This window comes from Shewanella sp. YLB-07 (genome assembly GCF_009377275.1).
In genome coordinates this window covers 1-57,671 of record NZ_VOQB01000004.1, presented here as the reverse complement: position 1 = coordinate 57,671, position 57,671 = coordinate 1, and the positions used below count along the sequence as shown (strand labels likewise).

Genomic DNA, 57,671 nt, shown 5'->3' with positions numbered 1-57,671 from the left:
TTCGTGGTATTCCACAGCGTAATGCCATGGCGCACAGAGGCGGATGGCTTAAGAGTGCCGTAGGCAGTTTCGAAGCCCGCGGTAAGACCTTAGGTGTTATCGGCTATGGTCATATTGGTACTCAACTCGGTATCTTGGCCGAGACGCTCGGCATGCGCGTAATCTTCTTCGATATTGAAGATAAGTTGCCACTGGGTAATGCCCAGCAAATTCATTCGATGCAAGAATTAATGTCTCTCGCTGATGTTGTCAGCCTGCACGTACCTGAGACACCGCAGACCAAAGAGATGATCGGTGAAGCCGAGATTGCCAACATGAAGCAAGGCAGCATCTTAATCAACGCCTCTCGCGGCACTGTTGTCGACATAGACGCTCTCGCTTCGGCCATCCGCAGTGAAAAACTCGCTGGCGCCGCTATCGATGTGTTTCCGGTTGAACCTAAGTCTAACAATGACGAGTTCTTCAGCCCGCTACGCGGTCTGGATAACGTCATCCTGACACCTCATGTGGGGGGCAGCACTCAGGAAGCCCAGGAAAATATCGGTATAGAAGTGGCTGGCAAGCTGGCGAAGTACTCAGATAATGGCTCGACCATGACTGCAGTCAATTTCCCGGAAGTTTCTTTGGCTCAGCATAAAGACGCGTCTCGATTACTGCATATTCACCACAACCGTCCCGGTATACTGATCAAGATTAACCAAGCATTTGCAGAGAAAGGCATCAACATCGCTGCCCAGTATCTTCAAACTACTGCGGAGATTGGTTATGTAGTAATGGAGGTCGATTCGGATCAAGCCGAAGAAGCTTTGGAACAAATGAAAACCATCGAAGGCACTATCAGAACTCGCTTACTGCACTAAATACCAGTCTGTGACTAAAAATTAATAACCCGCATAATTTTACTAATTATGCGGGTTATTTCATTTCAAGCATTTGCAGATTCGAGTTACAATCAGCTCTTTCCAGCCCGTTTATTTCCTAGGATCATGATATGACGCTTTCCGTTTCTCAGCCCAGTTGGAACTTGAATGACCCAATTCCATCGCTATTCTTCTCTAATTTATCCCACTTGGGTCTAATGAGCGTGACGGGTGAACAAGGCCGCAGCTTTATCCACGGACAAGTCACCACTGACATCAGCTCTTTAGAAAACGACCAATGGCGCTGGGGAGCCCACTGCGATCCCAAGGGAAAGATGCTGGCAAGCTTCAGAACCTTCGTCCTCGAAGATGCACTGTTCATGATGATGCCGTCTGATACCTTGGCCCTGGATCTAACTCAACTTGCTAAATATGCAGTATTCAGCAAGGCTGATCTCGTCGATGTTACCGAAAAATTCTTACTATTAGGCGTCGCCGGTGAACAGGCGCAAGCTTGGGTCAACGAGCGTTTCGGCCCAGCAGACAATACTAGCATCGACAAAGAAGTCACCGAGATTTCTGGTGGCCTGCTGCTTAAAGACAATGACCGTTTCATCATAGTGATGGACAAAGAAGCTGCTGCACCTTTGCTCACTTCTATCAGTCAAGAGATAGTCGATGCCACCGCCTGGCAAGCTCTGGAGATCCAATCGGGTTACCCTAACCTGGCAGCCCCACATCAGAGCCAGTTTGTACCTCAGATGTGTAACTTACAGGGTATTAATGGTATCAGCTTCCAGAAAGGTTGTTACATGGGCCAGGAAACCATAGCCCGCATGAAGTATCGCGGTGGCAATAAGCGCGCCCTGTATATCCTAAGCGGCACCAGTAGCGAAACTGTCAGTCTGGAAACCAGACTAGAGCTAGCCTTAGACGATGGCTTCAAGAAAACTGGTACCATCATCGAACTGGTTCAATCAGGCGAGCAGATCTTACTAACAGCCGTGCTACCTAATGACACCCAAGACAGTGCCAAGCTTAGAATCGCAGGAGATGAAAGCTCGTCGCTGACGATCAAGCCACTGCCATATTCGCTTGAAGATGAAGATTAAACTATAAGCGACGAGTTGCGAGTTGCGAGTTGCGAGTTGCGAGTTGCGAGTTGCGAAAAAACATAGATAAAGGTGCACTGTCAAAGCCCTATTCATGAGCTGAGTGCGCCTTTTTTATATCCTTTGTTTTACCCTTGCTATGCCCACTTGTTTTACGAGAAGAAGTCAGATAATTTAGTTGCTTCTATCCCCAATCATCCCAAATCGGAGACTGACTCTTGAAACAAGCAGATCTCACGTCAACCGAGAAACAAGAACTGCTCACTAAGCTCAGACATGAGCTAATCGACTTAGAGCAGCAAATAGAATCAATCCACGAACGCAGCGCCCCAGTTCAACTAGACCAGCAAGCGGTTGGACGAGTATCACGCATCGACGCGATTCAACAGCAACAGATGGCACAAGCGGGTGAAGTACTGATGCAGCAGCACCTCCTGCGTATTAAGCAGATCTTGCTCGAACCCGAGGAGTATGGTGTTTGTCTTGAATGCGGTGAGAGTATTGGTATCGGTCGGCTCACGATACATGCTATCGCAAAATTGTGTATTCAATGCCAAAGTGAGGCCGAGAACTCATAGATGGTTCTCTTTTATCTCTGTCTATAATTCTACATTTTCTAATATCGGATAATTGATTTGTAACTTTGAACGTTATTTCAATCTATCGCCTGTGGCGCACTTAATGTCCTAATACTTCTGCGAGACGCCGTTAATATGTCCCTATAGGCTCTGCGGCAACATCCATGTTGCCGAAGCTCGCAGCCGCATCAGGACTTGGATGAAGAGCAAATATAGCTTCCACCTACACCGGCTAATTAAAGGCTACTTATCTAGATTTTCTACTCTTATATTGCTTTTTTGCCTTATCAAGCCAATCAGGTTGATTGATTTTTAAGTTAGAACATCAAACTATTGATAGAAAGATACAAGCTAATAACCTTTAAATCTTATTAGCTTGTATCTACAACCAAACGCGGCCTAAAGATACAACTGGTCCCCGTTGGAAGTTGCCGAAGGGCGTTGAAGTTAATCCTGTGAAACTGACAGGACGTCAGTTTAGCTTTCGGGGGGCTTGGACGCCCCATCGGAAGCGTTAAGTATTTTCAAAAACAAACGTAGGGTAACAACTTCGCTAGGGCGTCTGGTACTTTGGTTTACAGAGAATCAAGGAGGCTTTGGACGAGCAGTCCTCCTTGCCCTACCTCTTACCAAGAGTGGGGGAATGGAATTCCACGACCTTAATCCAAACTGAGTTTGGAATCCCTTCTCTGCCGCTAGGCCCCACACTTCAAACAAGCTAACCGTGATAGTCTTATCGCCATATAAAGAAACAAAACTCTATTGGCGCTACGTTCAAACTAGGTTTAGATAATAATTATGAAATCAAAAAATGGTGAGTTTGGGGTTGGCGACAACTCCTACCAAATGGCGGGTGGCTTAGCAGGTCTGACTCGCTTGGTTGATGAGTTTTACCAGAATATGGATGAATTCTCCTCGTCAAAGAAGATCCGGGATATGCATCCTGGTGACCTTACTGATTCTCGTCAGAAACTCGCATACTTCCTTTCCGGCTGGCTTGGCGGCCCTAAACTGTATTCTGAGCATTACGGATCCATCAATATCCCGGCCGCTCATAAACATCTGTCGGTGGGCCATAAAGAAAGTGAAGCTTGGTTGTACTGCATGCAACAAGCCGTAGAAAATCAGCCTTACGAAGCCGATTTCAAAATTTATCTGATGCAGCAGTTACGCGTCCCGGCAGAGAGAATTAGACAGGTATCCGGCAGCTGATAGTTATACCAACCGGTATAAGAAAGTGGCCAACTCAGAGTTATTTTTGGCTGCATAATTCAAGGCGGGTGAGTGAGTGAGGGAATGGTGATCCCTTTCGAACTCATTCAACACAGAAGTAGGCTGCCAAAAACACTCCTGAAAGGCGAGTTTTAGCACTTCCGATACGGCGTTAACGAGCTTAAACGTAGAATAACTATGTTCCTCACTCGTTGCCTTGCCTCTGAAGCGCTAAACTCTCGCTGAGTGACCACACTTTTATACCGATTGGTATTAAGCACATCTGGAAGTTAAAAGTTCTTCGCCAAGGCTTCAGGGTACTGACGCCGCCTCGCCAAGAGTTCGGCTCTAGCCGTCACTTCTTCTTGTGTACATTGACCAGTTACCGGGAAGTAATGCTTAGTGGCGTATTGCTCGATGAGTGCAGAGCTCACCAGTTGATCAGCAATCAAATCTTGCAAGATTGCATCGGCAGCCGCTAATGCCGAAGAGGCCTTAACTATCTCTGCACGAGCATAATGCTTACCATGAAACGACACATCTGCCGTGCGTAAATCCGCATCATCTCCGGGGATTTGTTGCGCGCCAAATAAGGGCTTAGCCGCGACGCTAGCCTGACTAAAGCTTGGAATATATTGGGCTATATGCTCAATAGAGCCTAAGGTTCGCTTTTCGATGAGCTGCGCTGGCCATTGATGTTCAATCTTATTCATAAAACGTTCGGCAAGTTTCGGCTGGGCACTGTTTTCACAGCTCGCCACTAAGCCGTTCTTAAACAAGGTGATATCTTGAGTCATGCCATGTAATTGAAAATAACCATCTGGGTAAGGCGTCAATTGTGCCATGCCCTGAGGTGTGCCACGCTCCCCATAAAAAATAACCTCAGGCCACAAGCCTTGGCACTTTGGCCAGTGGGCAACATAGGCTGCTTTAAACTCGACCATACGCCGACGCTTAGCACTGAGCATGTCATCGATTTCGCCGCTCTTAAAGCCACAGGCATTAATCACATAATCAAAATCGGCATCGATGATCTCGATTTCATCATGCTTTTTCATCGATACACGCCAGCCTGACGCGCCTGCAAGCTGCTCCAATGCCACGACTTGCGTGTTGGTATGTAGATGACAAGCGGGTAAATTCTCTATCGCCATGCTAGCGATAGCAGCAAAACGAAAGGCTGACAGGCCATATTCCTGCACTAAGACTATCGGGAATTTTAAATTATCCAACTCGACATGCTGAGCAAAAGCCACCAACCAATCACTCGGACATTGAGCTTTCTCTGGTAAGGGAAGCTCTTTTAGGGCTTCTATTTCGGCTCGCTCAAACAAACGAAAATACTGCTCGGGCTCGCCTAACACTTTATTGCCAACATCTTGCCGAACTAAAGAGGTGTACTTAGTGCGTAACTTTTCTAAACGCGGCAGTAAATCACTGGATTCACCGGGATCGTTTTTCGGCAGTGCGATAACGGTTGGCCGCTTATTCACGCTTTGCGGGTATACCTTTACCGTATCGATAGATTGCTCTAGCAGGGTTAAACACTGCTCATCTGATATTTCCCGGTAAAGATTACCGCCAGCATGTAGATGACAAAAGGGAGGGCCATTGACTAAGCTGTCACCTTTTTCGATCAAGCTAGTATCTATGCCCAATTCGGCAAAGCGCAGGGCTATTGTTGAGCCTGCAACACCGCCACCTATGATGGCAATTTGAGGACTAGCTATCGATGCTGTATCAGATTTTTTTGCAGCTTGATTCATTGTGCTTTATTAGAGTGACATACAAAATTCGCGGCTATTTTACGTCGCAAGCAGTCAAGTTTATAGCCATGAATCACAAAAAGTTCATATTTACCGAATTCACGCTCTAAAGACCCTGAAATTAACTACCGACGATAATCAAACGCACCAGAAGGTTATAACAGATCCCCGTTGGAAGTTGCTGAGAGGCGTTGAAGAAACTAGTGTGAAGCTCACATAGCCATTCTCATCCATCCTTGGACTACAAGGCATTCAGGCATCCTACCTTTCAGATGTGAGGCTAGCTTTCGGGTGGATTGGCCGTTCTTTGGCATCCATGCCACCACGGCATTTGTGAATCTGACCTATAGGGCCTGCGATACTCCAGATATCACTCAGGCATTCCCCACGTTCTTGTGGGTCAGATAGGAAATGTCTTATGTATGTCTGGAACATACAAGACCATTCACTTCGGCTAGCAGTCCTCCTTGCCCTACTCTTTACCAAGGAATGGGGGAATGGAGACCCACGACTTACCTTGGCCGTAAGGCCGTATGTTCCAAAACTAACTTTAAAAAAATAAAGAGCTGGATTCCGGCTAAAAGCATTGCCAGAAAGACAGAAAATGAATGTGTAACAAGTCAAAAAAGAACAAAAAGTTAGCGTTCATTGCTAACTAAAATAAGCTGCTATACAACCCACCAGCGTCATAATAAACAGGAACCACTTCATAGCCTCAGGCCTAGCCTTGATGGCCATTTTAACGGCTAAATGAGCCCCAAACATGGTGCCGAAGGCGAGTATCACTCCGGGGAGCCATTGGATCAGGCCCTCAATCATAAACAGCACTAAAGCCACAGAGGTAAAAACGAGAGTGCAGAGCATTTTGAGCGCGTTGGCACGAACCAGATCATATCTCAGCGACCCCGCCAATGCCGCCAGCAGCACAAAGCCAACTCCGGCCTGAACGAAGCCACCATAGAAACCTGCGACACCCAGCCACCACCAGGAGCTCGGTGTCTGAGACACCTTATTCACCGATGCGCCGTATTCCGGCGCTATCATGGAAGGTTTGACTAGAATCACCAGTGCCATCAGCAGCATGGTGCCCAACAGCAGAGGCTTTATCCACTCAGTAGGCGCGTAGGCCGCTCCCGCAGCCCCTAATAAGCCACCGATAACGGTGGGAATAAGGATGGGCACTTTATCGTCTGTGTCTAGCTTGCCATGTTTCTTAAAGCCAAATACGGCGACTATCGACTGCATCAAGACGCCGACTCGGTTGGTCGCGTTGGCGACTTCCGCAGGCATGCCCATCATCATCAAGGCTGGCAACGTCAAGTTTGAGCCTCCACCGGCGAGGGTATTGATGATACCCGCGAAAAAACCTGTCACGAGTAACAAGATTGCATGGGTGATAGTGATATCCATCAAGACAAGGGCCCCCTTTAACACTGGCTAAAACAATGACGAGTAAACGACTCAAAATTTGTGCAGTGGACAGCTTACCGATTAATATCAGTAATTCAAATTATACTTTGTACCCAGCCTGTTACCTCTAAGGTAGACTAATGATTAGTGCAGCCATCTTGGCCCTGTAAAGGTCTGCAGACCTTAGCTAAGAATGATGTATGATTCGGTATGCTAAGTGGCTCACTGACTATTGACCCATAGTTTTGACCCACAATGGACTAGCCTTGGCGAATGGAGCCTTATGACAGAACAGATAGTTCAACTGCAAGGGATCAGCAAAGAGTTTATCGATGGTGGAGTCGGTCATAAGGTCCTCGACCGACTCGACTTGCTGCTCACCCAAGGTGACACCATTGCGCTCACTGGTGCCAGCGGGAGTGGCAAGAGCACCTTGCTTAATCTGATCGCCGGATTTGAACGCCCCGATGCAGGCACCCTTAGCCTGCTGGCCGAGAACACCACAAGATGGAACGACAATCACTGGAGTCATTTCAGGCAGGTTTATTTAGGTGTGGTCTTTCAACAATTTAATTTGCTGACCCCGCTGAATGTCGAAGATAACATTGCATTCCCACTCAGACTCAATGGATTAGATTGGAATAATTGGTGCGATCACCTGATCGATAGCTTAGGTCTGAGGCCATTACTCAAGCGCCATGTCGAAACCTTATCCGGAGGTCAACAGCAGCGAGTCGCCATCGCCCGGGCATTGGCCCATAAACCCAAACTCCTGTTAGCCGATGAACCCACCGGCAACTTAGATCAAGTCGCCAGTTTAGAAGTGATGAAGCTCTTATGTGAACTGGCAGCAGAGCAAGACACCGGCATAATTATGGTCACCCACAGCATGGAATGCGCCGAATTTATGCAGCGGCGCTGGCATCTGGATAATGGCCAGATCCATGAGTAATACCAAACTCATCCGCATGACCCGGCTTTGCCTTGAGGTCTTCTTCGCCCATTATCGCCAAGCCCCCCTGCAGGCTGCTGCCATCAGTATCGGTATTATTCTGGCTGTCACCTTGTTGATCGGGGTTCGCACCACCAATGAAAACGCCATTCAGAGCTACAGCTCTGCCACCGAGCTACTGAGTCAGCAAGCCAAATGGTCTGTCACCCCGCCACTTGGCAGTAAACGTCTGGATGAGAACCTATACTTCGACATGCGCGCCGACGGTTTCAACAATAGCCTGCCAGTCTTGCAAGGCGTCGCCAGCGACTCAAATGGTAAACGTTGGCGCATTCAGGGTAGCGACCTTATGGCCGCCCTCACCTCTTTCTCAGGCTCCGCTTCTCAAGTAAATAATGGAGCTAAAGCTGGCGGCGGGCTTTTCTCTTTAAATATTCCCATGGGAGATATCTTATCCGGCGATCCCATAGTACTGACCAGCAAATCATTGGCAGAGCAGATCTCCCAAGACGGTAACTTGGTACTCGGGGGCGTAAAAATAAGTGTTATAGCCTTAGATGATGCCAGTAATTTGGGCTCGGATATCTTAATGGATATCTCTCTGGCCCAGCGCATACTCAAACGACCCAATGAACTCAGCTATATCGCTCTCTTCTCTGACGTCAGCAGTTACAAGAGTCATTTAGAGCGGCTTATTGGAAATCGAGGCATGTTAATTGAGAGTGATCATGGTGATGGCCTCACCGCCCTCACCGAGAGCTTTCACCTTAACCTGACCGCCATGAGCCTATTGGCCTTCGTGGTCGGCCTATTTATCGCCTATAACGGGGTTCGCTATAGCTTACTCAAGAGGCAAAGGTTACTAACACAGCTTCAGCAGCAAGGCATAGCCAAGGCCCCCTTGATGTTGGCTCTGTGCATCGAACTTCTGCTCTTGGTCATAGTCGGTTCTATCATAGGTTTTATGCTGGGATTGCAGCTCAGTCATTGGCTACAACCTATGGTGTCGGTCACGCTGGAGCAGCTTTATGGCGCTAAGATATTTCCGGGTCACTGGCAATGGAGCTGGTTGTTTCAGGCCATAGGGCTGACTTTCCTAGCCGCCCTGGCAGCCTCAGCGTCATTATTTATTCAGCTCATCCGTCAGCCTCTGGCCGGGAATTCGGGTCACTTCACTCAGCAAAAAAGTGCCGATAAAATCTATCGATATCAATTATTAATAGCCATCACACTCGGATTAGTGGCAGCGATATTACTGCCTTTTAGCCAAGACTATCGCTACACCATGCTCCTGCTTGGTCTAGTGGTTATCGCCATCCCCTTAACCCTGCCTTGGTCTCTGGCATTTATGGTAAGTCAGCTATTAAAGGTGACACCTAAAGGTTTATTACATTATCAGATCGCCGAGACCAAGGAGCTAATAGCCCCCCTGTCGCTGGCCATGATGGCCATGTTATTAGCGCTGACAGCCAATATATCCATGAACACCTTAGTGGACAGCTTCGAGAGCACCTTGAAAAACTGGCTCGATGCCAGACTCCACGCCGAGATCTATATCAGGCCTGCATCGAATCAGATGGCCGAGGTAGAAGCGTTTCTGAAGCAACACCAGGATGTGGATGCCCTCTATAAACAGTGGTACCTAAGCAGTAAACAAGACAAGCTGCCGATCAATATCGTCACTCGAGATAAGCAGTCCTTAGCCCAGACCACAGTATTTAAAGAGACGCTCGAGAATATGTGGCCAGCTTTTTTTGCTAATAAACTCGTGCTGATCAGCGAGCCCCTCGCCATCAAGTTAAATCTCAAATTAGGTGACAGCATAGACTTACAGGCTCTGCCAGATAATCGCTTTACCGTGGGCGGCGTGTTCTACGATTACGGTAATCCCTATGGCGAGGTCATCATCTCCCCCGAGACTTGGCGAGCCAATGGATTTCCAGAGGCTCCGCTGAGCCTGGCCATTAACGTCAAGGGAGACACTGACAAATTAAAACAGGAGCTTCAGCAAAAACTGCGACAAGAATTACAGCAGGTATTCTCAATACCCGACGCCATGATTTTCAACCAAAAGAAGATTAAGCAGCAGGCAATCATCATGTTTAAGCGCACCTTCTCTATCACTCAGGTATTAAATACCTTAACCCTGCTCGTGGCGGCCATCGGCTTATTTAGCGCTTGTTTCATGCTCACTCAGGCGAGAATGGCCCCCATGGCCAGGCTCTACACCATGGGAGTTAATCGCCGTCAACTCACTACACTAGTCTTCGGTCAGATGTTGATTATCGTGTTGTTTACCTGCCTGCTCGCCCTGCCAACGGGTGCTATTTTAGGTTATCTGCTGATCAATAAGATCACCCTACAAGCCTTCGGCTGGAGTATCGCCATGGAATGGAACTGGCTCGCCTACGGTCAGGTGGTCTTGCTGGCACTGGTCTCCAGCTTATTGGCCGTGGCCTTACCCTTGTATCATCAGACCAAACGTCCGCTGGTCTCTAGCCTGCAGAGGGAAGTTATATGACGCCTAAGCCAATCCTAGTCATGCAAACTTCCTTATTCTTATTGCAAGCCGTCGCCTTTCTGCTTTATAAGCACCAGACTATGCAACCGCTGATCTCTAGCCTGCAGAGAGAGGTTATATGATGTCTAAACAAATACTAGTAGTGCTAACATTCTGTGCGCTGACTATCACCATGCTAACGGCCTGCTCTAAGCCATCGACACTTACATCTACACCTATGGCAAGCCTGTTAGGCGATAATGCTGCAGGCTATACGGTCGTAGAGAAGCATAGGAAGATAAGCTTTCCCGAAGATCATCTATCCCACGATGATTTTCGTCAGGAGTGGTGGTACCTCACGGCGAATTTAACAACCCAAAAAGGTGAAAAACTAGGGCTGCAATGGACCCAATTTCGTGTCGCCTTATCCCCAAAAGAGTCGCCTGAAAAAGCAGCGTCACCAACTAAGCTCTCTGATTCGAATTGGGCCTGCAATCAAGTTTTTATGACCCATGCGGCCATAACCACTGAAACTTCACACCTTGCCGAAGAGAGATGGTCGAGACGCCATCCAAGACTGGCCGATGTCTCAACCAATCCCCTCACCATAAAAATAGATGACTGGCAGTGGACCGGCACGGGAGCAGACTTGTTCCCAGCCCAGCTTAAGGTCGACGCAGGACAGTTTAGCTATCAGTTAACTTTGAAAACGAGTGCCCCCTATCAGCTCCAGGGGGAAAATGGTTACAGCATTAAGAGCGCAGACGCCTCTGTAGCCTCCCATTACTACAGCCAACCTTTTATCCAGGTTTCAGGCTCGGTGACTATCGATGGAGTAGACCATGAGGTCAGTGGCGATGCCTGGTTAGACCGAGAGTGGAGCTCGCAGTTTCTCAACAAGACACAGGCTGGCTGGGACTGGTTTGCCCTCAGGTTAGAAGGAGGGTCAACTTTGATGTTGTTCCAGCTAAGAGGACAGGACAAACCTAGCTTCTATAGCGGCCGCAGAATGTTTGCCGATGGCAGCGGTCGTAATATAGCCTCCAAAGATATCCACCTACAGGTAGCAAGTTGGCATGAAATAGACTCAGTTTCCTACCCTGTTGCGTGGAATATTTCGATACCCTCTGAAAATATTGATATTCGCACCGATGCGCTCAATCCCAATGCAAAAGTGCCCTTAAGTATCAGCTATTGGGAGGGGCCGGTCATGGTCTCGGGGAGCCATGGAGGTGAAGGCTATATGGAGCTGACGGGATATGAGCACTGACGATTTGTAAGCTGGAGATACGGTAAAGACAATCATACTCGAGCAGATATCTTAGTGCGTAACCGTCTTCCCCCCTCACCGACGACTTTCATGCCTACATTATGGGCTAAATTGATAATGGAGGTGACGATAGCGGCAGAGGCTGAAAATAAAGCTCGAACTCATGATTTTTATAGGCAGAGTGCGGATCTTGCTCCAACCCTATCTACGCTTCCAAATACCAACAACCAAAGGTTAATGATTATCATTAACCAAGCTGTTGTTTTAATAAGTATTTACTAAAGTATATCGGCTTACCCTGCTTTGATAATTAAGAGATCACTCAATAAAGTGCCTATTTATTAAACTGGGAGTTAGATCACATCGAAAAAGATGATCTTGATCTATAAACAGATCCAATACCTCTTGTTAGGTATACCCACAATTATTTTGGGGTCTAAACTCGAAGAATACTTTGACAGTTAGCTCTCCTAAACCCATCCCCGCAGCTATCTGTCTCTCTCTGATTGAAGGTAAACGAGCTGATGAGTCAGGAATACCATATTACCAGCCTAGTCGTGCATGCCGCACCTAAGGCCATTTCTCAGGTTGAATCCCAAATCAATGCACTCACAGGCACGGATATCCATGCCGTTACCGAGCAAGGCAAGTTTGTGATCACCCTAGAGGGTGAAACCCAGACATCTATTCTAGACAACGTCGAAGCCATCAATGCCATAGAAGGCGTGCTTAATAGCAGCCTTATCTACCACCAGGTCGATAACCTAGAATTCAAATAAAAATCAAATCTAATCAAAGATTACCGTCAAATTAAACAATAGAAAAAAGAGTGAGGAACACCATGAGCATTAGCCGTCGCGAGTTTCTGAAAGCCAACGCCGCCGTTGCCGCTGCAACAGCCGTTGGTGTCACTCTGCCAGTGAAGTTAGTCGAAGCCGCTGAGCAGAAGGACGATATCAAGTGGGATAAAGCACCATGCCGTTTTTGTGGTGTGGGTTGTAGCGTCTTGGTCGGAACCAAAAATGGCAAAGTCGTTGCCACACAAGGTGACCCAGAAAGCCCAGTCAACAAGGGCCTAAACTGTATCAAGGGTTACTTCCTATCGAAGATCATGTATGGCAAGGATCGTCTAACCACGCCGCTGCTGCGTATGACAGATGGTAAGTATGACAAAGAAGGTGAGTTTACTCCGGTGAGCTGGGATACCGCCTTAGATACCATGGCTGAAAAGTGGAAGCACACGTTAAAGACCAAAGGGCCTACAGCTGTGGGCATGTTTGGCTCTGGCCAGTGGACGATATGGGAAGGCTACGCCGCCTCTAAACTACACAAGGCAGGTTTCCTCACCAACAACATAGATCCTAATGCACGTCACTGTATGGCATCGGCCGTAGGTGGTTTCATGCGTACTTTTGGCATTGATGAGCCAATGGGCTGCTATGATGATTTAGAGGCTGCCGATCATTTCGTGTTGTGGGGCGCGAATATGGCTGAGATGCACCCAATCCTATGGGCTCGTCTGTCTGATCGTCGTCTGAGCAGCCCTACCAGTCGTGTGCATGTACTGTCTACATTTCAGAATCGTAGCTTCGACTTAGCCGATAATGCCATGGTGTTCCGTCCACAAACTGATCTTGTCATCCTGAACTACATAGCTAACTACATCATTGAAAACGATGCGGTGAATAAAGAATTCGTCAGCAAGCACACTAAATTTGTTCTTGGCACGACTGATATTGGTTATGGACTACGTCCCGAGCATCCGCTCGAGCAAAAAGCCAAGAATCCAGGTAAGGGCTCATCGACGCCTATCAGCTTCGATGAATATGCCAAGTTCGTTAGCACTTATACTCTCGAGTACACCGCTAAGATGAGTGGCGTCGAGCCTGAAAAATTAGAAGAGATGGCCAAGGCGTACGCCGACCCTTCTATCAAGGTGATGAGCCTGTGGACCATGGGAATTAACCAGCACACACGTGGCGTCTGGGCCAACAACATGCTCTACAACATCCACCTCTTGACTGGCAAGATAGCAACGCCTGGCAACAGTCCGTTCTCGCTAACGGGTCAACCATCGGCTTGTGGTACCGCCCGTGAAGTAGGCACTTTCTCTCACCGCCTTCCTGCCGACATGGTGGTTAAGAATCCTAAGCACAGAGCCATCACCGAAAAACTCTGGCAGGTTCCAGCAGGCACGATTCCACCTAAGCCGGGATATCACGCCGTACTTCAGAGCCGTATGCTCAAAGATGGCAAGCTGAACTGTTACTGGACCATGTGTACTAATAACGTCCAGGCTGGCGCTAACATCAATGAAGAGATCTTACCTGGTTTCCGTAACCCGGAAAACTTCATCGTAGTTTCAGATCCATACCCAACGGTCTCGGCCATGGCCGCCGACCTTATTCTTCCCACAGCCATGTGGGTAGAAAAAGAGGGCGCCTACGGTAACGCCGAGCGTCGTACTCATATGTGGCATCAACAAGTGAAGCCACCCGAAGGCGCTAAGTCTGATCTTTGGCAGCTAGTAGAGTTTTCTAGGCGCTTCAAAGTCTCTGAGGTATGGCCAAGCGAACTTATCGCTAAGCAACCAGACTTGGCAGATAAGACACTCTATGACGTGCTCTTTGCTAACGGTGAAGTCAATAAGTTCCCCACTTCAGATTGTAAGGCCGAGCTAAATGATGAATCTGAGGCATTTGGCTTCTACTTACAGAAAGGCTTATTCGAAGAGTACGCCCAGTTTGGACGTGGTCATGCCCACGATTTAGCCGATTTCGATACTTATCACGAGACTCGCGGTTTACGTTGGCCTGTGGTCAACGGCAAAGAAACCCTGCGCCGCTTTGTCGAAGGTAGCGATCCTTATGTTAAGGCCGGCGAAGGCTTCAACTTCTACGGTAAGCCGGACGGTAAGGCGGTGATCTTCGCCCTACCCTATGAGCCTGCTGCAGAGGAGCCAAACGAAGAATTCGATCTCTGGCTATCGACCGGTCGCGTGCTTGAACATTGGCACACTGGCTCTATGACGGCTCGTGTCCCTGAGCTACATCGTGCCTACCCGGATGCACAGATCTTCCTTCATCCAGAAGACGCAAAGGCGCGCGGGGTTAAGCGTGGTGATGAAGTCCTAGTGGCCTCACCTCGCGGTGAGATCAAGACTCGTGTAGAAACTAAGGGCCGCAACAAGCCGCCGAGAGGAGTGGCATTTATGCCATTCTTCGACGCTCGCCAGCTGGTCAACAAGTTGTTATTGGATGCCACGGATCCCCTCTCTAAAGAGACGGATTTCAAGAAGTGCCCGGTCAAGGTGATGAAAGTCTAATTGAGATGAATCACTCTAAATAACACTAGAGATTCATGCACCTACACAGAGGACGGGCGCTTGCTCGTCCCCTAGGAGATAAAATGAAAAAATTACTTACTGCCGTCGCCATGCTATTTATGCTCAATGCATGCTCGGGACAACAAGCTGACACTCAAGCGGATCCTGTTAATATCGCCTCTCTTGGGCAATCAGAGATCACTGAAGTGCGCGCCGCCGATGTAGCGCCTACTTACCCCAAGCGTGGTAAGTCAATCGAGCGTACGTTTGTGCATCAGCCTCCTTTGATCCCCCATAAGGCGCAATACCCGATCAACCTCAAGAAAAACAGCTGTATGAACTGCCACAGCCCGGCGAAAGCTAAGCGCATGAAAGCTACTGAGATCGATGCATCTCACCTGCTTGCCGATAGCAAGTTGAACAAGCACTACTACAATTGTACTCAGTGCCATGTTCCTCAAGCTGATAACAAGCAGCCCCTAGTCGAGAATGATTTCTCGGCTAAATAGGCTAGAAGTTGCGAGTCATAAGCTGTAAAGCATGAAGATTAAAAGCAAAAACCACCTTTCGAGGTGGTTTTTTTACTCTTTATACCAATCGGTATTATTTAGCATTTCAGGCTAGTCAGGTCCCACAATCAATCCAAGTAGCTCGAGTAACTGTTCCTGCTGCCACATGCAGGTTTTAACGCCGCTCAGCCTTACCTATTTTGGTTCTTCCCCTAGTTTATCACCGCAGTATTCAAGCATAACTTCAATTTTAATCAGAAGAGTAACATGTAATATATTGCCAAGCTTTCCAAGGGTTTTGTGGATTGTATTGATATCTCATGCGATTGTTATCTACATCCTGATTCAATTGGTGTGTAATTTTATCTTGGAACACAAAAACGCCCTGACCAACGTCTGCTACACTGAGCCCTGTTGCATCACTCATCCAGCGCGTAAGTTCTGCCGCTAATGTACCTTCTAGATTTTCAAACTGTTCACGCGAAGGAGGATTTGATATGCCTCCTTGCTGATACCATATCCAATTATCACGCCCACCCACTTCAGCGGCATTAAGAATATCGCAGTAGTCTTGTGCGTATAGACCTATGGATTGTTTAATGCTTGACTCTGATTGCCCTAAAATATCGGTACGGTAATATGAGTAAACAGGAGTTGTATTTGACGTTGTAAGATAAGGAATGTCATCACCAAATAGGTCCAATTTATACCCCAAGTTAATCAGGATATGGTCGGCTACCGCTGCTGTGTATTTTTCACTAGTCTCGTTATTATCCAATACAGGGATACAGCCTAAATATTGAGTATCATTCACAGTGACTCCATTAGGACACGCTCCAGTCCCAACAATTAACGTGGTTGTGTCTTGTAGACTTCCCTGCACATTATTGGGGTCTGTGATTTCTAAAACAGCCTGAAATACGCGAGTAGAAGCTTGCTTAACAATTATATTATTTTCTTGTACTTCAACAATAACTTGGTCAGCTAGATTGGCCGGATTAGTATCTACAACTTTATACTCTAATTCATATTTACTCGGAGGCAATGGAATATGGTTCCCGTTAACCTCAGCAGAGGCTAACACTATGCTATTTTCATTCCAATCAGCGCCTAAGTACTTTGAACTAAAATTATAGTCGCTAGGCAACTCGACTTGCTCTATACACGATACATACCCCACTTGCCCCTGTGTTAAACTGCTAGCTCCATCAAATAACGAAAAGATTCCATCGATTGCAATATAGGATGAGCCTGAGGGCCATTTGTATTGACTAGTAAAAACTGAGCTATTACTTAATGGGTCTGTATATAAACTCCGAAGTTGAGAAATTGCTGGCAATACCAGTCCTCGGGTTACACAGTAAGCATCGGCCAAATCTTCATTAAAAATAGGATATTGACCAGCCTCTCCTTGTGTTCCATTTTCGGTGTATGTACCACTAAATGATCCATTGGTACTAGCAACCTCCTCTAATGTATAAGTGGGATAAAACGTTACATCTTGATCGTCATCAAAAATAATCCCATATGACCGAACCTTAAAATTCAAGGTGCCAATACCATAACCGCCACGATCGTCAGTCACTATGTATGTAAGATATTGCATGCCACTTAGGTTAGGATTATATTCAAACGTATATTGAGTTAGATTAGTCGCCCAGCCTAAACCGTTAGTAAAAACCTCGGTCAGTTGTAGCTCATCTCCATCAGCGTCGGACACATAATCTTCTATATTTATAGTAAATGAATCAGTCGGACTGTCGGCTAATATTTTATCCTCAAGTGCCACGTTAATACTGACTATCGGGGCTGTATTAGCTGTGTCACTAATCGTGACATAAATGACACCAGGAAGAATATCCATTAGATCGTTAATGGCTGAATAATAAATTGTAACGACCCCTAAAGCCTCATCAGGAGCAGTATAAGTGATGCTATTCCCCTGAGATTCAAAAGCACCAACATCTCCTGTGTCAGTATATCCAACCAACTCGATACTGGTATTATCAAGAGAAAAACCTTCAGGTAAATAAGATGTTAAATCAATAACTAGCACCTCTGACTGATACGCCGTTTTGCTGATAGGAGGCAAGGGAGAAGATACTGTACTTTCATCGGAGACGACAATTTGGCTGATACCTGACTGACTACCTGAAAAATCACCACTCGCAGGCTCAACGGTATAACGGAAGCGGCAAACTTGGGCTTCCTCAGTTTCAATTCTAAACTTAAGTCCACTCACATCAACAAAGTCACAGTTATTGTAATCTGACAGCGGTGTAATATCTGTTATATGTAAATCTTGTCCGCTATCGGATCTGACTTTACTGGTTAAATCCACCGAAGTTAGGACGCTTTCAGGTACAAAGTCCAATGTGCTCTGCGTATCAATAGATATACTCTCGGCTGGCTTATTACCACCGTTATCTGTATCCGATCCAGTCTCTTGGCCCCCACATCCGAGTAAAATGAATGACAGCAGAGCTAGAATAGTAACTTTATTTAAGTAAATCAATTTATTAAGCCTCACACTATAGTTGTGAATGGATAGAATATAAACGCCGGTAGAGGTGCTAAAAAATAGACCTAATAACAAAACAAGCCACATTAAAAATACACCCAAGTCCCTCGATTGTTATCCAAGGATTTAGATCATGACTTGAGTTTTCAATCTGGGGAGTAACATGTGATGTACTGCCAAGCTTTATGATCGCTCGATCCTCTAGGTTGATATGCTATAGCCTGAGTATCAACATTCTGATTAAGCTGGTTTGTAGTCTTGTCTTTAAAAAAGAACACCCCTTGCCCTGACATGGCAAGATCGATACCAGCCTCATTAGATATCCATCTAGTTAGATTTTGAGCCATCGGGAAAGTAGCATCAGAAAACCACTCTTCTTTCATCGTATTATCTGGGTTCTGGATGTACCAAGTCCAATTGTCACGCCCAGCTAATTCGACTGCGTTAGCAATATCGCAATAATCTTGCGCATACTGATTAATCGCGGATTTCATCACTGACTCAGAAATGTCAGAAACATCATTGAGATCATAATAGGAATAGTCTGGGGTTGTATTTGACGTTTTAAGGTAAGGAATCTCATCACCAAATTGATCCAATTGATAGCCGAGGTTAATCAGGATATGGTCGGCTACCGCCCCTGTGTATTTTTCACTAGTATCTCTATTATCCAGCACTGGAATACAGCCTAAATACTGAGTATCATTCACGCTTACCCCATTAGGACACGCTCCAGTCCCGACTATCAGCGTGGTAATATCTTGTATGTCCCCTTGCACCATAAGGTCTGTGATTTCTAGGACGGCCTGAAATACAGCATCAGAGCGCTTCTTTACAACGATATTATTCTCGTGTACTTCGACAATGACTTCCCCAGCTAATCCTTCGGGATTGGTATCTACAACTTTATACTTTAATCCATATTTACTTGGGGGCAGTGGTATGTTGTTTCCGTCAACAGCAGCAGAAGCCAGCACTATGGTATTTTCATCCCAATCAGCACCTAAGTACTTTGAGCTAAAATTGTAGTCACTGGGAAATTCAACTTGCTCTACACACGATACATACCCTTCTTGACCACTTGCAGCACTGCTAATCCCGTCATTTAATGAAAAGGTTCCATCGGTTGCAATATAAGAGGAGCCTGAGGGCCATTTGTATTTTGTTTCAAAAACAGAGCTACTACCTAATGGATCCGTATATAAACTCTGAAGTTGAGAAGCTCTTGGTAATACCAGCCCTCGAGTGACACAGTAGGCATCAGCCAAGTCTTCATTAAAAATGGGGTATTCACCAGCTTCACCTTGCGTTCCATTTTCAACATATATATCACTAAACGTGCCCTCGGTGCTGGCAATCTCCTCTAATGTGTACGTCGGGTAAAACGTTATATTTTGATCAGCATCAAAAATGATGTCATATGACCTAACGTAAAGATTTAAGGTGCCAATACCATAGCCACCATGATGGTCAGCCACTATGTAAGTGATATATTGCATGCCACTTAGGTTAGGACTATATTCGAACGTAAATTGAGTTAGATCGCTAGCCCAACCTAAACCGTTAGTATAAACGTCGATGAGTTGTAGTTTGTCTCCGTCAGCATCGAAAACATAATCTTCTATATCTATTAAAAATGAATCTGTCGGGCTATCAGCTAATATTTTATCTCCAAGTGTCTCGTTGATACTGGCTATCGGGGCTGTGTTGGCGTTAGCGAGATCACTAATAGTGACATAAATGACACCGGGAAGAAGATTATCCATATTACTAATGGCTGAATAATAAATTCTGACTACTCCCAGAGCCTCATCCGGGGCCCTATAAATTATGCTACTCCCCTGAGACTCGAAAGAGCCCAATTCTCCGGTGTCAGTCGTTCCGGCTAACTCGACACTTTTAGTATCAAGAACAAAACCATTAGGTAAATATGGAGTTAAATCAAGAGATAAAACCTCAGACTGATAAGCCATTTTGCTGATAGGTGGCAAAGAATCAGGCAATATATTTTCATCACGTGTATCTCGTACATCGGAAACAACGATTTGACTGATGCCCGACTGACTTCCCGAAAAATCGTCACTAATAGGCTCAACGGTATAGCTGAAGCGACAAACTTGAGATCCATTGGTTTCAATTCTAAACTTAAGTCCGTCCATATCAATAAAGTCACAGTTATTACGATCTGAGAGCAAGGCAATATTTGTTATGTGTAACTCATGCTCGCTATCTGTTCTGACTTTGTTTGCTAAATCCACAGAGGTTAAGACACTTTCTGATGCAAAATCCAATGTATCTTGTGTATCAATAGATATACTTTCGGCTGGCCCATTGCCACCACCTCCCGTGTCTGATGTCGCCTCATCCCCTCCGCATCCAATTAAAAATAATGACAGCATAGCCAAAACCGTAAATCTCTGTAGATATATCATTGGTTTAATTTCTCGTTGTAGTTTCCGATGGATGAGATATATATGATGATTAAATGTTAATATTTCTACTTTAAAATTAAACGCGTACAGGGGTAAATTAGATCAGGATTATTAACAACACTAACATTCATTGATATTAACTTTGACAGTTTAATATTAAATCGTTCTGATATATCCCATAGTGTATCCCCTTTAACTATGATATAAAATTCATTTGATTCATTTGATTCATTGTCAGAATTGTGATCAGAAGAATTTAAATAATCAGTTTCGATGATTGATTCTAAAGCTATCTCACCTGATGTTTTAATAGGAATCGAACTAGTCACACCTTCATTTCCGAACTTATAACTCAAACCAATAGAAAACTGATATTCAGAAAATTCTTCAGTACTTCTCATCGTACTCTCTATATTAAATGTTATATTTCTAAATAAGTGGGCTGCAATGCCAAAGCTTGCCTTAGGTACAAAGTTATCATTCATAACATCCCCACCTAAACGTGCAAAAACATCGTAGTCATCACTGACCTTATAGGTATAATCAAGGCTTCCGCCAAAATATAAATGTGAGTCAACTTCATCTGAAATATAAGTATCCAAACTGATACTAAATGAATCAGTTAGTCCGTATTGCACTCCTAAATTAAAATATGACTTAAAATACTCTTGCTGAATACCATCATCACCTTTAGGGTTATATAAACCAGCACTAACCTTATAATTTATATCATCAGATTGTGCATACAACATTGGTGAAAGTAACAAGCCAGAAAACATCAATAGCCTAATGTTATAAATCAAGTTCGAAAATGATGGTGATGGCATCGCTATAATCTCCTTCATCTACTTCTCCTGCATATACATTATTAAACCTGAAATCTAAAATGAAATTCAAATTATTACCTATAAATCCAATTTTTGCATATTCATCACCCATAACGCCATTGCTGATAACGAGTCTATCGTTACATTTGTCACATAATAATTCGTATGGGATTTTACTTGATGTTTCAGTATGTTCTAGAGAAAAGTCATCCTCATCACCTGAGGATAGGAAGGACATCTTTATACCTGGGTTTATGTATCCACTTACATTAACAGCATATTTTGTTTGTCCTTTTACACTATGTTCCTCAGTATCATACTCTAGTTCAAACTGGCCATCCCCTATTAGATTAATGGACGAAATAAAGCTAGGTTTATAATCAATAACTATTTTAACCTGGTCATAATAAATTTGGTAAGATTCAACTTGTTGGTGTTCATAAATTAAGAAATATGCAACTGGTTGACTGAAAGAAGCAAGATAACGACCCGCTGGTACATTAGCTTGAGTAAAGTCAGCTAATAAGTCAGGTAATTCAAAGAAGGTACGATAAAAATCAAACGGTCTTAATTTTTGCTGTTGAACTAAGGTAAAATCAACACCGCATGATGAAGCCGATTTTAGCAAAAAATCACCTCCAGAATCTTCCCCTATTTGACATTGTGGTCCTGTATTAAGACCAGCATCGATACCTCCATTGACAGTGTTATAGGCATTTGCAGTGCGAAATTCGATCCCGGTATCTTTAAAAGCAGTCTCTACCCTTGCCCCTAATTGGGAAGTAAATGTTAATGACCTTAACGCGTTTTGATAAAATGCTGGACTCCAGCGCAGTACTGGTAGTAAATTGAACGAGTTACTAGACTGCCATACTGATTGCTGTACTTCATTACCATTGGTGGTAGCATTCGTCCACTGAATCATGTTCCCAGTGACTTTCGCATGAATTATCGACGCATAGGTATTTGCGCAACATGATATAAATAGCACTATGCTAAAGAGTAACTCTCTCATGAACAACCTCGTTAGCATTAATTACTGAAAACTTAAGTGTTGATTGTTCCTGGCTCTTAAGAGGTAATTTGAACTCTCGTTTGGAATTAGGCAACAAGCGGTACTCATAAATACAATCAGAGTTAAAGTTCTTTGTGCATAGATTTAAAACAGCATTAAGCATAGTGTTACTTCTATTTTCAAAGCTAATTTTATCTTTTGAAATTCGTTTCAAATCATAATCGATTCTAACTTCTGACGCGGGGTCAATAAAGTAAACCTTGTAGCCAAAAGCCACTGCTACAGCCGATTTTCGCCCTTCACTGTAAGGAACTGGAGTCACTGATACCGCGTAGACTTGATCTTCAGAAAACTCACAGTCTTCATCACAATCATTAAGCATTCGAATTGTTTTTCTTTCTCCCGGCTTCAATATCATTTGTGATGGAGAAACACGAAATGTCCAATCCCCCACATTGTCCTTGTTAAGTTTCTCCTCCACTTTCTTACCATCAATATAACGGACTTTTGACATTTCAAGATTAATAAACATATCTTTACCATCATTATTTATCACTTGTATATCTGCGAGATGAGTGTTTAAATCCGCAACTTCAAATAAGCTACTAATTGCAATAGCCTTAGATTGACAACTAAACATTAGAGTCATCATTGCTATAACAATTTTTAGTGTTTGTTTATACATTTAAAATACCTACTTAAGTGCGAAGTTATTGTCTTCACTATCATTGCTTACGTATGACTGTAATTCATTGATAACATTCATTTGAACAAGGGTTATTAATTCCCCCTCCCTCTCACTTATACTTTTCAACCTTACAAATAAATGAGTCTCTTGTGCAAATTCATACTCTATATATTCAATATTAGCCTTCTTCAAACTTATAATAATTCTATCTGGGATATCCTCGTCTAATGCACCTAAGTAGTAGATATAATCACCTTGTTTTCCTAATCCAGAGGAAACCAATTGCATACCATCATCAGTCGTTTCAATAGTTGGAAAACACTTTATTTTAGCTTGATGGCCTTGTATGCCATCAGGTCCTACAAAACAGAACTGATCATTGGATACCATTTTAAAAGGTTGCTCTTTAATCAGTGATATTGAATAAATCCCATCACCTACCTTGCTAACAGAAATACAAGCTTCACCTAAACACTTAATATTATTTAATGATTTGTTATTAAAATCTTCAAAATAACTAAGAAAAGATGTGACCTCTTCAACATCATTAGAAATTGTATGCACAGAGCCAGGGTAGGAAAACATCATCTCAGTTTTAGATTTATCTCGATCTCGTGATGAATAGCCACTAATCTCATTATCTAAATTTATTTTATAGCTCTTAAAGTAATCCAATCCAATTAATGTTGTTTCTCCAGTGATATTTCTATCCATGTATCGGCCATTGTTAACTTGTAATCCTAGCACCCCAATATTTTCATCTTCATCAATACCATCTAAAAAATCATCACTGTTAACAATAATATATGAATCATTAAAATCTTTAGACTGAAAAAATCCTTCACTCGAGATAACTGATGTTGATTCAAGAGTCATGGATAAATTACTATTCCCTTGGCTTGAATAATTCCCATATCCACTAGCATAAAACTCATCACTGTTTAAACTAATATTTCCATTTAAACTAGTCTCAGATTGCTCTCCATCGAGGTAGTTACTTAAAGAGCTCCCACCGCTTGAGTCAACAGATGAAAATAATCCTAACTCGTTTTCATGATAGCTAATTGTGTTAGTAATCCTTCCATTACTACGATCCGATGATTCATAGCCACCAGAGTAAGATAAATGATCGTTTCCTAATGGAATTGAGACATTTAATGAAAATATACCGTCTCGTTTATTTCTAATTTGATCACTCATTGATAATGAATAACCGATATTTAATGATATATTATTAAATATATTCGTTTGATAATTTACGGCTAAATTAGTACTATCAACCTCCCCGGTATAATACTCACTAACATCGGGAGACAAATAGTCATCATTATTACCCATTGAATAATCATAATTATCCCTATACATCGAATCCTTACGGTATAAATCATTATCATAGCGATTAAATGAGCCGGCATCACGATGTAATTTACTACCATAAATACTTACACTGCCACTCGCAATAGGAAAAGAATACGACAAGACTATCTGATCGTAGGATTGCTGACCATACACCGCCGACACAAGATTACTTAATGAATCTACACCATTAATATCTAGAATTTCATAATCTAAGTTTAAGCCAAACAAACTCAAGGAAGACTGATAAAAAATGCCACCCGGCAGTTTATTGTAATAAATGGCAGCGCTTAAATTAGGATTTGAATAAATAGCAGCCGCACCAACATCAATAGAGTCTCCATCGCTTCGACTGTTGGTTCCTAGCAGGAGTGTATCGTTCAACAAAGATTTAGTGATAGATACTTCAGCATACGCTAAAGTATCTTCACCTTGCTGAGTATCATATTCAGACTGGCGTAAGCTGATATTATAGTCATAGCCTTTGTGACTTGTTTTACTGATGTTATTACTTATTCGTCTTATTATTCTTTCTTCAGCATAACCATCTGCGCGGATCCTCAGTTCAACATCATAATTACCCCTAGGTAATTTAGCATAACTGATTGAATGCTGCCCTTTAGGGTACGACTGGCTAAACAAGGTTTTACCATCTCGTATAACATCAATCGTACCCGAGTTCTTTATGTCAAAATATAACTGCTTCTGTTGAGAATCATTGATGGCCAATAGATTATCGCTCGAAGATAAACTAAGGTAATAACTATTTTTACTACGTGAAAAATCTAAAAGAGATGTAGAGTTATTTTTCACTACATTATATGATGAATAACCTAACTGTAAAGAATGCCCTTCAAAGTTAAACTCATACTTCAGGTTGTTGACATCAAAATCTGTGCTTGTATGACCTTCTGAACTTGCAAATAAAGACACATCAGTCTCTATATAGCCTTTACCTAAACCAATTATAGTTCCGTTATTTAACGTCGCATTAAAGTCTTTATCATAATAACTGGTATAAAGACGATTATTAACGATAACTGCACTGGGATCTGGAGATATTTGTGTATAGTATACTTTCCCTTTACCTTCACTCATGAAATCTGAGTTTACACTAAGCTGTAAGCTATTATTTTCGTAAGAATATAAAAACTGAACCTCGCTGGGATTGTTCTCATCACTTAAAATAGCTGCCACAACCTCTTCAACTCGATCTTGTTTTATTCCAGAATCCATCAGAGCTTCATAAAAAACATCCAAATTTTCAATTTTATCAATTGAATAATAATTAGCATAGACTTTTGCCTCATAATAATTATTGTTAGGAAGTGTGAATAACACCGTACGTTCTTCATATTCATAAAAATGTTGAAAACCTTTAGGGACATATTGACTATGTGCTGTTCCTGTCAGAAATAATAGTAGAACACAATAATATTTAAGCATCTGTCATATTCCGCTAAAAACTTAGAGCCACATATAAAGTTGCACTTCCCTTGCAACGAGATTTCCACACATCAAGCCCAGGTGTAGGAGCGAATTCGATAGAGAATTCTCTTGTATCACTTAAAAACTGAGAACTAGAATTATTAAAAGAATCAAAAACAATTGGCTTTTCGAGAAATAGAACTTGCCCCCCCATATAATATGTCGCAAACCCTTCTACATCGATACTACCATCAACATCAGTACAGCTACTTTCTAAAACTGTAGGAGTTATTTCAAAGCCAGCACTAAAACCAACAGGAATATCTGTCTTTATAAAAATCTTTGTAGACTTAGATATAAACTTCTCTTCACTTTGGTTATATTCAATATCTAAGGCTGGTTGCTTAAAACCAAACTTAGTCACACTATAAGAGTAAAACTCTTCATTGTTAATGTGGGCATATAGGAAAATATTTTTCTCTACTCCATCAGCTGAATATGATAAGTTGCTCATCAGTATCAAGAGTGAAATAGACATTGTTTTAAATTTCATATAAAAATGTAGGAACACCTTGAAATATAAATCGACCTAATTAAACACAGACGTTACTTGTAGATAGCCCCCAAGAACCTCTACTTACCATTTAATATCATATAAAATAAAGCGGCCAAGCCCGCTTTATTCCCAGTAACTATAAATGAAATAGTGAATTGGTGCTCATAAATAAAATTAGTTTTTATGTGCACACCCATATTTATCTATGTAACTATTAATGAGCGAAAATTACATCTGCATATACCACTGTTGTTGCAGTCACCGTATCTCCAGCAACTGCATCTTCTATACCTGAACCCAGCTTATTCTTAATAGACCAGCTGGTCTTCCAAGAATCAGCATCAGTTTCCACTATATCAACGTTAGACGAAACTGGTGAGTTATTCATCAAAACTTGTGCCTGAGTACCTGATAAATCGTTATCCAGCTTAGAGGTCAATTGAACTGTACTCACTCTATAAGTGATTGTATTTGCCTTCACAAGTCCTAAGCCTGATGCATCCTCACCAACAATCACTCCAGTTCCAATATCGCCTGTTTTATCGTCATAATAACGAAGTTCTAGTAACACTGGGGTGGAAGAAAATTTGCCATTGGCTTGGATATCAAGCATACCATCTTTTATTGGGCCGGAATTAGCACCGGTAAATGTAATAAATTCACCTGGTACAACTACAGGGATATTGGCTACCCACTGAATTGCCGCACTGCTTGAGTCTGTCGTTTCAGTAACAGAGTCAGCCATTACGGTATCAGCTGTTGTGGGTAAAGAAAATAATGAAGTTATGGCTGTAAATATTATGAGTTTTTTCATCTTGTAACTCCTATTTAATTCAGCCATATATTCATATCATTTATACGGCTGGTTCTACAAAAGAGACTTGTGCAAATACGACAGTTGTTGCAGTAACAGTATCACCAGCGACAACATCTTGTATACTTGATCCTATTCCATTCTGAATCTTCCAGTTTGTTTTCCAAGACTCTGCTCCAGATGCTGCCAAGTCTTTATTAGAATCAACTGCAACATCATTCATAAAAATTTGTGCAGTAGTAGCAGATAGATCAATATTCTGAGCAGATGTAAATGCAACTGAATTCACTGAGTAGGTGATAGATTCTGCATTTGAAGCACCACCAGCAGTATTTTCACCAACCAAGACTCCGTCACCAACGGTGTCTGATTCTTCATCATAATAACGAACTTCTAGCGCTATAGAGCTAGAAGAGAAAGTACCATCCGCATTGATATCAAGAACTCCAGCTTTTACTGGTCCACGGTTAGCACCAGTAAGTGTGATGTACTGGCCAGGTACAATTACCGGTATATCTGCTGTCCATTCAATAGTTGCACTGGTTGAATCAACCGTACCAGGCGTTGGATCTGCAGCCACTGCTGATAAAGAAAACAGAGAAGTGATAGCTGCAGAGACAATAACTTTTTTCATCTAATAAACCTTTATTTGCACGTTTAGTTTTGTTATTTACCTAATGGTAAGAACATTAATATTTAACCTATCCAGTCTAAACTTCGTAGGTTCATTTATTATATCGGATATATAAACTAGATAATTAGCACTTATTTTTTATAATTCAAAACATGCTAACAATTATATTCACTCTATTTTGAACTAAACATTATGAGTAATATAAGCGCTTATATTTTGGAGTGAAATGAGAACGGAATGATATTTCATCAGTATTTGCAACATGTATTTAAAAAAAATGGCATTCGTCAGATAGAGCTTCTATCCCAACTTCAGTCATCCCACTCCATATTTTCAGGCCTAGATGCCATAACCCTAAGTCGATGGTGCAACAATAAAACAACTCCATCTTACAAGAAACAATTGTTAATATCTAAACATTTTGAAAGAGATTTAAGTTATTTTATTCAACATATTGATCACCCAAAGATAACAAAGGTGTTTTTGAAAACGTACGACACATTATTTAATAAGCTCGAAACTTCATACGCTCGCATTGGATATTTATCAATTGATAACGGACCTGCTACATTGTCAATGTTAAATCTTACTACTGAGACACATAGGAAATTATTTGGTGTTTTTTATAAGCATATGGAAGCGTACAGGTTTATTTATTCAAAACTTGATCAAAATAATGTGATCTCACAAAATTGTGTATTTACGATCAAACAGGGTGTTCAAATTGTATCCCATCTCGGATTTGTTAAAGATATGACAACATTCTCCCGTTATTTCAAGAAAAAATTACCCACGCAGCCTACAGCTAATTCCATTGTCATTAATGTAGGACATTTTTCCTGCCGAAATTATTTCGAATCACTTATTGGGCATCTATTTAACCATCTTGTAGACAGCTATTGGGATATTGAAGAATGTTACGTAGCAACCCGAAGGGCAGATTTTCTGACTTTTTGGGAGCAAATGGGAGGAACTCAGCTATTGTCGGTGCAAGAGTCTCGCTTTGTCGGTAATGTTTATATTGTCCAATTCAATTTAAAACAATTGTTAGCTTCTCCCTTTATATTTCTTCAGATTCAACGAACTTACTTAAGTTATCTGAAGTTAAAACAGCATCTCACCATTCCCATTTTAGTTCCATGCGAATAGACCACTACAATGTTTGCTACAGCCCCATCTGTATTAAAAACAGACAGAACATAGTAAATCTGTTGATATTTAAGCGATAGTTATCGTGAACACTTGATGAACAATGTCTTTTGTCATCGGGTCTGCATGCAGGAGACTCTAACGAGGACTGGCTGGCATGAATGCTAAACAGGTCAACCTCGCCAAAACCTTTAATTCTGTCGAATCTATTACCAAATGAAACAGTCCCTTGACAGATATTCTATAAGTCATTTGCACTGTTTCAGCCATCTGCTGGGACAACAATATTGATTCGAGAATAATTTCTCGAATCAATAGGCTAGTCAGGTCCAACAATCAATCCAAGCGGCTCGAGTAACTGTTCCTGCTGCCACATGCAGATTTTAACGCCGCTCAGATCCACCTTTCTCGGATCTAAACCAGAAAGCTCAGTATGGGAAAGATCGCACTCCCTTAGATTAAACTGACCCCAAGCGTCACTGGAAAACTCACCCCTGCTCAAATCAGAGCCTTTAAACGAAGCCCCATACAGATTTGCACCTGTCCATTTGTTTTCAAATAGATCGCACTTTTCTATACATTGCCGCTCAAAATTGGCATATGACAAGTTGCACCCCGTCATATACAAAGAGCAAAAATACACTTGTCTGCTTATCTGATTGGCAAAACGTGTCTTGAGAAAGTTAGCCCCTTTCAAGTCACAGTTCCTAAATTCGGCACCGAAGCAATTAGCACCTTTGAAATTAACCATAGATAACTGACAATCTTTAAAGCTCGCATCTTGTAAATTAGCGTACTCAAAACCACAACCACTCACAGCACCTTGCTCTATAAATGAGCAGTTAACAAAATGACTGTCACTGAAATTTGTATGGTTAAAATTACAGTTATAAAATTTACACTGCTCAAAATGTGAATTTCTTATGTCCTGATGACTAAAGTTGACCCCTTCGAACACCTCATTTTTTCTATTCAATTAACGCCTCTTGCTACATCAAACCAGTTACCCGAACTGAAGGCTAACATTCGCAAGCTAAGAAACCAACAAAAATAAACCCAACAAAAACAACAGGTTAAAAGCAGCTGAATTGGCAGCTTTAAGGCCTCAAACAGGTCTGTAGACCTAGTTGAAATTTATTGAGAATATGCTGAAACCAAGAAAAAAGTTTAACTCAACCTAAGAGCTTACAGAGAGTCGAGCATAGGAGATCGAAGACAAGATGAAATGCAGGTTTAAAAGATAGAAGTTCCTAGATTCTAGGAACTAGACCCTAGGCGTTTAAACGTGAAACCACTCCTTGCTATATCATTCAATTCAGGTAATTTGATTAAAAGACCAATACACCTTTTGAGAGACCTCATATGAAGCAAGGTAAACATGACCCACAACTGCTAAAACTCGCCATGGAAATAGGCGTAGGCTATGCTAAGAAGCGTGGTTTTGACGATTTCGGCAAAGGAATTTCACCAAAAGATAAAGTCGAATGTATCTATCGTCTACTCGTTACCGATAAGCTCATTCAACCATTAGCAGTCGATAAAGAAGACGGGCCAAATATGAAACACAAATTGGTTTTATGGATTAGTAGGCAGCTCCCCGAAAATCATGAACTGTTAAACTAGTCACTACACACTATCTCAACTCATTTATCGATAGCATCTTGCTCATTTTGCTCCCTAACTAAGATTTAGTCTCTGGGTCGTTCCTAGGACAAGAATCAGACTCAATCATAAGTTTAGGATCGAAGATGCTATATTGATTTCGCCCTCTCTGCTTCGAAATATACATAGCACTATCGGCGGCCTTCAACACAGACTCCAGATCTCTCCCATGCTGTGGATACATAGCGATGCCTATGCTACCGCCTATGTTAATATCTTCGCCACACCTCAGCTTCACATCTTGATTTAACGCACACCTGAGTTCAGAAGCCAGCTTCTCAATCGCTGGTAGGCAGCGTTCCTCGAATCGGGCGTTATCGAAATAACAACCTACGACAAACTCATCGCCTCCCCAGCGAATACAGAGATCATCGTTTCTAAACACGGCCATCATGCGGAGACCAACCTCGATCAGCACAAGATCGCCAGCTTCATGACCACGAACATCATTTATCCTCTTAAAATTATCCAGATCGATATTCATGATCACGGCAATCTTGTCATTTTCTTTGGCACGATCAAATAACTCGATCAATGCGCGTCTTCCGGCCCTCCTGTTCTTAAGATGAGTTAAGCCATCATGATCGGCTTCGAAGCGAGTATTGATCTCCCTCTCTGTGCGCTCAGTAACATCGTACATCAGCACTTCTATCATCAGGCTGCTCTGCTTTCCTTCATCTAAAACCTTTGAAAATAGACAATGTACCCAGCAATCTGACGAGCCAGGCAAGGTCTTCATCTTCAGATCCAGTGCAACCGTATCTAAATGATGACTCTGTCTGATATCAGCAAGAAAACTCTCTAATTGTTGTTTATTGTAAAACCAATCAGTGAGTCTTAGACCTATAGCATCTTTGATGGAATGTGATTTATAGATAATTCGCTCAAAGGCAGGATTAGCTGTGAGCAACAAGTTATCACTATCAATTAAGCAGATACCTGCACTGGCTTGTTCGAAGATAAGTCTGAACTTCTTCTCCAAAACTTCGGTCTTTTCTCTCAAATTACGTTCCGAGTCTATAGACTGATTCAGAGATGAGACCAGAGTGTTAATCCCACTAACCAGGCGGCCTATCTCATCTTTTTGATGGAACCTAGGTACTGAAATATGACTGTCCTGGCCAGGTATTATCTCTTCAAACTTATTAGTGATCCTATTTAACGGAGAAGTTAGCGCCTTATGGACAATAAAAGACACAAGAATTGCTGTAACAACAGTTAATAATGCCAACATACGGGCCTGATTTACGGCGGCATCCTTGGCATTATGATGAATAAATGCCTCATTAGGCAGTATTTTAAGTTGGCCTATCACCTCATCTTCAGAGAAAGGGTTGTACAGGATAAGAGTCGAGAGTCCCTCCCTGCCGATGAGCCTTTTCTCACCGGAATACACAGAAAAGCCTGGTTCACTGATCAATTCAGCTTCGGAAACTACATCATTAATCGCCAAGCCATCGATAATCTCCCTGGCTAACACCGAGTCCTGTACATACACGGCAATAGATGCCGTCTTCTCTATGGTTCTGGACAACTGATCCACATACTCCCTCGAAGCCTGCTCATTTCTTTCGATCTCTTCAAAATAGAAAAAGTATGAACTCAGCACAGCAACTAGGGCCACACTCAGCGCAATGGCGAGTGCAACCTTAAAATACAGCTGATGCCTAAAGCGCCTCAAATCTATATACCACTTTTAATGAGTCTGTTAAGTCCTGACTAGAAATATAGCCTATAGCATGGCTCGAGCTCATAATCTCATGAATTAATTGGCCCGGAGACTCGGTTTTTTTAGGGGGAGTGTTACGGCCGGAGAATAGTAACCTAGCCCAATAGGCATCGATTTGCGCCTCGGTTCGGTTCACCAACCTTTGATAAAATAATCCTTTGATCTCAGATTTCGGCGCGAGATCGAACACCTTGGCCTTATCACCATTAGGAAAATTCACATACCGCCCCATAAACAGATCCACCACTTCGCTCTTGGTCAATGAATCGACACGACTCTCACGGCTAACCACCACCAGCAGCTCGCCTTCGGCTCGAATGGGCTGAGTGAGCATCAAGATGAGTAATCCTACCCAATACTTCATAGGTTAAAGATAAAGTTGAAGTTAAGTGACAAGAGATCGACCTCAGCATCTCCAATTTGTTCCTGAGCCTGAGTCCACAAGGCCGTACCTCTACTATCGACCCAGGTATGATCCCATTGAAATTTCACACAGGTATTGGGATAGAGATCCCACCTCATCCCTAAACTGAAGGTCGTCTGTTCTATCTGGCTAGCACTAAGTGCCTCCACGGCCCCTTCATACAAGGTCTTGATTCTTCCAGAGAGCTCAAGGGGCAGGTGATCAGGTAATAGCGGTGAAACATAGCGAGTGGGTTCTTCAGAATTATCGATATGGGCCAGTACGCCATAGAATGTCATCTCATCGACACGATAACCCACACTCAAGTAGCCATTATAGAAAGATTGTGTTATCCCCCAATCAGAGTTGATATAACCAAGCTCCGATTGAATTACCCAATTCATATGATCATATTGCAAGCCCAGCGTATAATATTGTAACTTCTGACCCGGTCCATCTATGTTCTGTGCCAGCACACCAGCTTCTGGCCATAAGGTATCAGGCACAAGATTAAGCCCCTCGACCAATTCATTGGTCTGAAACTCCAATTCATCCACCTCAACCGAAGCGGCAGCGAGTCGAAATATCCAGTTTTCCCACGTATAGATGGAAGTAAGCGCAAAGACATTTTTGAGGTTGACATCAAAAAGACCAGCCTCCACAGCCAGCACTGAGTGCGTAATGCCGTAGGCCAGCTTAGTTTCCCAACTCCCTCCGCCGAGTTCATGGGTATAACTAATGTCGACACCATCAATTTTCGCGATAGATGAGGTGATAGCATAAAACTCAGGAATAGGCCTAGACCAAAGATAGGCATAGCTGACGTTTCTGTATTCCGACAGCATATAGAGATCTGTGCTGGTCCTCCCCAGCCTGATTGCCCAATCACGATTTGGTCGATAGCGCAGAAACATCAACTCTAGGCTATCCAGAACAGTATCACTCGCCCTGTCCTTTAGCACCACTTGAGCGATGGCATCCAGGCTCTCTGTAAAGTCCACATTGACTTGTAGGCCCAATAAGCTGTCTGGTTTAAAGGAGTACTCGGAATCACTGGCATTCATGCTGAGTTCGCGATGAAAATAAAGCTCATCGCTGGATCTTCTCACTACACCTAAGGTACCGAAGCCACTGAGGCTCAAGTTGAACTCAGACTGCTCCGGATGATCATGGATACGGGCTTGAGCCTGGCCCACCACACTAAGATAAACTAATAACAGCAGAACGGTTCCACCTATGACCCAAGGTGAATTATCGACAATCTTGTCTGCGATCCCATTTAGCTTCTTAGTTATTTTTTCAGGCATAGCGACCTTAAACGGGCATAGAGGAGCCCTATTTAAAAGTAGAACAGTTATTGCTGAATCTACAATGTACTCGTTATAAATAGTCTTAAGTATTTGAGGGTTGAGGTTCTTGACTAATAAGAAATGAAGCAGTGAACTTTTAATTCCAGATTAGTCACCGTAGCGGGACTAATCTGGGTATAAAGAGGCTTTAGGCTTGAGCATCCTCTAATGATACTCGCTTCCAGCCCAGCTTTTTCTCTATGGAGTCAATCATGGCGCTGGCGACATCTATGCCAGTTGCCGCTTCTATGCCCTCTAAGCCTGGCGATGAGTTAATTTCCAGCAACAGAGGTCCCTTGCTCGAGCGAATAATGTCGACGCCTGCAACCTGAAGACCCATGGTTTTAGCCGCCTTGATCGCTAACTTCTTCTCTTCAGGGCTGATTTGCACGATAGAAGCTGTGCCGCCCTGATGGATGTTCGCCCTGAACTCACCCGGCGCGGCGGTGCGCTCTATCGACGCGACAATCTTGCCGTCAATCACGAAACAGCGCAGATCTTTGCCCTGGGCCTCCTTGATAAACTCCTGAACCAACAGGTTAGCCTTCAAGGATTTAAACGCATTGATCACACTCTCTGCAGCCTTTCGGGTCTCGGCCAGAACAACACCTTTACCTTGAGTTCCTTCGAGCAGTTTAACTATTAACGGCGCCCCACCGACCATATCGATTAAATCCGTGGTATCCGCCGGCGAATTAGCAAAACCACTGGTGGGTATCGCTAAGTTATTTTTCTGCAATAACTGCAGAGAGAACAACTTGTCTCGCGACTGAGTGATCGCTGCCGAATTATTCAATGCCATGACCCCCAGGCTCTCGAAGTGACGCGTCAAGGCGCAACCATAGAAGGTCATGCTAGGACGAATTCTGGGAATAACCGCATCAAGGTCATTGAGGATCCTGCCGCCTCGGTAATGTACTTCAGGCTCTGAGGCATCCAGCTTCATATAACATTGCTGTATGTTATAGAAAAACATCTCATGACCACGCTGTTGACCCGCCTCCATAATACGACGATTGCTATACAAGTTAGGATTACTGGCAAGCAAGCCAATTTTGAGGCCTGTACTCGGCATATTTTTATTACCGTATAAGAGGTTGGTTTCATCTTCGGTATAGTCACCAAAATTAAAGTTAGCCGAAGGGTCAACCAAGATCTTCTGCCCCATGGCCTCTCGACCTAAGAGCATTCTAAAGCCCATATTGGCGCGATTTGATAAGGTCAGATCCACATCCCAGCTTTGATTGCCAAGCTGCAGTTGTTCACGGATAACGTAGCGTCTCTCAGTTTCACCATTGGAACTCTTAATAACCCGGCGATCGATTAGCTTAGACTCACAGAGTAAGGTCACCTTTCGGCTGCCCTGAATTGGGTGGACTTCATAACTGACCCAAGTGCTTCCATTACGCTTAAAAGTCTTAATATTGATTGCGTGAATGGAGGATGTTGTAGCCCCGGAGTCAACACGAGCCTTAACCGCCTTGATACCTAGCCCAGGTAAAGAGCACCACTCTTCACTGCCAACAATGATTTTATTAGTCATCTATTTTTGCTTCATAAATAGGTTAGAAAAAACGAAAGTACACCCGTTCTGTCACATCTCAAAGATATATATTCTAATGAAACAAAATCATTATTAATCAATGCGATGCATGAATCAGCACTCATTAAACCAAGAGTAATTGATTAGATTAAATAATCTATTACTGAGGTAATAAAAAAGGACATAAAAAAATCCCCATCACATGTGACGGGGATCAATATTTTAATTGCGATTAAAGCGCATGCATTGCAGTGCGCAATAAAGAATTAACTCTCGACAGGCGATACTACAAACAGAAGGTCACCTTGAGACACCTGCTGACCATTGCTGTTAAGAACACGCTCGATACGATATTTCTTATCTTCAGGATACAGCACCGCATCTGGACGATTATAACCAGCTAAGCTAAGCTGTGAGAACATCTTCATCGCTTCTGTAAGCGCTAAAGTCTGGCCCACAGTCACTATGTCACCTTCTTTAACGAAATCAGCTTCACCTGGCGCTGGAGAGGTGTAGAAGATACCGGCTCCTTGTGCCATCACTTTCAGCTCGTTACTCTCACCTACGCGCAGTGAAGCGGTATCGACGCCGACAGTTTCCGCAGCGGCTTCCATCTCGGCAATCAATTCAGGTACATCTAACTCGGCCATCAGACGAGGCAAGTAGTTAGTGTCGTATACACCTTCGTTGAAGGTGCCATCTTTCAAGATACGAGTCAGTAGCGGAATGTTAGTCGCAATCCCCTTAATGACCACATGGTCGGCGAGGTAATCGTGCAGCTTATTAATCACATCTTCACGACTCTCACCACGGCAGATTATCTGTGCGATCAAGCTGTCATAGTAAGGTGAAACCTCTTTACCCGCCTCTGCGATAGAGATGATCTCTATGTCATCACGCTCAGGCATCACGTATTCGGTGATCATACCAGGATGAGGAAGCAACTGAAGCACACCATGATTGTCCAGTGCGGCCTTCTCGGCAGTGACACGAACTTCAATGGCGTAACCCTTATCCTGTGGTTTCAGGTCTTCGATCGAGCGACCCGCAGCAATATCGAAACCTGCACTAACGATATCGATACCTGATGTCGCCTCGGTAACTGGATGCTCAACCTGCAGACGAGTGTTCATCTCCATGAAGTAGACTTCGTTAGTATCTAAGTTATAGATAAATTCGACCGTACCTGCGCCCATGTAATCCGTCGCATTACCTAGATCGAGAGTATATTGAAGTACCTTCTCTTTCAGCTCAGGTGGCAGCATGGTCGAACCAGACTCTTCGACAACCTTCTGGTTATTACGCTGAACTGAACAGTCACGGATACCCAATACCTTAGTATTACCAAACTTATCACGCAGAAGCTGTACTTCGATGTGACGCAGTGAAGTGACATACTTCTCCAGGTAGAGGTCGCCATTACCAAACGCCGCAGCCGCTTCGGTAGCAGTCTGTTGGAACAGGCTGATCATGTCCCCTTGACGCTCAACGACCTGAATACCTTTACCGCCACCACCTTGTACCGCTTTAAGCAGAACCGGATAGCCGATTTCATTTGCAACGTTTACCGCCTGCTCTGCATTACTCAAGATACCGTGACTACCTGGAACGACAGGAACACCATTGTCCTGGGACGTCTTAATCGCATTAGACTTGTTACCCATGGTCGTCATGCTGTGAACACTCGGTCCGACGAAGTTTACGCCATTATTGACACAAAGCGCGGCAAATTGAGGGCTTTCAGATAGGAAACCGATACCAGGATGCAGGGCATCGACATTTTCATATTCGGCCACTTTAAGCACAGAATATGCGTTGAGGTAACTCTCATCTGAGGTGTTACCACCGATACAGACAAGTTTGTCGTTGCCTTTAAGCATATCGGCAGGTACCGAATTCATATCTGGATCCGATGCCACTAAAACAACATCGATGCCGTTATCATGGGCCTTACGAATTAGCTTAACCGCGGTACAACCACGAGCATGAATCAATACCTTCTTGATAGGCTTCATGAGTTCACGAGGATCATCCTGAACTATCTCTTCATCGGCAGCCATCATCTCAGGAACTAAGGTAGATAGTGCATTAGCAATCACATCCTCGATCTTAGCCGTTGGCTTAGGCATCAGAGGATCGATACTGCTCAGTTGGTCGTCGATGGTGTCGCTGAATGGATTTATCACCAAGGCATTCATCGCACCAGGCACTTTCGACAGATAGTTAGACAGCGTCGCTGTAGACGGCAAATAAGCCGGAACAACCATCTGACCCGCAAACGGCATATTAGTACCCGATAGGTAATAGGTTTGCACTAATGGATGAGTCACGAAACTCGCCTGAGCACCACCGGTACAGTCACCATAACCGAACATGAGTACAGGTAGCTCGTTATCACGAATGAAGCGAGTAATACGATCATTGACCACAGCCATAGAGAAGAGTGCAGCCGCGCCTTCTTTAGTCTGCATACCACTTGAGCTGATAAAACAGATGACAGGAAGCTTACGCTTAGCACACTCGATCAATAGTGCACTGAATTTCTCGGCGCTGGCCATATCGAAGGCACCCGCCTGGAAGGCCGTGTTTGATACCGCAACACCAACACGCATCTGTTGACCGTTACGCTCGAAATCCGCCATACCTGTGATAAGACCACAAGGACGAATGCCTTTATCCAGTGCATCTTCGATGGAGAGACGGAATCCCGGGAAGTTGAGCAAGTTGGCAGACATCTTATCGCCATTGATCTCATCGAAATCGGTGAAAAACTTGCCGATCACGCTCTCCCAGCCCATCTTACCGGCACGCTTATCATCACGTAGTACTTTCTGGATCAAGAGATCCTGATAGCCCATGGTGAGACGGTTCCAGAAATCTTTGCGGCGACCGATACGTACAGGGTTGATTGCACCTGTGTATTCACCACTTTCCTCTTCACTATCGAAATACTCAGGTAGCAGACGTTCGAAGAAGTAAGTCAGGATCACGAACAGACTGTCGTTTAGCTGTGGGAAACCAACACTCTTCCACTGCTCAGTCTTAGTCAGTAGCTCTGCTCGATTCGACTGACTCATGAAGTATTTGAGCCACTTGTAGAATTTACTCTTATCGTTGGCCGTATCTTGAGTCGATAAAGCGCGGTCAATTGAGCTGTGTAGCAGGTTATCAACCGATGCACGTGACAAGCTCTTAGACATCATGGCTTCTTTAGCGATAGAGGCTAAGTTGCCAACGACATTGTCATACAGCGCGTTGAAGATAAGGATGTTGTGACACTGCCAGATAAAGTCTTCGCGTAATTCGTCATGAACAACCACATCCAGCACTGTTAGCTTGTTAACCTCAGGCCAATCTGCCTGAGTCACTTCAGATGGAAGTGTCTCCAAATACTGAATCAAGCCTTTGAAGTTGTTCTCAGCATTGCCTTTCCAACGGTGGAACAGAGACCAACTGATGTTAAAGATAAGCGCCTTACGGGCCTTCTTATAGTTCTCTTTCGGCTCACCTAAAATCAAACGAGTCAGCATGTTACGCTCGGTAGAAACCTCATCACGCTTAGCGGTGAAGTTCCCCCAAAGTTTGTTTAGCTCTTCGTCATAAACCAGTTTATCAGGGTTAGATAACCAAGACTGGAACACGCGGTCCTGCTCTTGCTGAATACGCGCGAGCAGATCACCTTCAGGCACGCTCACCTTAGACAGACGACCATACTGCTCTTGAGATATAGACTGAATACGGCTACGCAGCGTCAGGTAACGCAGGTAACGGTATGAGCTACCAAACAAGTTAAGATGCATTGTAGGGTTGTTAGCCACCGCAAGCTCTGCGTGGTGCTCAAGGGCTTCCAGGTTTTTAGTCGGATTCAAGAAACGAGTCAAACTGCGATCATAATGCTCACGCAAGTCTTTAGATTCTCTCACAAACTGCACGGCGGCATTTTCAACGGCTTCGATACTGCTGATGATAGCGCGGCGAAGATTATGCTGACGCTCATCTTTGTCCGCCGGAGAAAAGTCGATAATGCCGTCGATACAACCTGAGGTATATAGCTCTTCAGGTGCAACACCTACCGATTTAGCACATTCTTGCCAAGACAAATTGTACTTACGGGCGATGCTTTGCAGGCCCTGAGGTTGAATGGTATTGAAGATACCATCACGCAGTGACAATAAGATGTTAGCCGAAGCAAGTGGAATCGCACCACCCGAGTAACCGGCACCGATCACTATGCCTACGGTAGGCACATCGACATTAGCACTCTCGGCAATTGCCTTCGAGATGCTGTGGGCCTGGTTCTGACTGTTAGCCACTTCACCCGCATCGGCACCAGGGGTGTCGATAAGATAGATGATAGGCATAGACAGTTCTGCAAACTTGCGAATTGCCTTACACGCCGCCAAGTGATGCTCTGGCATCCAGGCACCATTATTAGTGGTACGTTCTTGTGCAATAAAACCGATACGGCGAGTGCGAGTACCGAAGTTCAATTCGATCTCGGCACTATAAAAAGGCCCTTGATGGTTTTCAGCAATGAGCTTGCCTTTAAGATCGGCAATCACACGCTTAGCACCGGCGCGGTTTTTATCTAATGTCGGTTGAATCACCTTAGTGACATAGCCATCTACATCGAGTTGCTCTAACTCTTTTAAGTTCGCTTGAATAGTATCTTCACCCAAGAGACCCTTGATCTCTTCGGCTAGGCTCTGTTTACTGTGTTCAGGAAACAGTGAAAAGTCTTGTGCCAGATGTTCTGCTTTCAGAAAAAGCGGGTCGGCAGATTGAGCCTGAGTCTTGTTTGTGGGCTGATTTTTGCTGGTCATCATTGATCCTCTGCTTAGCCTCTAAAATTTTTAGCGAGTAAATATAACTTTGTTAAGGTGTCAAATACCATTAAACTAGGCTAGACGCTTTGTTCCATATTTGAGACAGTGATAAAAACATGCCAGATCTTAACGGTATGATGCTGTTTGCGGCGGTAGTTAGAGCCAAAGGTTTCTCTCAAGCGGCCCGCGAAACAGGCATGCCAAAATCAACCATAAGTCGTAAGGTTGCTCAACTCGAAGAGCAGCTTGGTGTACGTCTGCTACAGCGAGATACTCGAAATTTGAGCCTCACTCAGGTAGGTGCGCTCTTCTATCAGCATTGCATCAGCATTCGTGACGAAATAGAGGCTGCCAAGGCCACAATAGAGAACACTAACAACGATGTTTCCGGCTCCCTACGCATCGCGATTCCCGTCTCATTCAGTCAAGAACTTATCGCCAACCTATGTAGCAGCTTTATGCGCCTCTACCCTAATGTAGAGCTGGATGTACAATTTACCGACAGCGAAGTGGGTTTAGTCGGTGAAGGTTATGATATCGCTATCAAGTATGGTCCACTGCAATCCTCGGACTTAGTCGCCCGCCTTTTGTTCGAGCGTAAACCTATTTTAGTTGCCAGCCCGGGTTACCTGAAGACCAATGGCACTCCGGCCACACCGCAAGAATTAGCCAATCATGATGGTATTTTACTGGGTACCTCACGCTCTGCGCCCATCTGGCCCCTGGGAAAAGGCAGCAGAAAAACCATGGTCAGCTTCAAACGTAAAGTCAGGGTAAACAGCGCCGTAATGGTAAAAAAACTGGCTCAGGATGATTTTGGTATCGCCATGTTATCCAACTCGGTATGCAAAAATGAACTGGCCAGCGGCTCCCTGGTACCTATTCTTCAGGAATGGCCCATCGAGGCATTTAAAGTCTATGGTGTTTACTCGAGCAGAAGGCAGCTTGCCACTAACATCAGTGTATTCTTGGACTTTTTCACCAAACGCTTCAGCAGTCAGGAATCACTGCAATCCTTGATGATGTAGGTTTAAATCCTTCCTAGGGTCTAGAACCTAGGAACAATATGACTCGGTTCAAAGGGTGATCCAGAAACAAGATAGTGGTCAAAAACGACTATTTCCCCTGATAAAAAAGCAAATAGTCGGGTACTTTATTTGCACTCGTTTGTCGTGCATACTCATTGGTATCAAGCCTTGACTATAATCAATTCAAATTGATAACCCGCTAAGATTGATAAATCATCATCAAAAATAAAAACAATCTTGTCCTAAAAATGATTGTCTATCACAGAAGAAGGAGCAAGCCATGACGAAATCCTGTTTAGTAGTTGCAGGACTCATCACAGGTGCAATGTTCAGCACAATAGCTATGGCTAGCCTGGATATAGAAGAGGCTCGCGTCTCCACCGCGACTCAAGCCATGCCTGAAGTCGTCGGACGCTATCAAGCTTTAGTCGATAGTCTCGAGGAACAATACAAGCAGCAAACCGATGAATTATTAATGACTCAGATGGTTGCCAGACAGGGAGAGCGCCTCTGGCAGCAAGCTGTCAGAGATGTGCAATCGGGAGGGCAAGATGACCGCCCTCTGTACTGGGGACGCCTGGCCATGAAGACCTTGCTTAAGCAGCAAGCCCCTTCGTTCCAGATAGCTCCCTGGCAACGCAATATCAACCTGAGTGCAGTAGAAAAGTCTTCCAGAGGCTTCAGTAATATTAGCTTTGCTGCCGATACTCAGGTCAAGATCTTGCTGACCGGATTCGATCCCTTCTTCCTCGACCGAAATATCGATCAGAGCAATCCTTCAGGCTTAGCGGCGCTGGCACTGGATGGCTATCAATTTTCGGTGAATGGCAAGAAAGCACAAATACAGACGGTGATGATCCCTGTACGCTTCGCCGACTTCGACCAAGGTATAATCGAATCTCTGCTTACTCCTTATTACCGCGAAAATAGCCTGGATATGATTATCACCGTCAGCATGGGAAGAGACGATTTCGATCTCGAGCGCTTCCCTGGGCGTAATCGCAGCGCAGCAGCACCGGATAACTTAAATGTATTAACCGGCGGCAACAATGAAAAGCCGATAGCGCCTATGTTTAATGGTAAGACCCTTAACGGTCCCGAGTTTGTTGAGTTTTCTCTCCCGGTTGCAGCCATGCAAACGGTTCAGGGAGATGCGGCTAAATGGAAGGTAAACGATAACCACAGTGTCACTACCCTGGCTAGAGGCAAGTTTAACGCTACCTCCTTGTCCGAGTTGCAAGCTGCTATTTCAGTTGAAGGCTCAGGTGGTGGTTATCTATCGAATGAGATCTCATACCGCGCCGTCTTATTACAGCAGCAATTTAACAGTAAGATCCCTGTCGGTCATATCCATACCCCTAGAGTGGAGAGTTTCGATGCTAAGACTGAAACCGACATCGTCGAACAGATCAGAGCCATGGTAATCGCTGGGGCTAAGAGCTTATAGCCAGTCCTAGTTGCTAGCGAGTAAATGAAACTGCTCAATGATAAATTGAGTCGTTTCATTATTCAGATCTGTCTAGTTAACCTATACCAATTCCAGCACTGGCGACTCTCAACACTCATTTTTAGACCTCTAGTTGTAAATCAGGGCAATATGTTTAACTTATTCGGATCAAAAAACACAGCTCAAGCAGGCTCGTTTGAAACAGCTCACTACGAATTTGAGGATGAACGTCACCAGCAGATCGCTGAGCAGGTATTAGACTATTACCGACAAGCAGAGACCCACCTGAAACGGACTTTTCCACATCCGGAAATTAGCTTTAAGCTCAGGGGTAAGAGTGCCGGCACGGCGCATCTGCAACTCAATCTACTCAGATTCAACTCTACTTTACTCGCAGAAAACCATCAGGCCTTTATCGATCAGGTTGTGCCACATGAGATCTGCCATCTGCTCGCTTATCAGTTATACGGCAAGGTCAAACCCCATGGCAAGGAATGGCAAGCTCTGATGATTAAGGTTTATCAACTAGAGCCAGCCACGACTCATACTCTAAATACTGAATCAGTATCAGGAAAAACATTCGATTATTTATGCGATTGCGGTAGCATCCCACTGAGTATTCGACGTCATAATAAGGTGATCCGTGGTGAGACTCAGTATCGTTGCAGATGCTGTAAGCAGGAGCTTAAGAGAGCCTAACGGCTTATAAATTTCTAATACCAATCGGTATTACCCTGCCAAGCTCTTGCTTCTATTCCCATTCATCCCGTAAAATCCCGCAAACAGAGCAGACATAAGTTCTGCCTATCGTCTTTGGGCAAAAAACGCACATTTGCCTATTTTAGGGAACACCATTGAAATTTTTTACGACACTCAACGCTGCCTTCATAGGTTTAGCGTTAAGTTTACTCCTATCATCGCCTTCATTCGCATCTCCTTCTCATCCCACCAGCTTTAGCCAAGCTAAACGACTGGCAAAAAAGATCTATAGCAGTGAGCTGCCACACACCAGCTTTTATTGTGGCTGTGACATCAAAATCCAAGGGAAAAAATGGCAGCCTGATCTACAAAGCTGTGGCTACCAAGTAAGAAAGCAAGAAAAACGCGCGGCACGTATCGAATGGGAACATCTAGTCCCAGCCTGGGAGTTAGGCCATCAAAGAAAATGCTGGCAAGAGGGTGGACGGAAAAATTGTGGTAAGAATGACCCCAAATATAAAAAGATGGAATCAGATCTGCACAACCTAGTGCCCGCCATCGGCGAGATCAACGGCGACAGGAGCAATTATCGCTTCAGCCAATGGAGCGCTAAGCCAGAACAATATGGCCGATGTGCCATGGTGGTCGATTTCAAATCTCGTAAGGTTGAGCCACCAGGCTACACTCGAGGCCGCATTGCCCGCACATATCTCTATATGCAGGGTACCTATGATTTAAAAATCGCCAAAAGCCAATTAAAACTGTTCAAAGCATGGGATAAAACTTATCCAGTTGATACTATCGAGTGCAAGAGAGACGAAGCGATCGCCAGGACACAGGGAAACCATAACCCTTTTGTCAAACAAAGATGCGACTCACCTGCTGTAAATACCCAGATTGCGGAGTAAGAAATAGATGAGAATTCCAAGAATATATCAAGACTCGCCCTTAGCAATCGGTGACAGCTTGGCCCTTCATGATGAGGCAGCTTCGCACATAGGTAGAGTATTACGAATGACCCCAGGCGAACAAATCAGTCTATTTAATGGTAGCGACCATGACTACTTGGCTGAGATCATCTCAGCCAGTAAGAAAAATGTCTCCGTTAAGGTCTTATCTTCGAGCGCTAACGCCAGTGAGTCACCACTTCATATTCATCTGGGACAGGTTATCTCCCGTGGCGACCGTATGGACTTTACCATTCAAAAATCGGTAGAGTTAGGCGTCAACACCATTACACCTCTGTTTTCAGAGCGTTGTGGCGTAAAACTCTCCGGTGAAAGATTAGAAAAAAAGATACACCAGTGGCAGAAGATTGTCATCGGCGCCTGTGAGCAATCAGGCCGAAGTCGGGTTCCTGAAATCAGGCCAGCCATGTCATTAGAGGCCTGGTGCGGTGAACAAACTGACTCGCTTAAATTAAATCTACACCCAAGGGCTGCACACGGTATCGGAGGATTGTCCCTCGAGGTTGCTAAAGTCAGACTATTGATAGGCCCCGAAGGCGGGCTCTCGGAGACTGAGATATTGAAGACAGAGCAAGATAAATTTACCGATATCTTGTTAGGGCCAAGAGTACTGAGAACAGAAACTGCGGCACTAACGGCAATCAGTGCCCTACAACTCAAATTTGGTGACTTATAGGTTCTAGGTTCTAGGTTCTAGGTTCTAGGTTCTAGGTTCTAGGTTCTAGGTTCTAGGTTCTAGGTTCTAGGTTCTAGGTTCTAGCAAGAAATTGGTGCAGAAATGCAAAAATTAAAGCCTAAACCTCAGACAAAGCACACACAAAATTCAATTGTCCCATCGGAAGATGGCGAAAGAAGGAAGCGAATAGATGATCAAGCTCGGCATAGTAATGGACCCAATCAGCGACATTAACATCAAGAAAGACTCTAGTTTCGCCATGTTACTCGCGGCTCAAAGCCGTGGATACCAGCTCTTCTATATGGAGATGCGAGATCTGGCCATGGTCAATGGTAAGGCGATGGCTAATATGCGCGCCTTAACCGTCAAGTCTGATCCTCAGAATTGGTTCGAGCTTGGAGAGACTATCGACACTCCCATGTCAGATCTTGATGTCGTATTAATGCGTAAAGATCCACCATTCGATACTGAGTTTATCTACGCGACCTACATGCTCGAACGGGCCGAAGAAGAAGGTGTGCTGATCGTCAACAAGCCCCAGAGCCTTCGTGACGCCAATGAGAAACTATTTACAGCCTGGTTCTCCGAGTTTACCCCTGACACAATTGTGACCAGAGATGAGACCCGTATCCGTAATTTCTATCAGGAAAAAGGCGATATCATACTCAAGCCACTTGATGGCATGGGCGGTAGCTCCATCTTCAGAGTCAAGAAGAATGATCCTAACTTAGGCGTGATCATCGAAACACTGACCGATCACGGCCAGCAATATGCCATGATCCAAGCCTTTATTCCCGATATCACCTCAGGTGATAAACGTATCTTGGTCATCGATGGTGAGCCAGTGCCTTATTCCCTGGCTCGTATTCCGCAAAAAGGCGAGACACGCGGCAACTTAGCCGCCGGCGGTCGTGGTGTAGCTCAACCTTTATCTGAGAGTGACTGGCATATTGCACGCAGCATAGGACCTGAACTCAAGAAACGCGGACTCATCTTCGTCGGCTTGGATGTGATTGGCGATAAGCTTACCGAGATCAACGTCACTAGCCCGACATGTATCAAAGAGATTGAAGCGGCTTATGATGTGGACATTACTGGTATGCTAATGGACGCCATCGAAGCACGAATTAAAGCACGGATTTAAGCACGTTATAGGATGTGGACATTACTGGTATGCTAATGGACGCCATCGAAGCACAAATTAACGCAAGCTAGGATGTTGGCAATGGGCATGACGCAAAAAATGAAGATATTCAAACAATGTATGTTGGCAGGAGTGGCACTGATCGGCAGCATGGGCGTCGCAGCTCAGGCAGTGACTCCTGTGCAAAACCTGCTAGGCGACGCACCCAGTGTCCCTAAAAATATTGTGATCATGATAGGTGACGGTATGGGCCCAGCCTATACCAGTGCCTATCGATACTATAAAGATAACCCGGATACTCAAGAGATAGAGCAGACGGTATTCGACCGACTACTCGTAGGAACTTCGAGCACTTATCCCGCTAGGGTGAGTGGTTATGTCACAGATTCGGCAGCCTCGGCAACGGCATTAGCCACTGGGACTAAAACCTATAATGGCGCCATCTCTGTCGATACCAATAAACAGCCTATTGCCACCATAATGGAAAAAGCCAAAGCCCTGGGACTCTCCACCGGAGTGGCCGTGACATCACAGATCAACCACGCTACTCCAGCAGCATTTCTCAGCCATAATGAAAGCCGTAGCAATTACGATGAGTTAGCTTATAGCTATCTTAAAACCGATGCCGATGTGATGTTAGGTGGCGGTCAGAAGTACTTCCCTACCAGCCTGATAAAAAAGTTCGAGGCTAAGGGTTATCAGTACCTGTCGGACTTTAACCAGCTCGACTCGATCAAGCAAGGTAAGGTCATAGGCCTGTTTGCCGATGTTCAACTGCCATGGGCCATCGATGATAGTGACAGTCATAAGCTGAGCAAGATGACAGCTAAGGCCTTAGAGTTATTATCGCAAAATGACCAAGGCTTCGTGCTTCTGGTCGAAGGCAGTTTAATAGACTGGGCCGGACACAATAATGATATTGCGGCGGCTATGGGAGAGATGGAAGAATTCGCCAACGCCATCGAAGTCGTAGAGCAGTACATCAGAAAAAATAACGATACTCTGATGGTGGTAACGGCAGATCATAATACCGGCGGCTTAAGCATAGGTGCTAACGGCGAGTATAGATGGGACACGAGTATCATCAGGGGTGTACAAGCCAGCCCAGATTTTATCGCTAACGATGCCCTCGCCGATGGTGACTGGCGAGCTCGAGTCTCATTAAATTTAGGCTTCGAGCCTAATGAAGATGAACTATCTCAATTATCTCGAGCAAGAATGCAGGGTAAAGAGGTGATGACCACAAGTATCAAACACCTCATAGATAGCCGTTCAAACACAGGCTGGACTACTGGCGGTCACACAGGCGTCGACGTACAGGTATTCGCAACGGGTCCAGCAGCCAGACTATTTGCAGGTTATCAGGACAACACAGATATCGCGACTAAGCTAATCAGTTTACTGCCTAAGGCTAAGTCTCAACCAAATAAATAACCACAAATACCAGCGTTAACTCCCCAGCTTAGCGAGCTGGGGCAGTGATTCTACCGGCCACACCCCATGCCCCTCTATCTCATTGAGAATTCTGAACGCCTTCCTCTCTTCTAAAGGTTTCGAGAACAGATAACCCTGAGCCAATTCACACCTGGCAGCGGCAAGAAAATCACACTGTTCCTGGGTTTCTATGCCTTCGGCTACTACGGTTCTACCCAGATTGTGTGCCAGATCTATGACTGTGGTGACGATATGAGTATCGACACTATTATCGAGTACACCAGAGGTAAAGCAACGGTCAATTTTCAATACATCGAAGGGTAGCTGCTTAAGGTAACTCAGGGAGGAATAGCCGGTTCCAAAATCATCTATGGCAATCCGCACACCCAGACGCTTCAATGACTTCATCGCAGACAAGGCGAGATCCACCTGCTCAATCACACTCTCCTCTGTGACCTCTAACAGTAGACTCTGGGGCGGAATATTGTATTTTGATAAGATACGTTGAACCAGAGGGATCAGACCAGGATCCATATAGTGTTTCGCCGACAGATTAACTGCAAGGTAGAGATCGTCCCAGCCCTTCTCAATCAGACGGGATAAGATGGCTCCTCCTTCTTCGAGTACGTAATTGCCCACTTGTATGATGGCTTCACTATCCTCAATATCGGGTATAAAGTTACCCGGCATGATCAAACCCCTCTCCGGGTGATGCCATCGGATTAACGCTTCGAATCCTTTCACCTTACCATCGGGGAGTGACACTATCGGCTGCAGGGAGAGTGACAACTGCTTCTCTTCGATTGCAGCACCAATATCTTGCTCTATCATCAACTTGTTATTCGCCCTTTGTAGCATCTCCGGGGTAAACACCCGGTAATTACTACGCCCCGCGTCCTTCGCCTGATACATGGCCAGATCGGCGTATTTAATCAGCTCTTCGGCCCTGACATTATTACTCTCACAGTAAGCGACGCCGATACTCGTGGTCACAATCAACTTATGCCGCCCTAACACAACAGGCTGTTGCAGGGAGGCAAATATCTTATGAATAACCTTGCGGACATCCTCTTCCGAGCGGATCCCCCTGAGCAGAATAAGAAACTCATCCCCTCCTTGCCTGAACACTGTATCCATAGCACGAACGCTATGATTCAACCTCTTGGCCACTATTTTTAATAGCTCATCTCCCTGACTATGGCCTAATGTATCGTTGATCCGTTTAAATTCATCGAGATCGAGAAACATCAAAGCTAACTTATCGTGAATGCGTCCGACGCAGGCGATAGTCTTCTGCAATTCATGATTGAGCATGGCCTTATTAGGTAAACCTGTCAGAGTGTCTAACATGGCGAGCCGCTCTAATTCACAAGTATATTCGTCAACTTCCAACTCCAGATTCTGCATCCGCTCGGCAAGGTTTAGCGTCGCAATATTGATTAAGTCCACCTCATCGACGATAAATGAAGAGGTCTTAGGTGACAAGGATTTCAGAGCCTCGAAATCATGTTCTGCGAGCATAGGGAGTAGAGTCGCATGACGACTCAAACTCACCACAGGTGCCCAGGCAGCCAATATGACTAGAGCCCCGGACAAGACTAAACTGAACAGGAGAGTCCCCAACATACTCTCCTGAAATTCATTGAGCAGAGACTGCCAATCACTGATATTGTTGATCACCAGTATCGCCGGAGGAGACACCCCCTCAGCCAAGGGAAATATCCACAGAGCAGAAAGTTCACCACCCACCTGATAGACGCCCCCCCTATTCTCTATCTGCTCCCAGGTAAATCGAGCCGCAGCCTGTTCTAACTGAATTAAACTGGTGTGTTTATTACTAATACTATAGACCTCTCTCCCCCAATAACTTTGTCCCTCCCCCACATCAGTAGAAGGGGCTAACACAGCTAGCTCAAATGTTTCATTAATTCTAAACCTTGCCAAAATATCCGTCAGGCCAGTCTCCATAAATAAAAAGTGCGGTTCGCCTTGTAACAAGTTCGGCACTAAGACCTGAATAACACACTCTTGTAAGCATACGATGCGCCAATGTGGCTCCAACTTCACCGTAACCGATTTAAACCAGTCCATCTCAGTACTTTCCATTAACTTACCAGCATGGGCGAGTACCTCGCCAGATAGCGACATAAGACTCAGCCGATCAAGCTCCCAGTAGAGCTGTAGATCGGGCCAACGAAGCGCTAACATGGCTTGGTAGCCCGAGGGAGTTTGCTGTTTTTCAGTAACCAAGAGTGCGATCTGTTGGGCGGCGGACAAGGAGTGTTCGACACTCAAGGAGATGGAAGTCTCCAGATTCTGAGCTAATTTACCTCGCTGAGATTCCAGTAAATAATTCTGCTGATTGATGAGTTGCCTGTATGCGAAACCACCTAAGAGCCCACCTAAGATGGTGAGTATAATCAGTACCGCAACTAGCAGCTTCCATTTTAAACTGATAAATATTGTCCGACCTTCTGGCAGCATAGTCATATCATCACCACTGGAACGAGTAGCAGCTTACATTTAAGACTGATAAATATTGTCCGACCTTCAGGCAACATAGTCATATCATCACCACTGGAATCGATAAGAAATCTGCAGCGCAAACATGGACCAATGTTTCGACTGCGTGGATGGATCCGGTGCCACTATCGGGGTCACCCAAGATGCACCTTCGACCAAATGATATTCTGCGGCCAACAACCAATCATTATTCAAAAAGCAGCGAGCGCCGAAGCTCCAGTCATCTGTGTAAGAAAAATAAGCGGGGAGACCCGTAACAGCCTCGAACTCCTTGCCATCGGCATCATCTTTATCGACTACATGTTTATCGAATCGCACAAAAAGTTCGATTTCATGGGGAAGATAGGCTCTTAGGTCTAGGTAATAGCCTATGCCAGAGTCGACTAATTCATCTGCCATTGGAGGAAACACCAGGCCATTAGTCAGCCTGTCTACGGTCATATATTCGGCGGTAAACTCAAAGTTCATATATCTAAATTGTCCCGAGAACACCCAATTTTTTAATCTAATATTACCGGGGTAATAATCTTCCAGAGATGGGAGGTAGCTGACTTCAGCGTCGTAATAGCTAAGGCCTAATCTAAGATGGTCATTTTGAAACTCTATATCTCCAGAGTAATAACTCTCTGAATCGAAGGCGCCTAACTCCACATTACCCATCACATTTCGATCTAAATCTTCGGTGACGTCAACCTTACCGACAGACACATGCCAGTCTAAGGCTCCGTTCCAGATTTGATGCATACCAAACAGGTCTGCCCCCTCGATATGCAACTGAGCATCACGAAAGTAATCACTATAGATAGACTGGGGCAACATGATACTCGGCTGGGTAAAGGGAACATCTCTGGTGCTGGAATAGAAGCCAGTTTCATTCTTAAATCGCCCTCCTCGAATACCTAGCGTCCCTTCACCCACCTGATGGCTGTATTCGACAAAAAGATAGTCAAAATTAACAGCACCTTCAGCGAGGCTCCCCCACTGCCTGTAGCTGAGTGCACTGGCTATACGAATGTGCTCGATAGGCTTCCATGACACAGCAAATGCGGCTTCGGTAATATTAAAGGTACTATCATCCTCTCCTACGACAAACTGAGTGTCGTCAGCAGTAACATAGCCCTGACTAACAAAACCATTAAATTGCCATTCGGAAGACCAAGAATAAAAAGGTACGAGAAGAAGTACTAAGCTGATAAACCAATTAGCGACTAGCTTCATAAAGACTCCTAGCCACTCTATTGTCACCACTCAATGCGGGCTCTGCCAAATAACCTATCGAACCAGGTGTTTTTGCAATTTTTTCCTGCATCTCAACTTCATTTTTTAATATGATGGGTCGCTCTCCAGTGCCAGAATAAACTAAGCGGTCCCATCTTCGCTGTAACATATACGGCATCATATCCAGCTGTTTAAAACAGAATTCTTTATGCAGTTCAGAGCTGGGAGAAAGAATAAATACTTGAATTTTTTGACCATCGGGCCAATAGATTTTTTGCATCGAAAAAATCAGGCGTAACTCTTGAGCAGGCAAGGGGAAATCAATGGCTGAACCATTCACTATGACCTGAGCTGCGGTAGAATGAGCACAAAAAAGATACAGCACTAACATCCATGTGGCCAAGAGGCGCATTAACTAGTCTCCTTACTATCCTTTATCCACACATAAAATAAGCCAAGCTGCTGCATCAACGAATCTAGCGGATACTAATACCTCACGTACCTACAGCTTAGGCAAAGAATACTTATGCCGCTCAAAATTTATTTCATAGAAGCTGATAATTTACACTTGAAAAATATGATTCAAAATCTTTCAAAAAAAACAGTGATCAAACTATCTGACCCAAGTCACTATTAGCCATAATGATTTATTTGAAATACACCTGATGATTTTTGTCATCAGGTTCCAGAAATATTCAATTGCCTAAAGTCTTAACCGACTCAATATCTGTATATATCAGACTAAAAACTGATAGAGATGTATAAATTTGGGATATAATAGGCGCTCAAATTTCCTAACTGTGGTCGTCGTGTTAACTAATCCATCTCAAGTCATTCTCAGAAATAGCAATTTATTCGAAAATCAAAATGTATTAGTAATCAATTATGAAGACGATCGGCTTCCTAAACATCTGTTAGAACATGCCAATAAGGTCACCGCACTGGCACTGGACTTCCATCATCACCTACAGATGGAGCCTGAGGCCAGCCAAGAACTGTCGCTATTTTTTAGCCATTGCCTTCCCAATGACGAGCTGTTTGATACGGCAATCATTTATTACCCTAAAGCGAAGGCGCTTGCCGCCTACCTCCTAAACTTAGCCGGCCAACACTTGAAGCCCGGTGGACAGCTTGTCGTAGTGGGTGAAAATAAAGGTGGAATTCGCTCCCTGGTCAAACAGATCCCCGCCTATTTTGATAAGCCTTTTAAACAAGATAATGCTCGCCACTGTCTACTTTATATCAGTGAGCTTATCGAGCAGGCTCCCAAAGTCAGACTCGATGAGTGGGTCAGTCAATATCAGTTAGATACCCCCCAGGGCGAAATTACAGTGTGTAACTTAGTCGGGGTGTTCAGCGAGAAAAAATTAGATGAAGGCACTAAGTTATTGCTATCAAATCTGCCAAGAATGAAAGGTAGGGTATTAGATTTTGGCTGCGGCGCCGGCGTCATTACCGCCGCTCTACTCAAGGAACAACCCCAATTACAAGTCGAATGTATCGACATCAATGCCATGGCGCTAGCTTCATGTGAGCTGACATTAACAGCCAATAATTTTATCGCCACGACTTACCCATCAGATGGTTTAGCCCAAACCCAAGATAAATTTGATGGCATCATCTCTAATCCACCATTCCACGATGGACTTAAGAGCACGACCGACATAGCCAAAAATTTTGTAAGCGATAGTGTAAAAAAACTAAAGAAAGGCGGTATATGGCACATTGTAGCCAATCGACATCTAGCATACAGCGACACGATTGAGGATAATTTCGGTCAAGTAAACGTCATAGCCGAAAACAACAAATATAAAATTTACTCAAACAAGTTCAATAAAATCAATAAACAAACTCGATAAATACGGGTTTAACTCAATTCACTGTCAGGCCGGATAAAACACTTCTGGCCCTTTTATTGCTCAAAATCAATTTTATATTAATCTTATTAGAGTCCATTCACTTTTCAGTCAGTTAGGGCTTCTTAGCCGAAACTTTATACTGTTATACTCGTACAGTAGTAAAACAAGATTAAACAAGATAAAACACATAAGAATAATAATGAGTCATTACATCGGAATTCACTATGCTATCTCCTGAACTGATTGAACTAAGTGCTGATAATAGTTTTGCCGAATTTAAGGTGACGCCTAATACGCATGGTCCACTCACCGAAGAGGCTATCTTCACCCTCTTAACGCTCCCCGATTTCGATTGTCTTTTCCCTCTAGAGCCTAGCATTCAGAAGGCCGTGATCCAGGTCAATCAACTCTGTGGCCAAGATGACGGTCAATTCGAACAATTTTTTCAAATTGCCGAGCGCCGCAATGGTTTAATCGAAGTAGAGATAAGTGAAGATAAGATGAGTGCCCAGATGCAACTCACAGCAGCCTGGGGGGGGGAGGAAGTTACCATCCAGGATATCTTGAAATCACTAAAAACCAATAACGTTGGCATGGGCTTAAGTAAAGTTAAGATTCAGACGCTATTGAAACAACTAACACAGCTTCAGTCAGGTAAGACTTGTCGTAGTGTCATAGCTACAGGCAAGCCCTGTGTCAATGGCACTAACGCCAAGCTTGAACGTAAAGTCCCCCTAGCCAGAGAACGCTTACTGCAACCCCAAGAGCGAAAAGATGGCACCGTAGATATGCGAAATTTAGGTTCTGTCATCATGGTGAAGCCTAAAGATCTCTTGATGGTGAAACACCCGGCAACACAAGGGACTAAAGGCTATAACGTACATGGTGAAGTGCTAGCTCCCGTACCCGGAAAAGATCTCAAGCTCACCGAAGAGGAAGGAGCTGGGCTGGATCCTGCAAACCTGAATCACCTGATCGCAACGGTTGCTGGCCAGCCCGTTGAGACTAAAACAAGCATGAAAGTCGATGATGTACTCAATATCAAGGATGTCGATGTAGGCTATGGCAACGTTGACTTTAAAGGCAGCATAATGATCACTGGAGATGTACACGAGGGCATGGTAGTAAAAAGCTCCGGGGACATTACCGTTATGGGGTTTGTCGATTCATCGACCTTAATTGCCGAAGGTGATGTAATTGTCAGTAAGGGGATCATAGGCAGGCAGCTCAAAGAAAATGAGTTGTCGACTAAGATTCTAGCTAAGGGTCAGATTTGCGCTCAATTCATCCAATATTCAGATCTCGATGCTCAGGGTGAGATTCTCGTCACTAAACAACTACTTCACAGTCATACCAAGACCAAACAGAAACTCACAGTTAGCGATGCCAATGGACGAAGAGGCGATCTCGTCGGCGGAATAGTTAAAGCCGATAAGGGACTTAAAGCCGTTATCATAGGCGCTACTGCCGGCACTAAAACGGAAGTGTTTTGTGCCATGAAACAGGGAGATCTGAAGAAAAACCTAAAAGAGCTAGATCAGGGAATTAAAGCTATGGTTGTGGCTAAATTAGAGATCGCTGCCCGGCTCAAGAAGTTGCCCCCAAAGAGCGAATGGCAAAATGATGAAATGATGGTAGAACAAGTCAAAATGATGCTGGATGAAAAGCAACGCATCATAAATGAACTTGCAAGGGAAGAAATTGAATATGAGACCATCAAACAGGAAGTCGATGCCTATTACCAAGACAACCGCATAGAAGCTCATAAACACATTTTTTCCAATGTCGAAATTCATATAGGTCAAGCCTTTAACCGAACCCAGAGAGAACACGGTACCTGTATAGTATTCAATCAAGATCAAGAGATAACCTTCGATTATAACAATCGCGGCTAATGACTTAGTCTTAATGCATTAAACTTAATGGCCCAGTTCTAATCAGTCTGTCTTAATGACTAAAAATAGAGGCAAGAGCAGTTATACTTTCTGCTCTTCACCTTATGTTTTAGCCACCTCTCCCCATTAAAGTTGGCTTTTCTTCTCTCGCTTCCCTCAAACTTTCCATGCATAATCTTTTTATAAAAACTAATTAATAACCAAGAAAGCTAAGAGAACATTTGTGGAATTATTAAGAATTGATTGTTTAGGTAAAGAGCTGAGATTAGAAGGCTCTATGGCCGGTTGGCAACAGCTTTTTTGGGGAGATACCCTAGTCTCAGTCAAACAGGCTTCTGCAGATAATGAGGGGCTAAAAACTCATGAGTTTGAACTCGCTACACAAGTCAATCAGGTCAACACCAACCCGGATACAAACATTGAAAAATCAATAGCCAGCCAAGCTATAAAGATAAGCCTTGAGATCAATCTTACTTGGCAGCCATTTAGCTTAGATTATCGCTTGATAAAGGATGATCAAATCATCAATAGCGGTACTAGAGACACCAAAGATATCGAGCGGCAGGTCCCAGTCAAGCCTATCGAAGCAAAGCGAAAAGTCAGTTTAGTCGGCTTAGCTTCCTTAGGGTTCAAGCTGCTAAAGAGCGCAAAAGTCATCAAGGTAGTTTTAGCTGGCGCCAGTGTTGCCGCATACTCCTGGTTATTCTCCTTCCAATTTGCTTTAGCCTTGATCGCCTGTCTGGTATTTCACGAATATGGCCACATCAGAGCCATGAAACATTTCGGCATGAAAACCAAGGGCATCTACCTAATCCCATTCATGGGAGGGCTGGCACTCAGCGACGAGAAGATCAATACCCGTTGGCAGGACGTGGTGATATCTATCATGGGACCAACATTCGGCCTACTCATGTCCATCATGGCTTTGATAGCCTACTGGTTAACTGGTAACGTGTTTTTCGCTGGTCTGGCCGCCTTTAACGCCCTTTTAAACCTATTTAACCTATTACCCATACTCCCACTAGACGGTGGACACATCTTAAAGAGCATTAGCTTTTCGATGAACAGCGTCTTGGGTCTGGGCGCCTGCGTCGCTGGGGCTGCCGTTGGCGTTTACTTGAGCTACACATTAGGACTAGCACTATTGGGATTCCTGCTTCTCATCGGCAGTTTAGAAATAGTATTCGAGTGGAAGACACGCCACCAGAGTCATTTGTTACCTCTGGACAGGTATGGACAGATATTCTCCACCATATGGTATTTTCTCACCGTGGGAGCACTTATAGCCATCATCTGGTATCTAGCCGGTTCTGGAGATAACATGTTGGGCTTACCGCTGAAGATATTGCAGAGTTAGAACAAGATTCTGAAGTAAATACTGGTATAAAATGGGGAGGCATAACCTCCCTTTTTACTGCCCGGAATAAAATGATGAGACGAAATTGCAAACATTAAAAAGCAGGTTATCTATTTCCAGTTCTGTTGCAAATATTGAAAGTAGCCCAAAAGGGCTCTGATAACCTGGCTGGTTATTAGTAATTAACCAGTGTATTGGTAATTATACCAATCGGTATAAAAAAGTGGCCAACTCAGAGTTATTTTTGGCTGCATAATTCAAGGCGGATGAGTGAGGGAATGGTGATCCCTTTTGAATTCATTCAACACAGAAGTAGGTTGCCAAAAACACTCCTGAAAGGCGAGTTTTAGCACTTCCGATACGGCGTTAACGAGCTTAAACGTAGAATAACTATGTTCCCCACTCGTTGCCTTGCCTCTGAAGCGCTAAACTCTCGCTGAGTGACCACACCTTTATACCGATTGGTATTATACGGCTCTCTCCCCCCAATTCCTTGATCGCATAACTAGGTTTTGAATTGTCCTTTTTGAACATGTGCGTGACTTAAAATCCTTTGCTAGCTGTCTTCATCGATTTAGGCCCGATAAGGAATGCTTTGCATGCGCTGTATTTAAAATGACAGAGAGATTTAATAGATCAGCAAGGCTGGTCAAAAGTAAAAATGACGAACATACAGTCGTAGCGCGTAGCAGGTTTGCTGCAGCTGGGGAGCAAGCCACATGGGTGTCTGGAAATGGCCCGGCTTGGAATCGTCATGATACTTGCCGAAGGCCGAACCACATGGGGGCGGAGAAGTAGCGCTTTGGATGCGGAAACAAAGAGCGGAGGCGCCTTCCAATGGCCCGGCTTCGGACAAGGGCTTCCCCCTACTAGCATATAAAAGGATGCATGCTGCGCATGCGCTATCTATATTCCCCATGTGAGAAGCTCATTTCAAAAGCTGTTAAACGAAAAAATCCCCAACACTAGGTGCTGGGGATTTATCGTTTATTAGGCG

42 protein-coding genes and 2 pseudogenes (1 of these 44 running past the window's edge) are annotated in these 57,671 nt (G+C 44.1%); 22 read left to right on the top strand and 22 right to left on the bottom strand.

All coding sequences use genetic code 11. From position 1 onward, the window contains the following. The 4 genes from serA to FS373_RS09850 all read left to right on the top strand — a co-directional run. Positions 1–860, top strand: partial view of a phosphoglycerate dehydrogenase gene (gene serA, locus FS373_RS09865; protein ID WP_144044952.1) — the 3' portion only. It extends 370 nt beyond the left edge of the window; only the last 860 of its 1,230 coding nucleotides appear in the window; the start codon falls outside the window, past its left edge; its stop codon occupies positions 858–860. A 131-nt stretch (positions 861–991) separates the two neighbouring features. Then, on the top strand, positions 992–1,972 hold the full coding sequence (ygfZ, locus tag FS373_RS09860; protein WP_144044951.1) for a tRNA-modifying protein YgfZ: 981 nt from the start codon (positions 992–994) through the stop codon (positions 1,970–1,972). Between the two features lie 218 nt (positions 1,973–2,190). Continuing rightward, positions 2,191–2,550 (top strand): TraR/DksA C4-type zinc finger protein, encoded by a 360-nt coding sequence (locus tag FS373_RS09855; protein WP_152829360.1) that lies wholly within the window; start codon positions 2,191–2,193, stop codon positions 2,548–2,550. Between the two features lie 798 nt (positions 2,551–3,348). Then, positions 3,349–3,762, top strand: coding sequence for a group II truncated hemoglobin (locus tag FS373_RS09850; protein ID WP_144044949.1), 414 nt, complete (start codon positions 3,349–3,351; stop codon positions 3,760–3,762). A gap of 290 nt (positions 3,763–4,052) precedes the next feature. Here the strand turns inward: FS373_RS09850 and FS373_RS09840 are convergent, their stop codons facing one another. Together FS373_RS09840 and FS373_RS09835 are read right to left on the bottom strand one after the other, a co-directional pair. Continuing rightward, a complete protein-coding gene (locus FS373_RS09840) occupies positions 4,053–5,528 on the bottom strand; it encodes an FAD-dependent oxidoreductase (RefSeq protein ID WP_152829359.1) in 1,476 nt (491 codons plus the stop codon). Positions 5,529–6,179: 651 nt separating this feature from the next. Further along, positions 6,180–6,938 carry a sulfite exporter TauE/SafE family protein gene (locus FS373_RS09835; RefSeq protein ID WP_144044947.1) on the bottom strand — a complete coding sequence of 253 codons (759 nt, stop codon included), beginning with the start codon at positions 6,936–6,938 and terminating at the stop codon, positions 6,180–6,182. Positions 6,939–7,221: 283 nt separating this feature from the next. Between FS373_RS09835 and FS373_RS09830 the strand changes: the two genes are divergently transcribed. The 6 genes from FS373_RS09830 (at position 7,222) to FS373_RS09805 (ending at position 15,494) form a co-directional block, all read left to right on the top strand. Further along, positions 7,222–7,890, top strand: a complete 669-nt coding sequence (locus FS373_RS09830; protein WP_152829358.1) for an ABC transporter ATP-binding protein — start codon at positions 7,222–7,224, stop codon at positions 7,888–7,890. Then, positions 7,883–10,411, top strand: coding sequence for an ABC transporter permease (locus tag FS373_RS09825; RefSeq protein ID WP_227992655.1), 2,529 nt, complete (start codon positions 7,883–7,885; stop codon positions 10,409–10,411). Before FS373_RS09830 ends, FS373_RS09825 begins: the two co-directional genes overlap by 8 nt. Positions 10,412–10,529: 118 nt before the next feature. After that, on the top strand, positions 10,530–11,660 hold the full coding sequence (locus FS373_RS09820; protein WP_144044944.1) for a lipocalin-like domain-containing protein: 1,131 nt from the start codon (positions 10,530–10,532) through the stop codon (positions 11,658–11,660). Between the two features lie 524 nt (positions 11,661–12,184). Next, positions 12,185–12,439: a chaperone NapD gene (locus FS373_RS09815; RefSeq protein WP_144044943.1), complete on the top strand. Its 255-nt coding sequence runs from the start codon at positions 12,185–12,187 to the stop codon at positions 12,437–12,439. Positions 12,440–12,501: 62 nt separating this feature from the next. Then, a complete protein-coding gene (napA, locus tag FS373_RS09810) occupies positions 12,502–14,985 on the top strand; it encodes a nitrate reductase catalytic subunit NapA (RefSeq protein ID WP_144044942.1) in 2,484 nt (827 codons plus the stop codon). A gap of 83 nt (positions 14,986–15,068) precedes the next feature. Further along, positions 15,069–15,494, top strand: a complete 426-nt coding sequence (locus FS373_RS09805; protein ID WP_152829356.1) for a nitrate reductase cytochrome c-type subunit — start codon at positions 15,069–15,071, stop codon at positions 15,492–15,494. Positions 15,495–15,605: 111 nt separating this feature from the next. On the opposite strand, the pseudogene FS373_RS31900 reads toward FS373_RS09805, so the two are convergent. The 10 genes and pseudogenes from FS373_RS31900 to FS373_RS09755 form a co-directional block, all read right to left on the bottom strand. Then, positions 15,606–15,689: pseudogene (locus tag FS373_RS31900) on the bottom strand (fluoroquinolone resistance protein); the annotation flags it as partial. A gap of 55 nt (positions 15,690–15,744) precedes the next feature. Beyond that, on the bottom strand, positions 15,745–18,102 hold the full coding sequence (locus FS373_RS09795; RefSeq protein WP_144044941.1) for an Ig-like domain-containing protein: 2,358 nt from the start codon (positions 18,100–18,102) through the stop codon (positions 15,745–15,747). Positions 18,103–18,161: 59 nt separating this feature from the next. Further along, positions 18,162–20,414: a hypothetical protein gene (locus tag FS373_RS09790; protein WP_152829355.1), complete on the bottom strand. Its 2,253-nt coding sequence runs from the start codon at positions 20,412–20,414 to the stop codon at positions 18,162–18,164. A gap of 98 nt (positions 20,415–20,512) precedes the next feature. Beyond that, positions 20,513–21,292 (bottom strand): LysM peptidoglycan-binding domain-containing protein, encoded by a 780-nt coding sequence (locus FS373_RS09785; RefSeq protein WP_152829354.1) that lies wholly within the window; start codon positions 21,290–21,292, stop codon positions 20,513–20,515. Beyond that, positions 21,240–22,199: a hypothetical protein gene (locus FS373_RS09780; protein ID WP_144044938.1), complete on the bottom strand. Its 960-nt coding sequence runs from the start codon at positions 22,197–22,199 to the stop codon at positions 21,240–21,242. The genes FS373_RS09785 and FS373_RS09780 overlap by 53 nt, the downstream gene beginning before the upstream one ends. A 70-nt stretch (positions 22,200–22,269) precedes the next feature. Continuing rightward, the gene (locus FS373_RS09775; protein WP_152829353.1) at positions 22,270–22,974 is read right to left on the bottom strand and encodes a pilus assembly protein; all 705 of its coding nucleotides are present in this window, start codon (positions 22,972–22,974) and stop codon (positions 22,270–22,272) included. A gap of 9 nt (positions 22,975–22,983) precedes the next feature. Then, positions 22,984–25,779: a CS1-pili formation C-terminal domain-containing protein gene (locus tag FS373_RS09770; protein ID WP_152829352.1), complete on the bottom strand. Its 2,796-nt coding sequence runs from the start codon at positions 25,777–25,779 to the stop codon at positions 22,984–22,986. A 13-nt stretch (positions 25,780–25,792) separates the two neighbouring features. Continuing rightward, positions 25,793–26,314 (bottom strand): hypothetical protein, encoded by a 522-nt coding sequence (locus tag FS373_RS09765; RefSeq protein ID WP_152829351.1) that lies wholly within the window; start codon positions 26,312–26,314, stop codon positions 25,793–25,795. A gap of 217 nt (positions 26,315–26,531) precedes the next feature. Beyond that, positions 26,532–27,131, bottom strand: a complete 600-nt coding sequence (locus FS373_RS09760) for a hypothetical protein (RefSeq protein ID WP_144044934.1) — start codon at positions 27,129–27,131, stop codon at positions 26,532–26,534. Positions 27,132–27,171: 40 nt separating this feature from the next. Then, positions 27,172–27,765 carry a hypothetical protein gene (locus FS373_RS09755; protein WP_144044933.1) on the bottom strand — a complete coding sequence of 198 codons (594 nt, stop codon included), beginning with the start codon at positions 27,763–27,765 and terminating at the stop codon, positions 27,172–27,174. A gap of 237 nt (positions 27,766–28,002) precedes the next feature. On the opposite strand from FS373_RS09755, the gene FS373_RS09750 reads away from it, so the two are divergent. Further along, positions 28,003–28,914 carry a hypothetical protein gene (locus tag FS373_RS09750; protein ID WP_144044932.1) on the top strand — a complete coding sequence of 304 codons (912 nt, stop codon included), beginning with the start codon at positions 28,003–28,005 and terminating at the stop codon, positions 28,912–28,914. A gap of 319 nt (positions 28,915–29,233) precedes the next feature. On the opposite strand, the gene FS373_RS09745 is transcribed toward FS373_RS09750, so the two are convergent. Continuing rightward, complete coding sequence (locus FS373_RS09745) at positions 29,234–29,890, bottom strand: Qnr family pentapeptide repeat protein (protein WP_152829350.1); 657 nt, start codon at positions 29,888–29,890, stop codon at positions 29,234–29,236. A gap of 386 nt (positions 29,891–30,276) precedes the next feature. Here FS373_RS09745 and FS373_RS09740 point away from each other — a divergent pair, with 386 nt between their 5' ends. Then, a complete protein-coding gene (locus FS373_RS09740; RefSeq protein WP_144044930.1) occupies positions 30,277–30,537 on the top strand; it encodes a DUF5062 family protein in 261 nt (86 codons plus the stop codon). Between the two features lie 58 nt (positions 30,538–30,595). On the opposite strand, the gene FS373_RS09735 is transcribed toward FS373_RS09740, so the two are convergent. From FS373_RS09735 to FS373_RS09715, 6 genes and pseudogenes are all read right to left on the bottom strand, one after another. After that, complete coding sequence (locus tag FS373_RS09735) at positions 30,596–32,257, bottom strand: diguanylate cyclase domain-containing protein (RefSeq protein ID WP_144044929.1); 1,662 nt, start codon at positions 32,255–32,257, stop codon at positions 30,596–30,598. After that, positions 32,244–32,669 carry a hypothetical protein gene (locus FS373_RS09730; RefSeq protein WP_144044928.1) on the bottom strand — a complete coding sequence of 142 codons (426 nt, stop codon included), beginning with the start codon at positions 32,667–32,669 and terminating at the stop codon, positions 32,244–32,246. The genes FS373_RS09735 and FS373_RS09730 overlap by 14 nt, the downstream gene beginning before the upstream one ends. Next, complete coding sequence (locus FS373_RS09725) at positions 32,666–34,015, bottom strand: hypothetical protein (protein ID WP_152829349.1); 1,350 nt, start codon at positions 34,013–34,015, stop codon at positions 32,666–32,668. The genes FS373_RS09730 and FS373_RS09725 overlap by 4 nt, the downstream gene beginning before the upstream one ends. Positions 34,016–34,205: 190 nt before the next feature. Further along, positions 34,206–35,132 (bottom strand): 30S ribosomal protein S6--L-glutamate ligase, encoded by a 927-nt coding sequence (gene rimK / locus FS373_RS09720; protein ID WP_227992701.1) that lies wholly within the window; start codon positions 35,130–35,132, stop codon positions 34,206–34,208. Between the two features lie 66 nt (positions 35,133–35,198). Continuing rightward, positions 35,199–35,600, bottom strand: a pseudogene (locus FS373_RS31895) (ATP-dependent zinc protease); the annotation flags it as partial. A 266-nt stretch (positions 35,601–35,866) separates the two neighbouring features. Further along, complete coding sequence (locus FS373_RS09715; protein WP_144048806.1) at positions 35,867–40,423, bottom strand: biotin carboxylase N-terminal domain-containing protein; 4,557 nt, start codon at positions 40,421–40,423, stop codon at positions 35,867–35,869. A 119-nt stretch (positions 40,424–40,542) separates the two neighbouring features. Between FS373_RS09715 and FS373_RS09710 the strand changes: the two genes are divergently transcribed. The 7 genes from FS373_RS09710 to FS373_RS09680 all read left to right on the top strand — a co-directional run bounded on the left by FS373_RS09710 (position 40,543) and on the right by FS373_RS09680 (position 47,822). After that, positions 40,543–41,454, top strand: a complete 912-nt coding sequence (locus FS373_RS09710) for a LysR family transcriptional regulator (RefSeq protein WP_144044925.1) — start codon at positions 40,543–40,545, stop codon at positions 41,452–41,454. Positions 41,455–41,734: 280 nt separating this feature from the next. Further along, complete coding sequence (locus FS373_RS09705; RefSeq protein ID WP_152829348.1) at positions 41,735–42,901, top strand: hypothetical protein; 1,167 nt, start codon at positions 41,735–41,737, stop codon at positions 42,899–42,901. 150 nt (positions 42,902–43,051) lie between these two features. Then, entirely contained in the window at positions 43,052–43,600 is a 549-nt protein-coding gene (locus FS373_RS09700; protein ID WP_152829499.1) for a SprT family zinc-dependent metalloprotease, read from the top strand. Between the two features lie 155 nt (positions 43,601–43,755). After that, positions 43,756–44,508, top strand: coding sequence for an endonuclease (locus tag FS373_RS09695; protein ID WP_152829347.1), 753 nt, complete (start codon positions 43,756–43,758; stop codon positions 44,506–44,508). A 7-nt stretch (positions 44,509–44,515) separates the two neighbouring features. After that, positions 44,516–45,244: a 16S rRNA (uracil(1498)-N(3))-methyltransferase gene (gene rsmE, locus FS373_RS09690; RefSeq protein ID WP_144044922.1), complete on the top strand. Its 729-nt coding sequence runs from the start codon at positions 44,516–44,518 to the stop codon at positions 45,242–45,244. A 190-nt stretch (positions 45,245–45,434) separates the two neighbouring features. Then, positions 45,435–46,388, top strand: a complete 954-nt coding sequence (gshB, locus tag FS373_RS09685) for a glutathione synthase (RefSeq protein ID WP_144044921.1) — start codon at positions 45,435–45,437, stop codon at positions 46,386–46,388. An 81-nt stretch (positions 46,389–46,469) separates the two neighbouring features. Continuing rightward, positions 46,470–47,822, top strand: coding sequence for an alkaline phosphatase (locus FS373_RS09680; RefSeq protein ID WP_416221756.1), 1,353 nt, complete (start codon positions 46,470–46,472; stop codon positions 47,820–47,822). Between the two features lie 15 nt (positions 47,823–47,837). Here FS373_RS09680 and FS373_RS09675 read toward each other — a convergent pair whose 3' ends face one another. The 3 genes from FS373_RS09675 to FS373_RS09665 form a co-directional block, all read right to left on the bottom strand. Then, complete coding sequence (locus FS373_RS09675; RefSeq protein ID WP_152829345.1) at positions 47,838–50,312, bottom strand: putative bifunctional diguanylate cyclase/phosphodiesterase; 2,475 nt, start codon at positions 50,310–50,312, stop codon at positions 47,838–47,840. A gap of 81 nt (positions 50,313–50,393) precedes the next feature. Further along, on the bottom strand, positions 50,394–51,563 hold the full coding sequence (locus FS373_RS09670) for a hypothetical protein (protein ID WP_152829344.1): 1,170 nt from the start codon (positions 51,561–51,563) through the stop codon (positions 50,394–50,396). Further along, positions 51,547–51,975 carry a hypothetical protein gene (locus FS373_RS09665; protein WP_152829343.1) on the bottom strand — a complete coding sequence of 143 codons (429 nt, stop codon included), beginning with the start codon at positions 51,973–51,975 and terminating at the stop codon, positions 51,547–51,549. The genes FS373_RS09670 and FS373_RS09665 overlap by 17 nt, the downstream gene beginning before the upstream one ends. A gap of 397 nt (positions 51,976–52,372) precedes the next feature. Here FS373_RS09665 and FS373_RS09660 point away from each other — a divergent pair, with 397 nt between their 5' ends. The 3 genes from FS373_RS09660 (at position 52,373) to FS373_RS09650 (ending at position 56,674) form a co-directional block, all read left to right on the top strand. Further along, entirely contained in the window at positions 52,373–53,422 is a 1,050-nt protein-coding gene (locus tag FS373_RS09660; RefSeq protein ID WP_144044917.1) for a class I SAM-dependent methyltransferase, read from the top strand. 224 nt (positions 53,423–53,646) lie between these two features. After that, positions 53,647–55,317 (top strand): DUF342 domain-containing protein, encoded by a 1,671-nt coding sequence (locus tag FS373_RS09655; RefSeq protein ID WP_152829341.1) that lies wholly within the window; start codon positions 53,647–53,649, stop codon positions 55,315–55,317. 223 nt (positions 55,318–55,540) lie between these two features. Continuing rightward, entirely contained in the window at positions 55,541–56,674 is a 1,134-nt protein-coding gene (locus FS373_RS09650; RefSeq protein WP_144044916.1) for a site-2 protease family protein, read from the top strand. Positions 56,675–57,671: the final 997 nt, after the last annotated feature.

What these genes read in the sequence shown, in the direction of transcription:
- ygfZ (WP_144044951.1), top strand. Translation starts at nt 992, where the DNA reads ATGACGCTTTCCGTTTCTCAGCCCAGTTGGAACTTGAATGACCCAATT.
- FS373_RS09850 (WP_144044949.1), top strand. Translation starts at nt 3,349, where the DNA reads ATGAAATCAAAAAATGGTGAGTTTGGGGTTGGCGACAACTCCTACCAA.
- FS373_RS09840 (WP_152829359.1), bottom strand. Translation starts at nt 5,528, where the DNA reads ATGAATCAAGCTGCAAAAAAATCTGATACAGCATCGATAGCTAGTCCT.
- FS373_RS09835 (WP_144044947.1), bottom strand. Translation starts at nt 6,938, where the DNA reads ATGGATATCACTATCACCCATGCAATCTTGTTACTCGTGACAGGTTTT.
- FS373_RS09830 (WP_152829358.1), top strand. Translation starts at nt 7,222, where the DNA reads ATGACAGAACAGATAGTTCAACTGCAAGGGATCAGCAAAGAGTTTATC.
- FS373_RS09825 (WP_227992655.1), top strand. Translation starts at nt 7,883, where the DNA reads ATGAGTAATACCAAACTCATCCGCATGACCCGGCTTTGCCTTGAGGTC.
- FS373_RS09820 (WP_144044944.1), top strand. Translation starts at nt 10,530, where the DNA reads ATGATGTCTAAACAAATACTAGTAGTGCTAACATTCTGTGCGCTGACT.
- FS373_RS09815 (WP_144044943.1), top strand. Translation starts at nt 12,185, where the DNA reads ATGAGTCAGGAATACCATATTACCAGCCTAGTCGTGCATGCCGCACCT.
- napA (WP_144044942.1), top strand. Translation starts at nt 12,502, where the DNA reads ATGAGCATTAGCCGTCGCGAGTTTCTGAAAGCCAACGCCGCCGTTGCC.
- FS373_RS09805 (WP_152829356.1), top strand. Translation starts at nt 15,069, where the DNA reads ATGAAAAAATTACTTACTGCCGTCGCCATGCTATTTATGCTCAATGCA.
- FS373_RS09795 (WP_144044941.1), bottom strand. Translation starts at nt 18,102, where the DNA reads ATGTGGCTTGTTTTGTTATTAGGTCTATTTTTTAGCACCTCTACCGGC.
- FS373_RS09790 (WP_152829355.1), bottom strand. Translation starts at nt 20,414, where the DNA reads ATGCTGTCATTATTTTTAATTGGATGCGGAGGGGATGAGGCGACATCA.
- FS373_RS09785 (WP_152829354.1), bottom strand. Translation starts at nt 21,292, where the DNA reads ATGAAGGAGATTATAGCGATGCCATCACCATCATTTTCGAACTTGATT.
- FS373_RS09780 (WP_144044938.1), bottom strand. Translation starts at nt 22,199, where the DNA reads ATGATTCAGTGGACGAATGCTACCACCAATGGTAATGAAGTACAGCAA.
- FS373_RS09775 (WP_152829353.1), bottom strand. Translation starts at nt 22,974, where the DNA reads ATGTATAAACAAACACTAAAAATTGTTATAGCAATGATGACTCTAATG.
- FS373_RS09770 (WP_152829352.1), bottom strand. Translation starts at nt 25,779, where the DNA reads ATGCTTAAATATTATTGTGTTCTACTATTATTTCTGACAGGAACAGCA.
- FS373_RS09765 (WP_152829351.1), bottom strand. Translation starts at nt 26,314, where the DNA reads ATGAAATTTAAAACAATGTCTATTTCACTCTTGATACTGATGAGCAAC.
- FS373_RS09760 (WP_144044934.1), bottom strand. Translation starts at nt 27,131, where the DNA reads ATGAAAAAACTCATAATATTTACAGCCATAACTTCATTATTTTCTTTA.
- FS373_RS09755 (WP_144044933.1), bottom strand. Translation starts at nt 27,765, where the DNA reads ATGAAAAAAGTTATTGTCTCTGCAGCTATCACTTCTCTGTTTTCTTTA.
- FS373_RS09750 (WP_144044932.1), top strand. Translation starts at nt 28,003, where the DNA reads ATGATATTTCATCAGTATTTGCAACATGTATTTAAAAAAAATGGCATT.
- FS373_RS09740 (WP_144044930.1), top strand. Translation starts at nt 30,277, where the DNA reads ATGAAGCAAGGTAAACATGACCCACAACTGCTAAAACTCGCCATGGAA.
- FS373_RS09730 (WP_144044928.1), bottom strand. Translation starts at nt 32,669, where the DNA reads ATGAAGTATTGGGTAGGATTACTCATCTTGATGCTCACTCAGCCCATT.
- FS373_RS09725 (WP_152829349.1), bottom strand. Translation starts at nt 34,015, where the DNA reads ATGCCTGAAAAAATAACTAAGAAGCTAAATGGGATCGCAGACAAGATT.
- rimK (WP_227992701.1), bottom strand. Translation starts at nt 35,132, where the DNA reads ATGCCGAGTACAGGCCTCAAAATTGGCTTGCTTGCCAGTAATCCTAAC.
- FS373_RS09715 (WP_144048806.1), bottom strand. Translation starts at nt 40,423, where the DNA reads ATGACCAGCAAAAATCAGCCCACAAACAAGACTCAGGCTCAATCTGCC.
- FS373_RS09710 (WP_144044925.1), top strand. Translation starts at nt 40,543, where the DNA reads ATGCCAGATCTTAACGGTATGATGCTGTTTGCGGCGGTAGTTAGAGCC.
- FS373_RS09705 (WP_152829348.1), top strand. Translation starts at nt 41,735, where the DNA reads ATGACGAAATCCTGTTTAGTAGTTGCAGGACTCATCACAGGTGCAATG.
- FS373_RS09700 (WP_152829499.1), top strand. Translation starts at nt 43,052, where the DNA reads ATGTTTAACTTATTCGGATCAAAAAACACAGCTCAAGCAGGCTCGTTT.
- rsmE (WP_144044922.1), top strand. Translation starts at nt 44,516, where the DNA reads ATGAGAATTCCAAGAATATATCAAGACTCGCCCTTAGCAATCGGTGAC.
- gshB (WP_144044921.1), top strand. Translation starts at nt 45,435, where the DNA reads ATGATCAAGCTCGGCATAGTAATGGACCCAATCAGCGACATTAACATC.
- FS373_RS09680 (WP_416221756.1), top strand. Translation starts at nt 46,470, where the DNA reads ATGGGCATGACGCAAAAAATGAAGATATTCAAACAATGTATGTTGGCA.
- FS373_RS09675 (WP_152829345.1), bottom strand. Translation starts at nt 50,312, where the DNA reads ATGACTATGCTGCCAGAAGGTCGGACAATATTTATCAGTTTAAAATGG.
- FS373_RS09670 (WP_152829344.1), bottom strand. Translation starts at nt 51,563, where the DNA reads ATGAAGCTAGTCGCTAATTGGTTTATCAGCTTAGTACTTCTTCTCGTA.
- FS373_RS09665 (WP_152829343.1), bottom strand. Translation starts at nt 51,975, where the DNA reads ATGCGCCTCTTGGCCACATGGATGTTAGTGCTGTATCTTTTTTGTGCT.
- FS373_RS09655 (WP_152829341.1), top strand. Translation starts at nt 53,647, where the DNA reads ATGCTATCTCCTGAACTGATTGAACTAAGTGCTGATAATAGTTTTGCC.